This is a genomic window from Pseudomonas sp. GW821-FHT02H06 (genome assembly GCF_059421525.1).
Genome location: NZ_JBWKVD010000004.1, coordinates 205,780 through 263,288, shown reverse-complemented (window position 1 = coordinate 263,288; position 57,509 = coordinate 205,780). Strand labels below are relative to the sequence as shown.

Genomic DNA, 57,509 nt, shown 5'->3' with positions numbered 1-57,509 from the left:
CAGTGCGTTCGATCAGTACACCGGCACCGACGGCAAGGGCAGCAGCGTTCATGCGCTGGGCCGAATCGAAGAGCCGGTGCGCCTGTCCCACAATATCCTGCGCATCGTCAGCCTCTTGCTGCTCATCGCGTTGATCGGCGGCGGCTTCGTGTGGTGGCAGGATCAAGCCACCCTGCGCGGCAAGGAGCCGACCAATCTGGGCATGGAGCACGTCGAAGTCGAAAGCGCCGACGGCACCACCCAGATCCATCCGCTCGACGAGCCGGAAGATCAAGCTGTGGCTCAAGGTCAGACCGCGCTGCCGTTGAATAACGCCGAGCCTGCGTCCGCGCCTGAAGCGCCTGCTTCATCCAGCAGCGCGTCCAGCAGCACGGGCACCGTTGCAGGCGCTGTTGTTCCCCACAGCGCATCTACCACCGCTCCGGTAACGCCTGCGCATGCCGCGTCGACGCCAACCGCGCCGGTCACAACCGTAGCGCCAACGCCTGCGACAACCGCGCCCGTCAACAGCGCCCCGAGCGCAACCGCTGACGCCGCGCCCGTACCGGCAGGTGCCGGCCGCGTGCAGGTTCAGTTTGTGAATGATTGCTGGACCCAGGTCACCGACGGCAATGGCAAAGTGCTGATGAGCGGTCTCAAGAAAAAAGGCGACAGCCTTGACGTCAATGGCAAGCCGCCGCTGACCCTGCGCCTGGGCTTCGCTCGCGGCGCGCAAGTGAGCTACAACGGTCAGCCGGTTGATGTGGCACCTTTCACCAGTGGCGAAACTGCTCGCCTGAAGCTAGGGCAATAAGTCATGCACGGCGAATCTCCGATCAAACGTCGCGAATCTCGTAAAATCTGGGTCGGCTCGGTGCCGGTCGGTGGCGATGCCCCGATCGCAGTGCAGAGCATGACCAACAGCGACACCAATGACGTCGCGGCCACGGTCTCGCAGATCAACCGTCTGGAAGCCGCCGGCGTGGACATCGTCCGCGTCTCGGTGCCGGACATGGACGCGGCCGAGGCCTTTGGCCGTATCAAGCAGTTGGTCAAGGTCCCGCTGGTCGCGGACATCCACTTCGATTATCGAATCGCCCTGCGCGTTGCCGAGCTGGGCGTCGATTGCCTGCGCATCAACCCGGGCAACATCGGCCGCGAAGACCGCGTCCGTGCGGTGGTTGAAGCGGCCCGTGATCGCGGTATTCCGATCCGCATCGGCGTCAACGCCGGTTCGCTGGAAAAAGACCTGCAGAAGAAGTACGGCGAGCCAACGCCGGCGGCTTTGGTCGAGTCCGCGCTGCGTCACGTCGAGCATCTGGACCGTCTGGATTTCCAGGACTTCAAGGTCAGCGTCAAGGCCTCCGATGTGTTTATGGCGGTCGAGGCTTATCGCCTCCTTGCCAAACAAATCATCCAGCCGTTGCACCTGGGTATCACTGAAGCGGGCGGTTTGCGCTCAGGCACAGTGAAATCGGCCGTCGGCCTAGGTATGCTGCTGGCCGAAGGTATCGGCGATACCATTCGGATTTCGCTGGCTGCCGATCCGGTTGAAGAAGTGAAGGTCGGTTACGACATCCTCAAGTCGCTGCGTCTGCGTTCCCGTGGCATCAACTTCATCGCCTGCCCGAGCTGCTCGCGGCAGAACTTCGATGTGGTCAAGACCATGAACGAGCTGGAAGGGCGCCTTGAAGATTTGCTGGTCCCGCTGGATGTTGCGGTGATCGGTTGCGTGGTGAACGGTCCCGGCGAGGCGAAAGAAGCCCACGTCGGTCTGACCGGAGGCACGCCGAACCTGATCTACATCGATGGCAAGCCGGCGCAAAAGCTGACAAATGACAATCTGGTGGAACAGCTTGAACGCTTGATCCGCCAGAGAGCGGCCGAAAAGGTCGAGGCCGACGCAGCGCTGATCGCGCGCGGCTAACCCAGTTTCCAAGGAATATTTGTGAGTAAGTCTCTGCAAGCCATTCGTGGCATGAACGACATCCTGCCGGATCAAACGCCGCTGTGGCGCTACTTCGAAGGCACCGTATCGCGTTTGCTGGATAACTACGGTTATCGCCAGATCCGCATGCCGATCGTCGAGTTCACCGACCTGTTCAAACGCTCCATCGGCGAAGTCACCGACATCGTCGAAAAAGAGATGTACACCTTCGCCGACCGCAATGGCGATTCGTTGACCCTGCGCCCTGAAGGCACAGCGGCCTGCGTGCGTGCGGTCCTCGAGCACGGCATCACCGGCGGCGGTCAGGTGCAGAAGCTTTGGTACATCGGCCCGATGTTCCGCCACGAGCGTCCGCAGAAAGGCCGTTATCGTCAGTTTCACCAGATCGGTGTCGAGGTGTTCAACCTTGATGGTCCGGACATCGACGCCGAGCTGATCGTCCTGACCTGGCGCCTGTGGGGCCTGTTGGGCATCCGCAATGCCGTCAAACTGGAACTCAACAGCCTGGGCACCAGTGAAGCCCGCGGCCGTTATCGTGAAGCGCTGGTCGAGTATCTCTCGGCGCGTCACGAGCAACTGGACGAAGACAGCCAGCGTCGCCTGAAGACCAACCCGCTGCGTGTGCTCGACACCAAAAACCCTGAAACCCAGGCTGTGCTGGTCGATGCACCGAAGCTGGCAGATTACCTGGACGACGAATCCCGGGTTCACTTCGAAGGCCTGAAGGCGCGTCTCGACGCGGCGGGCATTCCGTACGTGATCAACCCGAAGCTGGTTCGCGGCCTGGATTACTACAGTAAAACCGTATTCGAGTGGGTCACTGACCAGCTCGGCGCTCAGGGCACTGTCTGCGCGGGCGGCCGTTACGACGGACTGGTTGAGCAGATGGGCGGCAAACCGACGTCGGGCGTGGGCTTTGCCATGGGCATCGAACGTCTGGTGCTGCTGCTGGAAACCCTTGAGCAGATTCCCGAAGAGATCGCCCGTACGGTCGACGTTTACGTTTGCGCGTTCGGCGAGGCCGCCGAGCTGGCAGCGCTGACGCTGTCCGAGCGCTTGCGCGATCAGGCGCCGAACCTGCGTCTGCAAGTCAATGCCGGGGCCGGCAGCTTCAAGAGCCAGTTCAAGAAGGCCGACAAGAGCGGCGCGCTGTACGCGCTGATCCTGGGTGACGAAGAGCTGGCGCGCAAGGAAGTGGGCGTCAAGCCGCTGCGTGGCCAGGGCGAGCAACAAAATATTGCCTGGGATGCTCTGTCCGAGCACCTGGCCACCTGCATTTCGCAGGGTTGAAGCAGATAAAAGCCGATTTAGCGAATAGGAGTATTGGGGTGTCGAGTACCGATGATGATGAGCTGGTTGCCGTAAAGGACTGGTGGCAGCGTAACGGCAAGCCTCTGGTGACCGGCGGCCTGCTGGCGGTGATCGTGGTGTTGGGCTGGCAAGGCTGGCAGCGCTATCAGAACAACCAGGCGCAAGGTGCTTCGGCGCTGTATCAGCAATTGCTGGAAACCGCACTGACGCCAAGCGGCCAGGCTGACGCAGGCCGTGTGGCCGAGATCGCCGGCAAGCTGAAAAGCGACTTCGGCGGCACCGCGTACGCGCAGTACGGCAGCCTGTTCGTGGCCAAAGTGGCTGTGGACACCGGCAAGCTGGATGACGCTGCGAACGAGCTCAAATCCGTGACCGACAAGCCGGCCAACGCGACCCTGGGTGAAATCGCCCGTCAGCGTCTGGCTCGTGTGCTCGCTGCTCAGAACAAGGCCGAAGACGCGCTGAAGCTGCTCGACGGTCAGGCCGATACTTCGTTCGCGGCCAGCCGAGAAGAGCTGCGCGGTGACCTGCTGGTTCAGCTGGGTCGCACCGATGATGCCTACGCTGCATACAAGAAGGCCAAGGCGGCGCTTTCCGAAGAAGCGGCTGTTGGCGGTCTGCAAATGAAGCTCGACGATCTGGCGAAAGGGGATGCGTGACGTGATTCGTTGGAAACATGCAGCATTGCTGGCTCTGGCCATTCTGGCCGCGGGTTGCAGCAGCAACAGCAAAAAAGAGCTGCCTCCGGCAGAGCTCGTCGACTTCAAACAGGAAGTGACCCTGCAGAAGTTGTGGAGCCGTTCCGTCGGTGACGGTCAGGGCGACATCTACAACATGCTGGTTCCGGCCATCGACGGCGAGAACATCTACGCTGCCGATGCGAACGGTCTGGTCATGGCGATCAATCGCAGCAACGGCGACGTGGTCTGGAAAAAAGAGCTTGAGCAACCGGTCTCCGGCGCCGTCGGCGTAGGTTTCGGTCTGGTCATGCTCGGCACGTTGCGTGGCGAAGTCATCGTTCTCGATGAGGCCACCGGCGAGCAGAAGTGGAAAGCCAAGGCGACCAGCGAAGTGCTGTCCGCTCCGGCCACCAACGGCAGTGTCGTGGTTGCCCAGACTCAGGATGACCGGGTTATCGGTTATGACGCCATCACTGGCGATCAGCGCTGGATCTACGAAAGCAGCCCGGCTGTTCTGACGCTGCGTGGCACCGGTGCGCCGATCGCGACCTCGTCGCTGGCCATCGCAGGCTTGTCCACCGGCAAGGTTGTGGCGCTGGACATCAACAACGGCGTCCCGGCCTGGGAGCAGCGCGTTGCCGTTCCGACAGGTCGTTCCGAGCTGGATCGCGTGGTCGACATCGACGGTGGCTTGCTGCTGTCCGGCAACACGCTGTACGTCGCAACCTACCAGGGTCGTGTAGCCGGTCTGGAACTGCAGAGCGGCCGCGTGCTGTGGCAGCGTGATGCATCGAGCTATTCGGGTGTGGCGCAAGGCTTCGGCAGCGTCTACGTCTCGCTGGCCAACGGCACCGTGGAAGGCATCGATGAGCGCTCTTCCACCGGTCTGTGGAGCAACGACTCGCTGGCCCGTCGCCAACTCGGCGCGCCGGAAGTGTTCTCCAGCTACGTCGCGGTCGGTGACATGGAAGGTTATCTGCACCTGCTGAGCCAGGTCGATGGCCATTTCGTCGCCCGTGAAAAGATTGACAGCGATGGCTTGCGTGCACGCCCGCTGGTCTCCGGCAGCACCATTTACGTCTTTGGCAACAGCGGCAAGCTGGAAGCGCTGACGACCAAGTAGTGGCTGCCTATGCTTGAGGAGGTCGTTTTTCGGCTTCCCCAGGCGGCCCCGGTTTAATGGGGCCTGCGACGCTTCGGTGTCGCTCCGAACTCCGGCCGCTGCCTTGCAGCGGCTTTTGTATTTTCTGAAATAACGAAGTGGAGAGCCGCATGGTTCCCGTAATCGCCCTGGTGGGTCGACCGAACGTCGGCAAGTCCACCTTGTTCAACCGCCTGACCAGGACTCGCGACGCCATCGTCGGCGACTTGTCCGGTCTGACCCGTGATCGCCAATACGGTGAGGCCAAGTGGCAAGGGCGCTCCTACATCCTGATCGACACCGGCGGTATCTCCGGTGATGAACACGGCATGGACGAAAAGATGGCCGAGCAGTCGCTGCTGGCCATCGAAGAAGCCGATGTCGTGTTGTTCCTCGTTGACGCCAAAGCAGGCTTTACTGCCGCCGACCAGATGATTGGCGAGCACCTGCGCAAGCGCAACAAGACCTCTTACGTCGTTGCCAACAAGGTCGACAACATCGACCCTGACATGGCCCGCGCGGAGTTTGCACCGCTGGGTATGGGTGACGCGATTCCGGTTGCCGGCGCTCACGGACGTGGCATCACTCAGATGCTCGAAATCGCCCTGCGCGACTTCCCGAAAGACGCTGACGAAGTCGAAGAAGGCGAAGAAGAGGAAGTCGTCGCTGAGGGTCAGGAAGCCAAGCGCATTCCCGGCCCGAGCGAGAAGGATGGCATCAAGATCGCCATCATCGGTCGTCCCAACGTCGGTAAATCGACGCTGGTCAATCGCATGCTCGGTGAAGACCGCGTTATCGTCTACGACGAGCCCGGCACCACCCGCGACAGCATTTACATCCCGTTCGAACGCAACGAAGAAAAGTACACGCTGATCGACACCGCCGGTGTGCGCAAGCGCGGCAAGATCCACGAAGAAGTCGAAAAGTTCTCCGTGGTCAAAACCCTGCAGGCGATCAAAGACGCCAACGTGGTGATCTTCGTGATGGACGCCCGCGAAGGCGTTGTCGACCACGACCTCAACCTGCTGGGCTTTGCCCTTGAATCCGGTCGGGCCTTGGTCATCGCACTGAACAAGTGGGATGGAATGGTGCCGAGCGAGCGCGACTACGTGAAGGTCGAGCTGGAGCGTCGGTTGTTCTTCGTCGACTTCGCCGACATCCACTTCATCTCGGCGCTGCATGGCACGGGCGTGGGTAACCTGTATCAGTCGGTGCAGAACTCGTTCAAATCCGCTGTGACCCGTTGGCCGACCAGCCGCCTGACCCAGATTCTCGAAGACGCGGTCAGCGAGCACGCACCGCCAATGGTGGGCAGCCGCCGCATCAAGCTGCGTTATGCCCACTTGGGTGGCGCGAACCCGCCGTTGATCGTGATCCACGGTAACCAGGTCGAAAAAGTGCCGAAGTCGTACGTCCGGTACCTTGAGAACACCTATCGCCGTGTGCTCAAGCTGGTCGGTACGCCTATCCGCATCGAGTTCAAGGGCGGCGAAAACCCGTACGAAGGCAACAAGAACACGCTGACCGACCGCCAGGTCAACAAGAAGCGTCGGATGATGTCGCACCACAAGAAAGCCGACAAGAAGCGCCGCGACAAGCGCTGATCGTGTAACGGTCTTTCTCGGAAAAGGCGCCAGCGGCGCCTTTTTTTGTGCGCGACATCTGGGCTATCCTGCGAGTCCCCGAGCCCTTCAGGTGTCGGGAGTGGAGCAGGAAAACCCCCATGATCACCAGCAAACTGCCGAACGTTGGCACCACCATTTTTACTGTGATGTCTCAGCTTGCCGCCGAAACCGGGGCGATCAATCTGTCTCAGGGTTTTCCCGATTTCGATGGGCCTGACGCACTGCGTGAAGCCCTCTGCCGCCGCGTCATGGACGGCAACAACCAATACGCGCCGATGGCCGGCCTGCCTGCGTTGCGCGAGCAAGTCGCGGCCAAGATCGCTCGCTGCTACGGCCGTCAGGTCGGCATCGACAGCGAAATCACCATCACGCCCGGCGCCACCCATGCCATCTTCTGCGCGATCCAGACCGTTGTGAGCGCCGGCGATGAAGTGATCGTCTTCGACCCGTGCTACGACAGTTATGCGCCGTCGGTGGAACTGGCCGGCGGGCGCACCGTGCATGTGCAGCTCAAAGACGGCGACTTCGCCATCGACTGGGAAAAGCTCGGCGCGGCGTTGAGCCCTCGCACCCGGATGATCGTCATCAACACGCCGCACAATCCCAGCGGCGCGCTGATCACCCGCGACGAACTGGATCGCCTGGCGGCATTGATCCGTGACCGGGACATTTACGTGCTCAGCGACGAGGTCTACGAGCATCTGGTGTTCGATGGCCTGCAACACGCCAGCGTGCTGGCCCATGACGAACTGTATCAGCGCGCGTTTGTGGTCAGTTCGTTCGGCAAGACCTACCACGTCACCGGCTGGAAAACCGGCTACCTCGTTGCGCCGCCTGCACTGACCGCCGAAGCACGGAAGATCCATCAGTTCGTCGCATTCTGTGGCGTCACGCCGTTGCAGTGGGCGTTGGCCGATTTCATGGCGGCGCATCCCGAGCACGTCGACGAACTGCCGGCGTTCTATCAGGCCAAACGCGACTATTTCTGCGATCGCCTGGAAGCCTCGCGTTTCACCTTCACGCGCGCCAGCGGCACGTACTTTCAGCTCGTTGATTATTCGCAGATCCGTCCGGACCTCAACGACGTCGACATGTCGCTGTGGATGACCCGCGAGCACGGCGTGGCGAGCATTCCCATTTCGGTTTTCTATCAGAATCCGCCCGAAGGCCAGCGCCTGATCCGGCTGTGCTTTCCCAAGCGCGAGGAGACGCTGCGTCTGGCAGCGGAAAAACTATGCGCGATCTGACCACGTTGCCCAACTTGAATATCGCGCTGGTTCAGACCACGCTGGTCTGGCACGACGCCCCGGCGAACCATGCGCATTTTGAAGAACTGCTGGCCCAGGCCAGGGGCGCAGATCTGGTGATCCTGCCGGAGATGTTCACCACCGGGTTTTCCATGGAATCCGAGACGCTGGCCGAGCCCGAAGACGGCCCGACCGCTCAGTGGATACTGGCCCAGGCCAGGCAACTGAATGCGGTGGTGACCGGCAGCGTGATCATTCGCGCCGCGGACGGCAGCCATCGCAACCGCCTGCTGTGGGCGCGGCCGGACGGCGAGCTGCTGCATTACGACAAGCGCCATCTGTTCAGAATGGCCGGCGAGCACGAGCACTACAGCCCGGGCGAGCGTCAGGTGCAGTTCGAACTCAACGGCTGGCGAATTCGTCCGCTGATCTGCTACGACCTGCGTTTTCCGGTGTGGAGCCGTGATGCCCACAACACAGATCTGTTGCTCTATACCGCCAACTGGCCGGGCGCGCGCCGTCTGCACTGGAACCGTCTGCTGCCGGCGCGGGCGATCGAGAACTTGTGTTACGTCGCTGCGGTGAATCGCGTGGGAATCGATGGCAAGGGCTTTGCCTACACCGGCGACAGTCAGGTGCTGGATTTCCAGGGCGAGAGCCTGCTCAACATCGGCGAGGCGGATGGCGTGTTCCAGGTCAGCCTGTCAGCGCAGAGTCTGGCGGCGTACCGCGAGAAATTCCCGGCCTGTCTCGACGCTGATACATTCGAGATACAGTAACGTCATAGAGTTAACGGACGGGTGGTCGATAGCGGTTGTACCCAGACAGGAGATCGGTATGACAACCATCAGCACATCCTCATTGAGTTCGTATTCCACCAGTTTCACCGTTGCGGTCAAAAAAGACCCCACAACAACGGCGGCTGACAGCGACGCCTCCACCACCACAGATGCCACGTCGGCGTCTGCATCGACCACAGCCACAGCCACAGCGGCAGGTGGCGCTGGCGGTGCTGGCGGTGCGGGTGGGGCATCTGATTCTTCCAGCACTAGCGAGCAGGCCATCGCGAAGCTGGAAGAGCAGATCAAGGAAACCCAGAAGCGCTTGCAGGAACAGCAACAGCAACTCGCTGCCGCCCAGGCCAGCTCTGGCACCGACGAGGAGAAGTCGGCGCGGGTGATGGCCATTCAGGGACAGATCTCGTCGACGACCGCCAGCCTGTCGACGGAACAGGCGGCACTCTTGCAACTGCAGAAGTCCGGCAGCATTAACACCACCGCCTGATTCACTGATTCATAGACAAAACCGCTCCATGACCCCGGTCGTGGGGCGTTTTTGCGTCTGCAATAAATTGGACTTCAGATGCTTGTACGCTGGCCGATACAAAGTGCACCTCATAAGGAGTTCATCATGACCACCATCAACACCAGTTCGTTGGGTGCTTACTCCAGCGTGTTCACGGCCGCCGTCAAAACCGACGACTCCACCAAGAGCGATGCCAAGACCGCCAGCGTCGAGCTGCGTGGCAATGTGTATGGCGACTCCAAGGCGGCAGGCGCCAGTGAGTCAGCCGAATCGCCGAGCATGAAGGAGGAGATGATCAAACAGTTGCAGGAGCAGATTGAGCAAACCCAGAAAATGCTCCAGCAGCAGCAAGCTCAGTTAGCCGCTGTCCAGGCCAGCAAGACGCCCGATGAGTTGAAGGCCACGCAGGTCATGGCGATTCAGCAGCAGATTTCCGGGACCATGGCTCAGTTGGGCGCACTGCAGGCGTCGCTGTTGAACTTGATGAAAGTCAAAGTCGACACCACGGCCTGATTATCCAGCGCTCAAACAAAAGGCCCGGAAGTTTGCACTTCAGGGCCTTTTTAATAGGGCGCAGCTTTCTATCCCGAAGCGTTAAGCCGCTTTCGTCGCGTCAGCCTGGAGCAGCCCACGATTGAGGGCGCTGAACAGTGCCTTGAAGCTGGCCGTGGTGATGTTCTCGTCGATGCCAACGCCGTGTACCGCGCGATCGCCATCCACACGCAGCTCGATGTAGGCAGCGGCTTTGGCCGTGGTGCCCGCGCCGATGGCGTGTTCGTTGTAGTCCATGATCTCGGCCGACACCGGGAGGCCGGCCACCAACGCTTCCAGTGCGCCGTTGCCGGTGCCTTTCCAGCGCAGATTGCTCTCGCTGTCGCCCATGCCGGTCACGACTACTTCAACAGCGCTGTTGCCGTTCTCTTCCTGCAAGCGATGGCTGACCAGTGCATACGGCTTGTTGGCCTGCAGGTATTCACGCTTGAACAGCGAGTAGATCTGCTGCGCGGTCATCTCCAGGCCAAGACGATCGGTCTCGCCCTGAACCACCTGGCTGAACTCGATCTGCATGCGACGCGGCAGGGAGATGCCATATTCCTGTTCCAGCAGGTAAGTAATCCCGCCTTTGCCGGACTGGCTGTTGACGCGGATGACCGCCTCGTAGCTGCGGCCGATGTCGGCTGGATCGATTGGCAGGTACGGCACTTCCCACAGCGTGCCTTCCTTCTGCTGAGTGAAGCCCTTGCGGATCGCGTCCTGGTGAGAGCCGGAAAACGCAGTGTGTACCAGGTCGCCGACGTACGGGTGACGCGGGTGCACCGGAATCTGGTTGCACTCCTCAACCACCTTGCGCACGCCGTCGATGTCCGAGAAGTCCAGTTGCGGATTCAGGCCCTGGGTGTACATGTTCAGCGCGACGGTCACGAGGTCGACGTTGCCGGTGCGCTCGCCGTTGCCGAACAGGCAGCCTTCAACCCGATCCGCACCGGCCATCAGGCCCAGTTCGGTCGCCGCGACGCCGGTGCCACGGTCGTTGTGGGTGTGCAGGCTGATGATCACGCTGTCACGACGGGAAATGTTGCGGCAGAACCATTCGATCTGGTCGGCGTAAATGTTCGGGGTGGCGACTTCGACGGTGGCTGGCAGATTGAGGATCACCTTGTTCTGCGGCGTCGCGTTCCACACTTCGATGACGGCGTCGCAGACTTCCTTGGCGAACTCCAGCTCGGTGGCGCTGAACGTCTCAGGCGAGTACTCGAACTGCCATTGGGTTTCTGGCTGCAGGGCGGCGTATTTGACGAACAGCTGAGCAGCATTCACGGCGATGGCTTTCACGCCCGCTTTGTCCTGGTTGAAGACGATGCGGCGGAAGGACGGGCAGGTGGCGTTGTAAAGATGGACGATGGCTTTTTTCGCACCGCGCAGGGACTCGAACGTCCGCGCGATCAGGTCTTCGCGGGCCTGAGTCAGCACCTGAATGGTGGTGTCGTCCGGGATATGGCCGTCTTCGATGAGCGTGCGCACGAAGTCGAAATCGGTTTGCGAGGCGGAAGGGAAGGAGGCTTCGATTTCCTTCACGCCGACTTGAACGAGGGTCTTCCAGAAACGCAGCTTTTTGACCGCATCCATGGGCTCGATCAGCGACTGGTTACCGTCACGCAAGTCGGAACTGCACCAGATCGGCGCCGCAGTGATGGTCTTGGAAGGCCAGGTGCGATCAGGCAGGTCGATGACAGGAAAGGCGCGGTACTTGGTCGAGGGATCTTTGAGCATGGTCATGTGAATAATCCTTGTTGTACTCAGGGCCGAAAGAAGGCGGCCAGCCGGTTGATGCGAGAGTAGCACTGCGGGTAAGCGTCGAGGCACCGCGTTCAGCTTTGCAGTCGTGCACTGACGAGGCAGAGGCAGCGATGTTGACGCATCAGAATGAGGGTGTGAGAGGTTTTCATGTCGCCAAACGTAACCAATGGGGTGAAAGGTGGCAAGCAGTCGGCGAAAATTGAGAGAAGTGACCGGTAAAGACTCGAGATCCAGTTTTTATTGCTGGATTCTAAGGCTCTGCGCGATTTAATTGCCCTGTCAATCGGGTGTGCGCAACATTGCGGTCGCTGATTTTGAACACGTCCAAGCGGCAAACTTGTTACCTGTGGGAGTGAGCTTGCTCACGAAGACGGTGTTCCAACCCCTGGAGGTCTGGCGGATCTACCGACCTCTTCGTGAGCAAGCTCACTCCCACATAAACGTGTTCGCCGCATGATCGTGCGGCCCCCCACAGCGCCATTACCCCCGATCAAGCGCTACGGCTGAAACGCATTCATGAAAATCGCCGGATCTACCCGCGCGTCATTCAGGCTGACGTTCCAGTGCATGTGCGGCCCCGTTGCGCGACCGGTCGAACCGACGCGCCCGACCACACCACCGCGCGGAACGGCATCGCCAACCTTCACGTCGATCTTCGACATATGGCAGAACATGCTGATAAAGCCCTGACCGTGATCGACGAACACTGTGTTGCCGTTAAAGAAGTAGTTGCCGATCAGAATCACTTTGCCGGCCGCTGGCGATTTGATAGGCGTGCCCGCAGGGACCGCGAAGTCCAGTCCGGCGTGAGGGTTGCGCTCCTCGCCGTTGAAGAAGCGCCGCACGCCGAATTTGCTGGAGAGCGGCCCGTCCACCGGCTTGTCCAACAGAAGGTTGCTCGGCGTCACGGGACTGAACGTACGGTAAGCGCGGACCTGCACGTCGAGTTCTTGCTCAATGCGCTTGAGGTCGTCCGGGTTCGGATTGACCTGACGCTGATTCTTGAGGGTGATCCGCTGCTCCGGGTACTTCTTGTCGCCCACCACGAAAGGCAAGTTGCGGCCGCCGCTGCTGACTTGCTGCGAGGTGCCCGGCTTGACGGTCAACGGGATGCCGACGATGGCCAGCCAGCGCGCGTCCTGATCCTTGACCACCAGCACCGGTTTGCCCTGCCACGTGGCTTTGGGCGCTTGCGGGGCAGGGCCGAGATCGACCACCGCCACGCCGCCGGGCACGGGCTTGTTGAGCAGGCGGGAAATGTAGCTGTCAGCGTAGGCGGGCAGGGCAGCACACATGACCAATGCAGCAGTTGCCAACGAACGGGTTAGAAAGGAAGGCATTGATCAATCCAGAAGTGAAAGGGTGACAGGCGTCAGATGATTGTCTTCGACGCGCACTTGCAGCTCGCCGTCCGCCAGCTTCGCTGTCAGGCGCTGACCCTGATGCGTCTGCTCGGCAGCGCGAACGGCCCTGCCGCGTTCATCCAGCAAAATACTGTAACCACGGCCAAGGGTCGCCAGCGGGCTGACCACGTTGAGCGTCTGCACCTGACTTTGCAGCTGCAAGCGACGGCTCTTGAGGCTCTCCTTGATCGCACGGGGCAGCCGCTCGGCCAATACCGCCAGGCGCTGCCGCAGAAACATCAGCGTGCGTCCCGGATGTTGCGCGGCCAGGCGACTTTCCAGATGGCTCATGCGCACCTGGCGCTTGTGCATCTGCTGCTCGAAGGCCCGGCGCAGGCGCATGTCCAGATCGTCGAGGCGCTGGGCGCGCTGGCGTAACCGTTCACCGGGGTGACGCAAGCGGCGGGAAATCCCGTCCAGACGCAATTGCTCGCGCATCAACCGGTCCTGCATGCGGCTGATCAGTCGGCGCTCGAGGCTGTCGACCCGACGGTGCAGATCGCTTGAATCCGGCGCCAGCAGTTCAGCGGCGGCGGAGGGCGTCGGCGCGCGCACGTCGGCGACGAAGTCACTGATCGACACATCCGTCTCATGCCCGACTGCGCTGACGATCGGCGTCACGCACGCATCAATGGCGCGGGCGACGGCTTCTTCGTTGAAGCACCACAGGTCCTCCAGCGAGCCGCCGCCCCGGGCGAGGATCAACGCATCAAAGCCGCGGCCGTCGGCGAGCTTCAACGCGCGCACGATCTGGCCAATGGCTTCGCGGCCCTGCACGGCGGTTGGGATCAGGGTGAGTTCGACCTGGGGCGCGCGACGGCGAAACACGCTGATGATGTCGCGAATCACCGCACCGGTCGGGGAACTGATGATGCCGATGCGCTTGGGGTGCAGCGGCAGGGCGACCTTGCGCTCGGCGCTGAACATCCCCTCGGCGCTCAGCTTCTCCTTCAGCGCATCGAAGGCCAGACGCAGCGCGCCATCGCCCGCAGGCTCGACGGTGTCGAGAATCAGCTGATAGTCGCCGCGACCTTCAAACAGGGAGACCTTGCCGCGTACCTTGACCGCCAGGCCGTCCTTCAACGCCTGACGTACCCGCGCCGCGTTGCTGCGAAACAACGCGCAACGCACCTGGGCGCCGGAGTCCTTCAGCGTGAAGTAAACGTGCCCTGAGGCGGGACGCGAGAGGTTGGAAATCTCGCCCTCGACCCAGATGCTGGAAAACACATCCTCCAGCAGCACGCGTGCGCGGCCGTTGAGCTGGCTGACAGTGAGGACGTCCCGGTCAAGGCCGAGTCTTGCGAAGGGGTCTTTGATCATGGCGGCATCATAAAGGCATTGGGGCACGGGTCACCAGATGAGATCGCCGACGGCGTGCGACCCCACGGCCGTACTTGACGTCACCGACAGCGCGATTAAGCTGCCGCCCCCGATTACTCGTCAGACAGGCCCTTCATGGACACCCAAAGCATCATCGTCCCGCAAATCTCCAGCTTTCCTGCGCACGAAGCGAAGGCGCGGGCGATCCTGCGCTGGCTGGTGAAGCTGAACGTCGTCGAAGAATCACTGACCACCTGCGGCCGCAGCTTCAATCGCATGGCTTACGCGATTGCGCCCGGCGCGCGACGCTTCGTTGAAAACCCTGACGCCTTGCCGTTCGGTCAGCCGGTCAACGGTCTGGAAATCGTCCTCAAGCGCTGCATCTATACGCCGCAGCAGGGCTTCAAGGAGGAGGCCGGTTGCCCTGAATGCCGGCGCGAGATCGGCGAAGCCCTGTTCGACAGTCTGGAAGACTGGATGCCGGGCCACACCGACAACTTCATGTGCCCCGAATGCCGTCATGAAGATGACATCAACGGATTCCTGTTTCTGGAGCCGTGCGGGTTCTCGAATCTGGGATTCATATTCAATAACTGGCTGGACGCCGGCTTTAAAAGCAGCTTTATCGAGGCGTTTGCCGAGCGCATGGACCGCCCGGTGTCCCATGTCAAAGTCAGGATGTAGATCTTCGCCGCTGTCATTGGGCGCATTAATCCGGTTCATTAGTAAATAGCCTGATCTTTACATTGAGATACTGCAGGTGTCTGGGTACAATGGCGCGCTTCCATTTTCCCGCTCGGGAGCCCAGCGATGCTGCGTATCAGCCAAGAAGCCCTTACATTCGACGACATTCTCCTTGTGCCCGGTTATTCCGAGGTGCTTCCCAACGAAGTCAGTCTGAAAACACGATTGACCCGTGGCATCGAACTCAACATCCCCCTCGTTTCCGCCGCTATGGACACCGTCACTGAAGCCCGTCTGGCGATCGCCATGGCTCAGGAAGGCGGCATCGGCATCATCCACAAGAACATGACCGTCGAGCAGCAAGCTGCCGAAGTGCGCAAGGTCAAGAAGTTCGAAGCGGGTGTGGTCAAGGATCCGATCACCATCGAAGCCGACGCCACCGTTCGCGACCTGTTCGAACTGACCCGTCAACACAACATCTCCGGCGTTCCGGTCCTGCATGACGGCGAGCTCGTCGGCATCGTGACCTCCCGCGACGTCCGCTTTGAAACCCGCCTCGATATCCCTGTCCGCGAAGTGATGACGCCGAAAGAGCGTCTGGTCACCGTCCGTGAAGGCGCCGACAAGTACGAAGTGCGCGATCTGCTGCACAAGCACCGTCTGGAAAAAGTCCTGATCGTCGACGACAAGTTCGCGCTCAAGGGCATGATGACCGTCAAGGACATCGAGAAATCCAAAGCCTGGCCTCTGGCGAGCAAGGACGACCAGGGTCGTCTGCGTGTCGGCGCTGCAGTCGGTACCGGTAAAGACACCGGCGAACGCGTCAGCGCACTGGTTGCTGCGGGCGTGGACGTCATCGTTGTCGATACCGCACATGGCCACTCCAAAGGCGTGATCGACCGCGTTCGCTGGGTCAAACAGAACTTCCCTGACGTGCAAGTCATCGGCGGCAACATCGCCACCGGCGCCGCTGCACGCGCACTTGTTGAAGCAGGCGCTGACGGCGTCAAGGTCGGCATCGGTCCTGGCTCCATCTGCACCACCCGTATCGTCGCTGGCGTGGGCGTCCCGCAGATCAGCGCCATTGCCAACGTGGCTTCGGCACTGGAAGGGACAGACGTTCCGCTGATCGCCGACGGCGGCATCCGTTTCTCGGGTGACCTGTCCAAGGCCATCGTTGCCGGTGCGTACTGCGTGATGATGGGTTCGATGTTTGCCGGTACCGAAGAAGCACCGGGCGAGATCGAGCTGTTCCAGGGTCGTTCGTACAAGGCGTATCGCGGCATGGGTTCGCTGGGCGCAATGTCCCAGGCCCAGGGCTCGTCGGACCGCTACTTCCAGGACTCATCCGATGGCGCGGAAAAACTCGTACCGGAAGGTATCGAAGGCCGCGTTGCGTACAAGGGTTCGCTGACTGCCATCGTTCACCAGTTGATGGGCGGCCTGCGCTCGTCGATGGGTTACACCGGCAGCGCCGACATCCACGAAATGCGCACCAAGCCTGAGTTCGTGCGCATCACCGGTGCCGGCATGGCCGAGTCTCACGTTCACGACGTGCAGATCACCAAGGAAGCGCCGAACTACCGGGTAGGTTGATCGGAACGCGCCTGATGGCTCAGGCGCGCTTCACGAATTGTGTACCGGGGCTGTTCATGACAGCCCCGTCTTGTTTCTGATTTTCGACGAGAATGACTATGGCCCTCGACATTCACGCCCACCGCATCCTGATCCTGGACTTCGGTTCCCAGTACACCCAGCTGATCGCCCGTCGCGTTCGCGAAATCGGCGTGTACTGCGAACTGCACCCGTTCGACATGTCGGACGAAGCGATCCGCGAATTCGCCCCGAAAGGCATCATCCTCGCCGGCGGCCCCGAGTCCGTGCACGTTGCCGACAGCCCGCGCGCGCCCCAGGCCGTGTTCGACCTGAACGTGCCGATCTTCGGGATCTGTTACGGCATGCAGACCATGGCCGAGCAGCTCGGTGGCCGCGTCGCCGGTTCCGAATTGCGTGAATTCGGTTACGCCCGTGTCGACATCGTCGGCAAGAGCCGCGTGCTGGATGGCATCGAAGACCACGTCGACGCCGATGGCGTTTTCGGTCTCGACGTGTGGATGAGCCACGGCGACAAAGTCACTGAAATCCCGGAGGGCTTCCACGTTCTGGCCAGCACCCCGAGCTGCCCTATCGCCGGCATGGCCGACGACACCCGCGGCTACTACGGCGTGCAGTTCCACCCGGAGGTGACGCACACCAAGCAGGGCGGTCGCATCCTGTCGCGCTTCATCCTCGACATCTGCGGCTGCGAAGCGCTGTGGACCCCGTCGAAGATCGCTGAAGACGCCATCGCCCAGGTTCGCGCCCAAGTCGGCACCGACAACGTACTGCTCGGCCTGTCTGGCGGTGTTGACTCCTCGGTGGTCGCAGCGCTGCTGCACAAAGCCATCGGCGACCAACTGACCTGCGTCTTCGTCGACAACGGCCTGCTGCGTCTGCACGAAGGCGAGCAAGTCATGGCCATGTTCGCTGAGAACATGGGCGTCAAGGTGATCCGCGCCAACGCCGAAGACCAGTTCCTAAACAACCTGGCCGGCGAAAGCGATCCAGAGAAGAAGCGCAAGATCATCGGGCGCACCTTCATCGACGTCTTCGACGTCGAGTCGACCAAGCTCGACAACATCAAGTACTTGGCCCAGGGCACCATCTACCCTGACGTCATCGAGTCCGCTGGCGCAAAAAGCGGCAAGGCTCACGTCATCAAGTCGCACCACAACGTGGGCGGCCTGCCGGAAGAGATGAACCTGAAACTGGTCGAGCCACTGCGCGAACTGTTCAAGGACGAAGTCCGTCGTTTGGGTCTCGAACTCGGCCTGCCGTACGACATGGTCTACCGCCACCCATTCCCGGGCCCGGGCCTGGGCGTGCGCATCCTCGGTGAAGTGAAGAAGGAATACGCCGACCTGCTGCGTCGCGCCGACCACATCTTCATCGAAGAACTGCGCAAAGCCGACTGGTACCACAAAGTCAGCCAGGCCTTCGTCGTGTTCCAGCCGGTGAAATCGGTTGGCGTCGTCGGCGACGGCCGTCGTTACGCTTGGGTTGTTGCCCTGCGTGCCGTCGAAACCATCGACTTCATGACCGCACGGTGGGCCCACCTGCCTTACGAACTGCTGGAAACGGTGAGCGGCCGAATCATCAATGAGATCGAAGGCATTTCGCGCGTGACGTATGACGTGTCGAGCAAACCGCCTGCGACGATTGAGTGGGAATGATCAAATTCTGATCTGAACTCGTTATAACGTCGTAGCCTAAAGGCCGGGGGGCATCAACGCATCCCCCGGCTTTTTTGCATTCAAAGCTTCAAAGCCTCACCGCACCAACGTCATCCCCATCAGCTCCAGCGCCGACGTCAAATCCCCCAACGTCTCAAACCGACGGCCGCTCACTCGCTGCCACTTCGGCCGGTCGATAAAGACGCGCTTGCCCTCCCGCTTGATCTCGGTACGAACCGCCAAGCCTTCATTGCTGCGGTGAACGAGGCTCAACTGACCGTCACTGTCATCGAGGGTGAACATGCCCGCTCGAAGCAGTTTGTTCTCCAGGTTGAGATCGGTCTGGGGCGTGGCGACCAGAACCTGCAGCCGTAGATCACTCTGCACTCGTCCCGCACGACGGCCCACCGTGTCGGTCGTTTCTATGCCGGGGTCTGACGTCATTCCCGCTGACTCTGCCACACGAACGTCCTCAATGCGCAGCCCTACAGCCCCTTCCAGTTCTGCGACACCGGCAACACCCTGGTACGTATTGGCGTGGGAGTTACCCACAAGTGCCACCCAGTTGCCGTCGCTTCTCGCCCCTCGGTCTGCGTCGATCACACCCTTGGCATAGTAGTTCATCACCTTCTGCCGCAGCGTTTGCTCCGCACCTTCCATGCCGTCGACGCGGTAGCTCGCCATGCAGTCGATTGCCCGGATGCGCACGCGGTTTTCTTGCGCGGATTTGAGCACGGCCATGAAGGTGTACTTTCCGGTTGGGTCAGTTCGATGGCCTTTGTCCAGCGTCTTGATGTACTCCTCGAGCTGAGACGACAAAGTGCCGGTTCTCGAAAAAGCATCCAGATCAGCCTGATGGAAGTCGGTGAGCATGTGCTCTATGTAGAGGGTTTTCACCTTGAGCTTGGCGAGTAACGGCATCTGTTCAATGAGAAATTGCTTGCTGCCGATCCCGGCATGACTCTCGCCGATGACCAGGCCCGACGAGCGTTTGAATAGGCTCTTGAGAACGCTTTTGAGCGGCGCGTTGGCAGGCAGTTCGGGAATCTCTGGACGCTTTGGCTGTTCTAGCGTGTTGAAGAATGCGTTGGCGTCGTCTCGCAGATTGCGACGGATGCGCTTGAACTCGTCGTACGGGTCGGGCTTGTCGAAATCGGGACTGCGATAGCGATCGTCGACAAAGCGACCGCCATACTGCGCGCCATCCATGACCTCCGGTTTCAGCGCGTCGGGGATTTCGTATGGGCTGGGAGGGGTGGTCGTCTGCGGAGAAACGCCGACACCACGACCGGGCCACATCCTGCCGAGCACCTTCCCGCCGCCTGACAGGCCCAGGGGTGTGACAGGCTCCCACGTGCCGGCGCTGTTAAGTCGCACAGGCAAGTTTCGGTAAAACGAGAAGGGATTTTCCGGATCAATGATGGCCCAGGATTTGAGCTCGTTGATGTAGCGAACGGCGTAGGCGAAGCCATCGACCTCGATAAACGTCTCGCCCTGATCAGTCAGGTAGATGCCTTTCATACGGCCTTCGCGTATGGGTTCGAAGGCGTCCAGCAGCATGTTGGTCTCGAAGGAGGCCAGCCCATCGTTGCGTTCAAAGGGGTAAACGGATTCTGGTTCGAAGCCCGGCGTTTCCACGAATTGATCAATAGGCTCATCGACTTCGGGTACTGGTTCCCCCTCGGGTTCAGGCCGCAGCAACTCGCCTTCCGATATCGCTTCCCCGCCGACAAGAAAGGTGCTGTTGAACAGGACGTCGATGCTGGCCGTCACAGCGCCGATAACCCCCGCCTTGCGTTGCGCCGTGCTTGCGCCGTTCAGGGCCTGATCGATATTCAGGCCCATGTCGGCGATGCCCGCGCCGACGGCTGCCAGCGCAATCGGCCAGTCAATCGCTGCCAGCGCACTGGAAAGCTGAGAGAACGACCGCAGATAACCAATCCACATCTGTTTGCGCAGATCGCCGTTGGAGTGCAGCGCCAGGTCTGCGTCGGCCAACATCCGCGTGCGGATTGAGTCGCGCAGATGAGTGAACGGGTCGCCCGACACGTGCTGGCTGTGTTGATTGATCACGCCGGGATGCGCCCCGCCCCATGTGGTGTAAAGCACGTCCAGGCCGTGAAACAACCCGATGTTGTCGTCAGCCTCGCCGTAGGCTGACAGCGGGAAGTGACCCATGAAACGCGCGCGTCGCTCCGGGCGGTTGTTTTGCGACAGCAGCCACCAATGCAACTCTTCCGGATTCGCGAAAGCATGAAACGCCTGCACTTCGCCGGGGGTGTAGAGAATCTGTCGGCCGCCGGCGGTCACGATGCGCAGGATATCGCTGGCCTCGTAGCCGATCACGTCGAAGGTCCAGACGCTCGCTTCGGCGCTGGCCGGAGCGCTGGCTTGAAGGGTTTCCAGGCGTGGGGACTCGGGCGGTTCTACGTTCGCCGCGCGTAGGACGCTTCGCAGGTCCTCTTCGGTGAGCCATCCCGCGTGACGGTCTTCAAGGGCGCTGGCGATAAAGTTGGCCTTCGCCATGGTGCGGAAGTGATCGGCGAAGTCGCGCCAGAACGCCTTCAGCTTCTCGTGATAGCGGGATTTGAAATCCACCGACCAAAACTCGCTCATGACCTGAGCGGGCAACATCCTGACCTCGTTTCGCTCATCGAAGGCGTCTGCATCGGCGTCTGCGGTGTAGAACCCGCTAAGCATCTGCAGGGTGTCGGCGTTGTCTTGGTCGTGGGGGTTGAAACGGTGCATGACCAGCTGCGGGAGGGTCATCGACTGATAGGGCGCATCGCGGTGCTGCCAGCCATTGAATGATCGCGGACTGCTGACCGCCGTGTGGAAGCGGTGCCAGTAAACCGTGTCGGGCTCGGCGTCGTGACCGGTCTGACGCAGGAGGATTTCCCGGGCGATGCTGCGGGCCATTTCGCGCATGTCCGGGCAGGCCTCGACCAGACGCTCACTTATTCTGATGAGGGCGGTTCGATCCTGGTCCAGGGTTGCAGAGGACAGGTGATTAACTGCGATGGTCATATTCGTCGTCCTTGATGAACGGGAAGACAAGCTTGGCGTGATTGCCGATTCATTTGGCACTAAATATGTATTGCGTACGCGGTCTCCTTAAATTTCTGTAAGTGCAGGTGTATCGTGTCCGCCCCTCGCATCGTTCAAGGATGCGACCCGTCGTTTGAGGTTTTTTCGTACATGTCTTTTACCCGTCGACAGATACTCGGAGGTCTGGCCGGTCTTGCCGTGGTCGGGCTTGGCGCGGGCGGTGCCTCAAGGTATTGGCTGGGCAAGCGCGGGCCGGGCGAAGGGCACGATTACGAGCTGATCGCCGCGCCGCTGGACGTCGAACTTGTGGCCGGGCATCAGACGCCCGCCTGGGCATTCGGCGGTTCGGCGCCGGGCACTGAACTGCGGGTCAGGCAGGGCGAGTGGCTACGGGTGCGCTTCATCAATCACTTGCCTGTAGAAACCACGATTCACTGGCACGGCATCCGGCTGCCGCTGGAAATGGACGGCGTGCCGTACGTCTCGCAATTGCCGGTCAAGCCGGGCGAGTACTTCGACTATAAATTCCGCGTGCCGGACGCCGGCAGCTATTGGTATCACCCCCACGTCAGCAGCAGCGAGGAGCTCGGCCGCGGACTGGTGGGGCCGCTGATCGTCGAAGAGCGCGAGCCCACCGGGTTTGCCCACGAACGCGTGGTCAGCCTGAAGAGCTGGCACGTGGACGAGGAGGGCGCGTTTACTGAGTTCAGCGTCATTCGCGAGGCCGCACGCGAAGGCACAGCGGGGCGATTGTCGACGATCAATGGCGTGCCACAAGGCGTCGTCGAGCTGCCTGCCGGGCAGATCACCCGGGTGCGTATTCTCAACCTGGACAACACGGTGACCTATCGCCTGAACCTGCCGGGCGCCGAGGCGATGATCTACGCCCTGGACGGCAACCCGGTCAAACCGCGCCCGCTGGGCAAGGATTACTGGCTGGGGCCGGGCATGCGCATCTGTCTGGCGATCAAGGCGCCTGCCGTCGGTGAAGAGATCTCCCTGCGCAACGGCCCCGTACGGCTGGGCACCTTTCGCTCGGTCGCCAACAGCGATGCGCCGGGCGAATGGCCGCCTGAGCTGCCGGCGAATTCGGTCGCCGAGCCTGATCTGGCCACTGCCGAGAAGCTCAATTTCAATTTCGAGTGGGTCGGTTCAGTGTCGGTGAATGTCGACAACGGCAAACCGCCCAGCTTGTGGCAGATCAATGGCCAGGCCTGGGACATCACCGACAAGACCTGCGCCGACCGGCCGATCGCCAGGCTTGAACGAGGCAAGAGTTACATCTTCGAGCTGAAGAACATGACGCAGTATCAGCACCCCATTCACTTGCACGGCATGAGCTTCAAAGTCATCGCCTCCAATCGCAAGGACGTGATTCCGTACTTCACCGACACCTACTTGCTGGGGCGCAATGAGCGCGCGCGCGTCGCTTTGGTGGCGGATAATCCCGGCGTCTGGATGTTTCACTGCCATGTGATCGATCACATGGAAACCGGTCTCATGGCCGCTATCGAGGTCTCCTGATGCGTCAGCCGCCTATTATCGATCGCAGCCGCGATCAGCACTTCATGCGTGAAGCCCTGGCGCTGGCAGCGGAGGGTGCGTTGCTGGGCGAGGTGCCGGTCGGCGCGGTGGTGGTGCAGGACGGTGAAATCGTCGGCCGCGGTTTCAACTGCCCCATCAGCGGCAGCGACCCCAGCGCCCACGCCGAGATGGTCGCCATTCGCGCAGCGGCGCAGTCACTCAGCAATTACCGCTTGCCGGGCAGCACGCTGTACGTGACCCTGGAACCCTGCAGCATGTGCGCCGGTTTGATCGTCCACTCGCGCATCACCCGCGTGGTGTATGGCGCGACTGAGCCGAAAGCGGGGGTAGTGCAGAGTCAGGGCCAGTTCTTTACGCAGCCTTTCCTGAATCATCGCGTGCTGTTTGAAGGCGGCGTGCTGGGGGAGGAGTGCGGCACCATGCTGAGCGAGTTTTTCAGGATGAGGCGAGCGAAGGGGTAGCTGGAGCTGGGTTTGCTGTCAGGCCGTGTGAGTGAAATCACTACACCTCCAGCGCCTCGGAATCAGTCTTCGTGAGCAAGCTCACTCCCACAAGTCCTGTGTTTTTGAGGCCATCCCGGACAGTTTCTGACACTGACTAAAGCGGCGCTTTCTCTTCCGACGGCTTGGTCTTGTCCACCCCGGGTACATGCAGCGAGCCTTCCGCGACCTGGCCGCCTTCCATCTGCGGCTGCGTCACCCACGTCAGGATGTCGTAATAACGGCGGATGTTGGCGACGAAACTGACCGGTTCACCGCCCCGGGCATAGCCGTAGCGGGTTTTGCTGTACCACTTCTTCTGCGACAGACGCGGCAGCATCTTCTTTACGTCCAGCCACTTGTTCGGGTTCAGGCCTTCGCTTTCCGCCAGCTTGCGCGCGTCGTCCAGATGGCCTGTGCCAATGTTGTAGGACGCCAGCGCCAGCCAGGTGCGATCGGGCTCCTGAATCGAGTCGTCGAGCTGTTCCTTGACGTAGGCAAAATACTTGGCGCCGCCCTGAATACTCTGTTTGGCGTCGAGCCGATTGGACACGCCCATGGCCTGGGCCGTGCTCTGGGTCAGCATCATCAAGCCGCGCACGCCGGTCTTCGACGTCACGCCCGGCTGCCACAGCGATTCCTGATAACCGATTGCCGCCAGCAAACGCCAGTCGACCTGTTCAGCCTTGGCGGCGGTCTGGAAGTGCTTCTCGTACTTGGGCAGGCGTTCCTGCAAGTGCTGGGCGAAGGTGTAGGCGCCAACGTAACCGAGCACGTCGACATGCCCGTAATAGCGGTCTTTGAGTCGCTGCAGCATGCCGTTCTTCTGCATTTTGTCGAGATAGGCGTTGATCTCGTTGAGCAGGCTGTTGTCATCGCCTAATGCCACTGCCCAGCGCTGATCGCGGCCATCGCCAAGGTCGAAGCCGACGCGCACGTTGGGGAAATACACCTGGTTCATCGCCAGTTCGTTGGAGTCCACCAGGGTCAGGTCGATCTGGCCCTCGTCCACCATGCGCAACAGGTCGACGACTTCGACCTGATCGGACTCTTCGTAGTTGATGCCGGGGTACTTGACCTTCAGCGCTGCCAGTTGCTCGGCGTGGCTGCTGCCTTTAAGCACGAGGATGCGCTTGCCGACCAGATCGCCCGGATCGGTGGGGCGCGACTGACCGTTGCGGTAAACGACCTGAGGGGTGACTTCAAGATAGGAGTGGGAAAAACGTACCTGCTTCGCGCGGTTTTCGCTGCTGACCAGACCCGCTGCCGCCAGCACCGGCCCGCCGGGTTTGCCCATCTGATCGAACAGGTCGTCGAGGTTGTCGGCGGCTTCGATTTTCAGTTCAACGCCCAGATCGTCGGCGAAGCGCTTCACCAGTTCGTACTCGAAACCGGTTTCACCGTTGCGGTCCTGAAAATAGGTCGCCGGGCTGTTGCGGGTGACGACGCGCAAAACGCCATCCTCCTTGACTCGTTCCAGCGTGTTGGGTTTCTCCACACACGCGCCGAGCAGCAGGAAGATTCCGGTTGCGATGAGCCACTTGGCACAGCGTGGGCGGAAATCTGATTGGGAAAACATCGGTGCAGTATACGCAAAGCAGCCATACCGCCATATCTCGACAGCGCGGGTCGCGTCTGATAGAGCAGAGGATTTTTTACCTTCCGACGCAGGCAAGCGCTTGGAGCCGACATTCGGGTGCATCCCATGCCGTGGTTTCGGGTGCCGACGGTGAGTGATTAGGCTAGAATGCACGGCCTCAAAGCACACCCCCTTCCCGAGGCTGTCCCGACGATGTTGATCCTGCGTGGTGCTCCCGCCCTTTCCGCCTTCCGCCACAAGAAATTACTTGCGCAGCTGAACGATAAAGTTCCCGCTGTTAGTGGCCTGTACGCTGAATTCGCCCACTTCGCTGAGGTCAATGGCGTCCTGACCGAAGACGAGCAGCAAGTGCTTGCCCGCCTGCTGAAATACGGTCCGAGCGTACCGGTGCAGGAGCCTGCGGGCCGCCTGTTCCTGGTCCTCCCGCGTTTCGGCACCATTTCGCCATGGTCGAGCAAGGCCACCGACATCGCGCGCAATTGCAGCCTGACCAAGATCCAGCGTCTTGAGCGCGGCATTGCCTTTTATGTAGAAGGTCAGTTCAGCGACGCCGACGCACAGCTGATCGCCGACGCGCTGCACGACCGCATGACCCAGATCGTACTGGGTGCACTGGAAGAGGCCGCCAGCCTGTTCAGCCACGCCGAGCCCAAGCCGCTGATTGCCATCGACGTACTGGGTGGCGGCCGCGCGGCGCTGGAAAAAGCCAACGTCGAACTGGGCCTGGCCCTCGCCGAAGACGAAATCGATTATCTGGTGAATGCGTTCACCGGCCTCAAGCGCAACCCCCACGACATCGAACTGATGATGTTCGCGCAGGCGAACTCCGAGCACTGCCGTCACAAGATCTTCAACGCCAGTTGGGACATCGACGGCCAGAGCCAGGAAAAAAGCCTGTTCGGCATGATCAAGAACACCTATCAGATGCACAACGAAGGCGTGCTGTCCGCTTACAAGGACAACGCTTCGGTGATCGTCGGCAGCGTTGCCGGCCGCTTTTTCCCGAATCCTGAAAGCCGCGAGTACGGCGCGGTTCAGGAGCCGGTGCACATTCTGATGAAGGTCGAAACCCACAACCACCCGACGGCGATTGCTCCGTTTCCGGGCGCAGCCACTGGTTCCGGCGGCGAGATCCGCGACGAGGGCGCAACCGGCCGTGGTGCCAAGCCGAAAGCCGGCCTGACCGGTTTCACGGTGTCCAACCTGAACATTCCGGGTTTCGAGCAGCCTTGGGAAAAGCCGTACGGCAAGCCCGAGCGCATCGTGACGCCGCTGGACATCATGATCGAAGGCCCGCTGGGTGGCGCGGCGTTCAACAATGAGTTCGGTCGTCCGGCCCTGACCGGTTATTTCCGTACCTTCGAGCAGTCGATCAGCACGCCCCACGGCGATGAAGTTCGCGGCTACCACAAGCCAATCATGCTCGCAGGCGGCATGGGCAACATTCGCGAAGGGCACGTGCAGAAAGCCGAAATCACCGTCGGCGCCAAGCTGATCGTGCTCGGCGGCCCGGCGATGCTGATCGGTCTGGGTGGCGGCGCAGCTTCCTCCATGGCTACCGGCACCAGCTCGGCTGACCTGGACTTCGCCTCGGTACAGCGTGAAAACCCGGAAATGGAACGCCGTTGTCAGGAGGTCATCGACCGCTGCTGGCAGCTGGGTGAGGCCAACCCGATCGCGTTCATCCATGACGTCGGCGCGGGCGGTCTGTCCAACGCCTTCCCGGAACTGGTCAACGACGGCGGACGCGGCGGCCGCTTCGAGCTGCGCAACGTGCCGAACGACGAGCCAGGCATGGCGCCGCTGGAAATCTGGAGCAACGAGTCCCAGGAACGTTATGTTCTGGCGGTCAGCGCCCCTGATTTCGAACGCTTCAAAGCCATCTGTGAACGTGAGCGTTGCCCGTTTGCGGTGGTAGGCGAGGCGACTGAAGAGCCGCAACTGACCGTCACCGACAGCCACTTCGGCAACAACCCTGTCGACATGCCGCTGGAAGTGCTGCTGGGCAAGGCCCCGCGCATGCACCGTTCGGCCGAGCGTGAAACCGAGCTGGGCGACGACTTCGACCCAAGCGCCCTCGACATCGAAGAGAGCGTGCAGCGCGTGTTGCATCATCCGGCCGTGGCGAGCAAGAGCTTCCTTATTACCATTGGCGACCGCAGCATCACCGGTATGGTCAATCGCGACCAGATGGTCGGCCCGTGGCAAGTGCCCGTGGCGGACGTCGCCGTCACCGCAACCAGCTTTGACGTCTACACCGGCGAAGCCATGGCGATGGGCGAGCGCACGCCGCTGGCCTTGCTGGACGCTCCGGCGTCCGGTCGCATGGCGATTGGCGAGACCCTGACCAACATCGCGGCGTCGAGCATCGGCAAGATCTCCGACATCAAGCTGTCCGCCAACTGGATGTCCGCCGCCGGCCACCCGGGCGAAGACGCGCGTCTGTACGACACCGTGAAAGCCGTCGGCATGGAGCTGTGCCCCGAGCTGGGCATTACCATTCCGGTGGGCAAGGACTCGATGTCCATGAAGACTCGCTGGAGCGACGAAGGCACCGAAAAAACCGTGACCTCGCCGCTGTCGCTGATCGTTACCGGTTTCGCACCGGTCACCGACATCCGCAAGACCCTGACCCCGCAACTGCGCATGGACAAAGGCCTGACCGATCTGATCCTGATCGACCTCGGCCGTGGCCAGAACCGCATGGGCGCGTCGATTCTCGCCCAGACCCACGGCAAGCTCGGCAGCGTCGCGCCGGACGTCGATGACGCCGAAGACCTCAAAGCCTTCTTCGCCGTCATTCAGGGCCTCAACGCCGACGGCCACCTGCTGGCCTATCACGACCGTTCCGACGGTGGCTTGATGGCGACCGTGCTGGAAATGGCGTTCGCAGGCCATTGTGGCCTGAACCTCGAGCTCGATACGCTGACCGGCAAGCGCGAAAAAGTCGCGGCCATTCTGTTCAACGAAGAGTTGGGTGCAGTGATCCAGGTTCGCCAGGACGCCACGCCGCTCGTGCTTGCACAGTTCAGCGCTGCCGGCCTGGGCGAAGATTGCGTCGCCGTGATCGGCAAGCCGATTAACAACAGCGACGTGATCATCAGCCTGAGCGGCGACACCGTGTTCAAAGGTGATCGCCGCCTGCTGCAGCGTCAGTGGAGCGAAACCAGCTATCAGATCCAGCGCCTGCGTGATAACGCCGATTGCGCCGATCAGGAATTCGATGCGCTGCTGGAAGAAGACAACCCGGGCCTGAACGTCAAGCTGGGCTATGACGTCAACGACGACATCGCTGCGCCTTACATCAAGAAGGGCGTTCGCCCACAAGTGGCAGTGCTGCGTGAGCAGGGCGTTAACGGTCAGGTTGAAATGGCGGCTGCCTTCGACCGCGCCGGTTTCGCCTCGGTCGACGTGCACATGAGCGACATCCTCGCCGGTCGCGTCGACCTCAATGACTTCAAAGGTCTGGTGGCGTGCGGTGGTTTCTCCTACGGCGACGTACTGGGTGCCGGCGAAGGCTGGGCCAAGTCCGCGCTGTTCAACAGCCGTGCACGGGATGCGTTCCAGGGCTTCTTCGCCCGCAGCGACAGCTTCGCGCTGGGTGTCTGCAACGGTTGCCAGATGATGTCCAACCTCAGCGAACTGATCCCGGGCAGCGAGTTCTGGCCGCACTTCGTGCGCAACCGCTCGGAGCAGTTCGAAGCGCGCGTGGCGATGGTCGAAATCCAGAAGTCGGCGTCGATCTTCCTGCAAGGTATGGCCGGCTCGCACATGCCGATCGCCATCGCGCACGGTGAGGGTCACGCCGAGTTCAAGACCCCTGAAGCGCTGATTGAAACCGATCTGTCCGGCTCCGTTGCCGTGCGTTTCGTGGACAATCACGGCAAGGTCACTGAAACCTATCCCGCCAACCCGAACGGCTCGCCCCGTGGTATCGCGGGTCTGACCACGCTCGACGGTCGCGTCACCATCATGATGCCGCACCCTGAGCGTGTGTTCCGCGCCGTGACCAACTCGTGGCGTCCGGATGAGTGGGCTGAAGATGGCGCGTGGATGCGCATGTTCCGTAACGCGCGCGTCTGGGTTAACTGATCGCTGATGTACAAGCTGGCGTTCTTTGTGCCACCGAGCCATGTGGAGCAGGTCAAAAACGCGTTGTTCGCCGCCGGTGCGGGGCGAATCGGCGCGTATGACTGCTGCTCATGGCAGGTGCTCGGGCAAGGCCAGTTTCGCCCGCTGGACGGCAGTCAGCCGTTCATCGGGCACGCCGGCGAGGTCGAGCAAGTTCAGGAATGGAAGGTCGAGCTTGTCGTGTCAGATGAGCTGATCGGGCAGGCGGTTGCTGCGTTGAAGGCCATTCATCCTTACGAAGTACCGGCTTATGACGTGTGGAAACTGGAAGATATCTAGCTTTCCCCGCAGCCTTGCTTTAGACAGATGCTTTCTGCATGACCCCCGTAGATACTTACGGCCTGATCTCGATCATCGTGCCGTCTTTCACCAGATCCCACACTTCACGAATATCGCTGTTGCGCATCGCGATGCAGCCGTTCGTCCAGTCGAGCGTGTGGAAATACCACTCCGGGTAATCGTCATTGATCGGCGTACCGTGGATCATGATCATGCTGCCGGGCTTCACGCCTTCGCGACGGGCGCGTGCGGCATCGGAAATGTTGGGGTAGGAAATGTGCATCGACAGGTTGTAGGCGTCGCTGGTCTTGCGCCAGTCGAGCCAGTAGAAACCTTCCGGTGTGCGCTGGTCTCCCTCTTGCAGTTTCGGTCCGATGGGCGCTTTGCCCAGTGAGATTCGATAGGTCTTCAGCGCCTCGCCACGGCTGATCAGCTGCAGCTGATGCGCGGATTTGAGCACCAGCACCTTATCGATGGTCCGGTCCGCGATGTTCTGGGTGTCGACAACCTTACCGCCGACGAACTTCTGTTCGCTGCCTTTGGGCACGATGGTCTGAGTGAACGCAGCCTGGGACATCGGCACAACCGACAGGCATAAAACGGCAAGCAACCAACGCATGAAAAGGGTATCCCTGAAGCCTGCGCGGCAATCGCGCGCCGTCGTCTTGATCAAGTGGTTTTATGAGGAGGTGTGACGGACAGGCAATCGGTGTGCACCTGGAAATCCTGCTGCCGCCGGTCGCGGAAAAAGCATTCTAGGGTACGTCTGACGGTCTGGAAAGCCAGCTCCGACCACGGGATATCGGCTTCGTCGAACAACTTCACTTCCAGGCTTTCGATGCCGGCCGCGAACTCCGGTCTGACCAGGTTCGAGCGGTAGAAGATGTGCACCTGGTTGATGTGCGGCACATCGATCATTGAATACAGCTGCAGGTCCTCGACCTCCGCGCAGGCTTCTTCAAGTGTCTCGCGGCGCGCGGCCTGCTCGACACTTTCGCCGTTTTCCATGAAACCGGCGGGTAACGTCCAGTAACCCAGTCGTGGTTCGATGGCGCGACGGCACAGCAACACTTTCTCGCCCCACACCGGCACGACGCCGGCCACGATGTTGGGGTTCTGGTAGTGAATGGTGTCGCAATGTTCACACACGTAACGCGGGCGGCTGTCGCCCTCGGGGATACGCTGGATGACCTGTTCGCCGCAGTTGCTGCAGAATTTCATGATCGAATCGGGTTCCTGTTGGCAGCGGCTATCTTGAGCTGTAGCGCGGGTGGACGGCAAGAGGCGTCTTGCGCGGGCGGGTTGTCCTACAAGACTTGGGCGCATCGTCGCTTTGGTGCATGATGCCGGGCAGGCAACCGATCGAGAATTCCCATGCTGGATGAGCTACTTCACCGTATGAGCAGCCACACGCCGGTGATGCTGGAAACGGACGCGCGCTTTCCCGAGGCCGCCGTGCTTCTGCCCATCACCCGCAGCGCAGAGCCCGAACTGGTGCTGACCCTGCGCGCCAGCGGCCTGTCGACCCACGGCGGCGAAGTGGCCTTTCCGGGCGGACGGCGTGATCCGGAAGACCCTGACCTGATCTTCACGGCGCTGCGCGAAGCCCAAGAGGAAATCGGTTTGCCACCGGGTCTCGTGGAGGTGATCGGCCCGCTGAGTCCGTTGATCTCCAAGCACGGCATCAAAGTGACGCCCTACGTCGGCGTTATTCCCGACTTCGTTGAATACACCCCTAATGATGGCGAGATCGCGGCGGTCTTCAGCGTGCCGCTGGATTTCTTCCGCCAGGATGCGCGCGAACACACCCACCGCATCGACTATCAAGGGCGCAGCTGGTACGTGCCGAGTTACCGCTTCGGCGAGTACAAGATCTGGGGCCTGACCGCGATCATGATCGTCGAGCTGATGAACCTGTTGTTCGACAGCGGCATCGACCTCAACGAACCGCCCAAACGATCAATCATCCACACGCTGAAATCCTGAGCCACGGCCGCGCCGAGCGATGAGAACCGAGCCATGAGAACCGAGCCATGAGGAGCAGACCATGAAGTACCGCCTGGGCGATGCCCGCGTCGACGCGCACGCCAGCAGTTGGATCGCGCCGACAGCCACTGTCATCGGTAATGTGCGCTTGCAGGCCAACGCCAGCGTCTGGTTTGGCGCCGTGCTGCGCGGCGACAACGAGCTGATCGACATCGGCGAGAACAGCAACGTGCAGGACGGCACCGTCATGCACACCGACATGGGCTCGCCGCTGACCATCGGCCGCAACGTGACCATCGGCCACAACGCGATGCTGCATGGTTGCAGCGTGGGTGACAGCACGCTCATCGGCATTAACTCGGTCATCCTCAACGGCGCGAAGATCGGCAAACATTGCATCATCGGCGCCAACTCGCTGATCGGTGAAGGCAAGGTGATTCCCGACGGTTCGCTGGTCATGGGCTCGCCGGGCAAGATCGTCCGCGAGCTGACTGACGCACAGAAGCAGATGCTCGACGCCAGCGCCGCTCACTACGTCCACAACGCCCAGCGCTACGCGCGTGACCTGGCCCCGCAGGAAGATTGATGTCCAGCGCCGAACCCCCCATCCATGCAGCACCCGTCGATGAACAGCCGATCCATGAAAAGCCGGTCCGCTCTCCCTGTGTGAGCATTTGCGCACTGGACGACGCCGACATCTGCACCGGTTGCCAGCGCACCGTGGCCGAGATCACCGGCTGGAGCCGAATGGACAACCAGGCGCGCCGTGCCGTGTTGCTCGCCTGCGATGAGCGGGCGAGGGCGAGCGGGATGATGTTTCAGGTGAGTGGCAACAGCCCTCGACGTTGAATCAACCCTGCGCCGCTGCATCCCATTCCCCGGCCTTCATGGTAAATTGCGCGCCTTTCTACCTGCGGTTGCTTGCACACGGCGAGCAACCCTCGACCTGCTCCACGAGGACCTGAGATGACTCAAATCGGAACTCCACTGTCGCCGACCGCGACCCGCGTTTTGCTCTGCGGTTGCGGCGAGCTTGGCAAGGAAGTGGTGATCGAGCTGCAACGCCTGGGCGTTGAAGTGATCGCCGTCGACCGTTACGCCAACGCTCCGGCGATGCAGGTCGCGCACCGCAGCCATGTGATCAATATGCTCGACGGTGCTGCCTTGCGTGCGGTCATCGAATCCGAGAAACCCCATTACATCGTCCCGGAAATCGAAGCGATCGCCACCGCGACCCTGGTGGAGCTGGAGTCCGAAGGCTTCACCGTCATTCCCACCGCTCGTGCCGCGCAACTGACCATGAACCGCGAAGGCATTCGTCGTCTGGCCGCTGAGGAGTTGGATCTGCCGACCTCGCCGTATCACTTCGCCGACACCTTCGAAGACTACAAAAAAGCCGTCGAAGACCTGGGCTTCCCGTGCGTGGTCAAACCGGTGATGAGCTCGTCGGGCAAAGGCCAGAGCCTGCTGAAAACCGACGCGGACATTCAGAAGGCCTGGGACTACGCCCAAGAAGGTGGTCGTGCCGGCAAAGGCCGGGTGATCATCGAAGGCTTCATTGATTTCGATTACGAAATCACTTTGCTGACCGTGCGTCACGTCGGCGGCACCACCTTCTGCGCGCCGGTCGGGCATCGTCAGGAGAAGGGCGACTATCAGGAATCGTGGCAGCCCCAGGCCATGAGCCCGGTCGCATTGGCCGAGTCCGAGCGCGTCGCCAAAGCGGTAACCGAAGCGCTGGGTGGCCGTGGTCTGTTTGGCGTCGAGCTGTTCATCAAGGGCGATCAGGTGTGGTTCAGCGAAGTCTCGCCGCGCCCCCACGACACCGGTCTGGTCACGCTGATCTCGCAGGACCTGTCGCAGTTCGCGCTACACGCCCGGGCCATTCTCGGCCTGCCGATCCCGCTGATCCGCCAGTTCGGGCCATCGGCGTCGGCAGTGATTCTGGTAGAGGGTCAATCGACCCAGACGGCCTTCGCCAACCTGGAACAAGCCTTGAGCGAACCGGACACCGCGCTGCGCCTGTTCGGCAAGCCCGAGGTCAATGGTCAGCGCCGCATGGGCGTGGCACTGGCCCGCGACGAGTCAATCGAAGCGGCCCGCCGCAAGGCCACTCGCGCTTCGATGGCGGTGAAGGTTCAGTTGTAAGCTTTATGCTGAATACAAAACGGCGCCCTAAGGGGCGCCGTTTTTGTTTGGCTGTTGCGTCGCTAAAAACGAGATCCGGTGTGATCAGGCAATCGTATCCAGGTCCGCGTGCCGGGTTTCTTTCAGGCACAGCACGGCGATCACGCTGATCAACGCCGCCGCCGAGACATACCCGCCGACCCAGCTCAGGCCGCCCATCTCCACCAGCTTCTGTGCGAAGAACGGCGCGACGGAGGCACCGACAATGCCGCCGATGTTGTAGGCCGCCGACGCGCCGGTATAACGCACCCGCGTAGGAAACAGCTCCGGCAACATCGCCCCCATCGGCGCGAAGGTGACGCCCATGAGAAACAGCTCGATCGACAGAAACAGCGTTACCGCCCAAGTCGTGCCGTGGGTCAGCAAGGGCTCCATCAGAAAGCCCGACAGGATCGCCAGCACGCCGCCGATCACCAGCACCGGCTTGCGACCAAATCGATCACTCGCCGATGCCGAAAGCGGCGTCGCCAGGGCCATGAACAGCACCGCAAAACACAGCATGGCGAGAAACGACTCGCGGCTGTAACCCAAGGTTTTCACCCCGTAGCTCAGCGAGAAGACGGTGGAAATGTAGAACAGCGCGTAGCACACCACCATTGACGCTGCCCCCAGCAGCATCGGCTTCCAGTACTGACCGAACAGTTCGGCAATTGGCAGTTTCACACGCTGATGGCGGGCGATGGCCTTGGCGAAAACAGGCGTTTCCTCAAGCTTCAGCCGCACGTACAGCCCGATGATGACCAGCACGGCGCTGAGCAGAAACGGCACGCGCCAGCCCCAGGAGCGGAATTGCTCGTCGTCCAGCGTCATCGCCAGCGTCAGAAACAGCCCGTTTGCTGCAAGGAAACCGATGGAAGGACCCAACTGCGGAAACATGCCGAACCACGCACGTTTGCCCTTGGGCGCATTCTCGGTGGCCAGCAGCGCCGCGCCGCCCCATTCGCCGCCCAGTCCGAGGCCTTGGCCGAAGCGCAGCACGCAGAGCAGAATCGGCGCCCATGAGCCGATGGCGTCGTAACCCGGCAACACGCCGATCAGCGTGGTGCAGACGCCCATGAGCAACAGAGAGGCGACCAACGTCGATTTGCGGCCGACACGGTCACCGAAGTGGCCGAACAGCGCCGAGCCCAGCGGACGTGCGAGAAAGGCGATCCCGAACGTTAGAAACGCCGACAGCATCTGTGCGGTGCTGGAAGTTTGCGGAAAGAACACCGGGCCGATCACCAGCGCGGCGGCGGTGGCGTACACGTAGAAATCGTAGAACTCGATTGCGGTGCCGATGAAGCTGGCGGTGGCGACGCGGGCCGCGGAGTTGGCGGGGCGGGTTTCGCTTTCGTCGCGGGTTGGACAGGCAGAAGTCGTGGTCATGCGGATATCCCTGGCAGTCGTATCGCCTGTCAGCGGGAGACGAAATTTCGTGCGCGCGCTGCGGCAATCGTAATTGTTGTTTTGGGTCCAGCGCTGAACAGATTAGCCCGGATGCGGGCAAAGGCGCGTGGCGTGCTCGGGATGGGAGCGAAGGCCAGGGTGTCGCGTGAGCGGTCAGGCTGTGTGACTGGCCGGATCGCGCGTTGTGCGGGTAGCACGCGGATCGGCGGGGCTGGGTAAGCGGATCGATTATAGGAAGGGGATTGGCGCGGAAACAAGTGTTTCAGGGCGCCGCCTGCCTGTTTAAATCACGTCTTTGGTGCGAGTGTTCAGCCACATCAGCACCCGGCTGACACGGTTGTCCTCGGTTTCGAGGATTTCCAGGCGGTAGGGCCCGATCTTCAGGCAGACCGCGCTGTTGGGGATTGTCTCCAGCGCTTCGGTGATCAGCCCGTTGAGGGTTTTGGGGCCATCGGAGGGCAGATGCCAGGCGAGGCTTTTATTCAGGTCGCGAATCGACGCCGCCCCATCAATCACCAGACGTCCGTCAGGCTGCGGCTGAATGTGCGGGTTATCGAGGGCCTGCTCGCTTTCGAATTCACCGACGATCTCTTCGAGAATGTCTTCGAGGCTGACGATGCCCAGCACCTCGCCGTATTCATCGACGACCACGCCCATGCGCCGCTGCTGCTTATGGAAGTTGAGCAGTTGCATCTGCAGTGGCGTGCTTTCCGGCACAAAGTACGGCTCGTAGCAGGCGGCTTGCAGTGCCTCTTTGGTCAGTTCGTTGCGCGGCAGCAGGTGGCTGATCATCCGCGTGTTGAGCACGCCTTCCACCTGATTGATGTCGTTGTGGTAGACCGGCAGACGGGTGTGCCGGGAGATGATCAGCTTGTCGATGATCTCTTCGATGGTGTCGTCGAGGTTGATGCCGTCGACTTCGCTGCGCGGCACCAGGATGTCGTTCACGGTCATGCGGTCCAGCGCGTAGATTCCGGAGATCACGTGGGCGCGGCCATACTGGCTTTCGTTGTCCTGATAGACCGTCGGGTGCGCGTCGTCATCGTCATCGACGCTGTCTGGCCGACGCTTCGACAGAAAAGGGCGCAATAGCGTTTTGGCGATGTTCTTGTAGATCCAGGTCAGCGGCTGCAACAGGCGAACCGGGATGCGCAGCACGTTGTTGCCCAGCAGCAGAATGGATTCGGGCCGACGCGCCGCCAGCTTTCGCGGAATGAATTCGGTCACCACCACCAGCACGCTGGCGACGCCCAGCCAGGCAATCAGCGGACCGTGGAAATACCAGTGGCCGATGGCAAGTAACGTGGCGAGGACGGTAATCAGCGCCTTGAGCAGCGTGTTGCCGAGGATGAGGCTGTTGAGGTTGAACGCCAGAACCGGCTTCGGTGGTTCGTTGGAGCGGGGGTTGACCGGCATTGCCCTGAGATTGTGGTGCGCAGCCTCGACCGCACTGAATAGCCCGGACCAGAGGGTGAGCAGGGCAAGCAGCGTGAGCATTGTGCCGACCGGCAGATTATCCATGATCAACGCCCGTCAGATGTGCAGGATGTATTCACGAACGAGCTTGCTGCCGAAGTAGGCGAGCATCAGGAGCAGGAATCCGCCCAGGGTCCAGCGGATCGCCTTGTGGCCGCGCCAGCCCAGATGATGGCGTCCCCACAGCAGCACACTGAAGACGATCCACGCCAGGATCGACAGCAGGGTTTTGTGCACCAGATGCTGGGCAAACAGGTTTTCGACGAACAGCCAGCCGGAAATCAGCGACATCGACAGCAAGACCCAGCCGGCCCAGAGGAAGCCGAAGAGCAGGCTTTCCATAGTTTGCAGCGGCGGGAAGCTTTTGATCAGGCCAAGGGGGTGTTTGTTTTTCAGCTGATGATCCTGCAACAACAGGAGCAGCGACTGGAACACCGCAATGGTAAACATCCCGTAAGCGAGGATCGACAGCAGGATATGGCTGATGATGCCGTGTTCTTCAATGATCGGCTGCAGCGTACCGGAGGGCGCAAACTGCGCCATCAGGGTCGTCAGCAGCCCCAGCGGGAACAGGAGGATCAGCAGGATTTCCACCGGGAGACGAATGCACGCGAGCATGGTCACGATGATCACGGAGACAGCGATCAGACTGGCGGCACTGAAGAAGTCCAGACCGAGGCCGATAGGGCGCACCAGTTGGCCGAACAGGGCACTGGCCTGGCAGGCAACGGCAAGGGTGCCGATCAGGCACAGCAGCCATTTGTCGGCCTTTTGGCCCTGACGCAGGCGCATACCCTGGTAGACGGTCGCAGCGGCGTAGAAGACGGCGGCGGCGAGGCTGAAGAGCAAACTCGGTGACAAGGGGGACATAGATCCTGTTGGGCGTGCCCGAAAGCGGGTGAGTTTGGCATATAACGCGCATTCCACGAAAGACTACAGAAGCAGACGCCGTGGTGTCCGTGCGCCGGAGTCTTCGCTATAATCCGCGACCTGCTCAAGCCACAGGCTCGCCGATCGCTGTTTCAGCCGCCTTTATAGCGTCGCTATTATTAATAGCCATCCTGTAAAGCGCAGGCGTCGCGATGTCGGCAGCCGACTGAAAAGGCCGCTACGGGCCGGGCCGCATCAATCGGGGTTCAGCACGAACCTAAAGGATCACGCATGTTTGAAAATCTGACAGATCGTCTCTCGCAGACGCTGCGCCAGGTCACTGGCAAGGCCAAGCTGACCGAGGACAACATCAAGGACACACTGCGTGAAGTGCGTATGGCGCTGCTTGAAGCCGACGTCGCCTTGCCGGTTGTCAAAGACTTCGTCAATCGCATCAAGGAGCGCGCCGTCGGCACCGAGGTGTCGCGCAGCCTGACGCCGGGCCAGGCGTTCGTGAAGATCGTCCAGGCCGAGCTGGAAGAGATGATGGGGGCGGCCAACGAAGAGCTGACCCTCAACGTCACGCCGCCGGCGGTCATCCTGATGGCCGGTCTGCAAGGTGCGGGCAAGACCACCACTGCCGGCAAGCTCGCCCGATTCCTGAAAGAACGCAAAAAGAAAACCGTGATGCTGGTGTCGGCGGACGTCTATCGTCCGGCCGCGATCAAGCAGCTGGAAACCCTGGCCAATGACATCGGCGTGACGTTCTTCCCGTCCGACATCAGCCAGAAGCCGGTCGACATCGCCGAAGCGGCTATTAAAGAAGCCAAACTCAAGTTCATCGATGTCGTGATCCTCGACACCGCCGGCCGTCTGCACATCGACGCCGAGATGATGGGCGAGATCCAGGCGCTGCACGCGGCGGTCAAGCCGGCCGAGACGCTGTTCGTGGTCGACGCCATGACCGGCCAAGATGCCGCCAACACCGCCAAGGCCTTCGGTGACGCGCTGCCGCTGACCGGCGTGATCCTGACCAAGGTCGACGGCGACGCCCGTGGCGGTGCTGCGCTGTCGGTGCGCGCCATCACCGGCAAGCCGATCAAGTTCATCGGTATGGGCGAGAAGAGCGAGGCGCTGGAGCCGTTCCATCCCGACCGTATCGCATCGCGCATCCTGGGCATGGGCGACGTGCTCAGTCTGATCGAGCAGGCCGAACAGACCCTCGACAAGGACAAGGCCGACAAACTGGCCAAGAAGCTGAAGAAGGGCAAGGGCTTCGACCTCGAAGACTTCCGCGATCAGTTGCAACAGATGAAGAACATGGGCGGCCTGGGCGGGCTCATGGACAAACTGCCAAGCATCGGCGGCGTTAATCTGTCGCAGATGGGCAACGCGCAAAGCGCCGCCGAGAAGCAGTTCAAGCAGATGGAAGCCATCATCAACTCGATGACCCCGGCCGAGCGTCGCGACCCTGAGTTGATCAGCGGTTCACGCAAACGCCGTATCGCCATGGGTTCCGGCACCCAGGTGCAGGACATCGGTCGTCTGATCAAGCAGCACAAACAGATGCAGAAGATGATGAAAAAGTTTTCGACCAAGGGCGGCATGGCCAAGATGATGCGCGGCATGGGCGGAATGCTGCCCGGCGGCGGCGGTATGCCCAAAATGTAAATTGCATCGCGCGGGCGTTATTCCCGCGCGTTCTTCATTGGGGCAACCGTCCCGGTGGCCTGCTCAGGCAGGCACTCACTGCCGTCATCCCTGACGGCTCCATGGCAGATCTAGGTGGCCCGACGGCGTACGCCGGAAAAAGTCATTTGCAAAAATCCGGATATTCCTTAGAATATGCGGCCTTTCGGGCACCCATGCCCGCTGTGCATCTTAGATTTGCAGCACCGACTACAGGAAAATTGTTCAATGCTAACAATCCGTCTTGCCCTTGGCGGCTCTAAAAAGCGCCCGTTCTACCACCTGACTGTCACCGACAGCCGCAACCCACGTGACGGTTCCCACAAGGAACAAATCGGTTTCTTCAACCCGGTTGCCCGTGGTCAGGAAATCCGTCTGTCCGTGAACCAAGAGCGTCTGGCCTACTGGCTGAGCGTTGGTGCACAACCTTCTGAGCGTGTTGCTTCGCTGTTGAAGGAATCTGCTAAGGCTGCGGCCTGAGCAATATGAACGCGACGCCAGCTTCCGCCGACGATCTGATCGTCATCGGCAAGATTTACTCGGTACACGGCGTTCGCGGCGAAGTGAAGGTGTATTCCTTTACTGATCCAACCGAAAACCTGTTGCAGTACAAAACCTGGACGCTCAAGCGCGAAGGCAATGTGAAACAGGTCGAGCTGGTCAGTGGACGCGGGAACGACAAGTTCCTGGTCGCTAAGCTCAAGGGTCTTGATGATCGTGAAGAAGCTCGTCTTCTGGCCGGTTACGAGATCTGCGTGCCACGCAACCTGTTCCCTGAATTGACCGACGGCGAGTACTACTGGTACCAGCTTGAAGGTCTGAAGGTCATTGACGGTCTTGGGCAATTGCTCGGGAAGGTCGATCATCTTCTGGAAACCGGCGCCAATGATGTAATGGTGGTCAAACCCTGCGCAGGCAGTCTGGACGATCGCGAACGCCTTTTGCCCTATACGGAGCAATGCGTGTTGGCAGTTGATCTGGTTGCAGGCGAGATGAAGGTGGAATGGGACGCGGATTTCTAAGCAATGGCCAGCCTGCGCATAGAAGTCATCACGCTGTTTCCCGAGATGTTTTCCGCCATCAGCGAATGCGGCATTACCAGCCGTGCGGTGAAACAGGAGCTGTTGCAGCTCACCTGTTGGAATCCGCGGGATTACACCACTGATCGACATCACACTGTGGACGATCGCCCGTTTGGCGGTGGCCCTGGCATGGTGATGAAGATCAAGCCCCTCGAAGATGCTCTGGTTCAGGCCAGGCAGGCGGCGGGGGATGCGGCGAAGGTAATTTACCTGTCGCCACAAGGCCGCAAGCTGGATCAGTCTGCGGTACGCGAACTGGCGCAGGAAGAAGCACTTATCCTGATTGCCGGTCGTTACGAAGGCGTCGACGAGCGTTTCATTGAAGCTCATGTCGATGAAGAGTGGTCGATTGGCGACTATGTGTTATCTGGCGGTGAGCTGCCGGCCATGGTCCTGATAGATGCGGTTACGCGACTGCTGCCTGGAGCTTTAGGGCATGTAGATTCCGCGGAGGAAGATTCCTTCACGGATGGTCTGCTGGATTGCCCGCACTACACCCGACCGGAGGTGTATGCGGATCAGCGTGTTCCCGACGTATTGCTTAGTGGCAATCACGCACACATCCGGCGTTGGCGTTTACAGCAGTCCCTCGGGCGGACCTATGAACGACGCGCCGATCTTCTGGAAAGCCGCTCGCTTTCTGGAGAAGAGAAGAAGCTGCTGGCGGAATACCTCCGCGAGCGGGACGATAGTTAACGTATCGATGGTAAATCAGACCGGTTTACCTTAGGAGCACAGCATGACTAACAAAATCATCCTTGCACTCGAAGCAGAGCAGATGACCAAAGAGATCCCTCCCTTTGCCCCGGGCGACACCATTGTCGTTCAGGTGAAAGTGAAGGAAGGCGACCGCGCTCGTCTGCAGGCGTTCGAAGGCGTTGTTATCGCCAAGCGTAACCGTGGTGTGAACAGTGCTTTCACTGTTCGTAAAATCTCCAACGGTGTTGGCGTTGAACGTACTTTCCAGACCTACAGCCCGCAAATCGACAGCATGGCTGTGAAACGTCGCGGCGACGTTCGCAAGGCCAAGCTGTACTACCTGCGTGACCTGTCCGGTAAAGCAGCTCGCATCAAGGAAAAACTGGTTTAATCCCAGTCTTCCCATGCGAATGAAGAAGCAGCCTACGGGCTGCTTTTTTGCTTTCTGGCATTTGGTTTTGTCCCGCCTGTGCAGGTATGAAAAACTGCCCCCCCGCTTTTCACCACACAAGTCAGAACCCATGCCCGCCATAGACCATCCCATGATCGACCGCTTTCTCGACGCCCTGTGGCTTGAGAAAGGGCTTTCGGACAACACGCGCGATGCCTATCGCAGCGACCTCGCGCTGTTCAACGGCTGGTTGCAGGAAAAAGGCGTGGACCTGATGAGTGTCAGTCGCGAAGCGATTCTCGACCACTTGGGGTGGCGGGTCGACAATGGCTACAAACCTCGCTCGACGGCGCGACTCCTTTCCGGCGTGCGCGGCTTCTATCGCTACCTCCTTAGGGAAAAGCTGATTGCGGTCGACCCGACGTTGCAGGTCGACATGCCGCAGCTGGGTAAGCCACTTCCCAAATCCTTGTCCGAAGCCGATGTCGAAGCGTTGCTCGCCGCGCCCGACCTGAGCGACGCCATTGGTCAACGCGACCGGGCCATGCTGGAAGTGCTCTACGCCTGCGGCCTGCGCGTGACCGAGCTGATCAGCCTGACGCTTGAGCAGGTCAACTTGCGCCAGGGCGTGTTGCGCATCATGGGGAAGGGCAGCAAGGAACGTCTGGTGCCGATGGGGGAGGAGGCCATCGTCTGGGTCGAGCGTTACATGCGCGATGCTCGCCAAGAATTGCTCAACGGTCGGCCCAGCGACGTGCTGTTTCCCAGTCAGCGCGGTGAACAGATGACCCGCCAGACCTTCTGGCATCGCATCAAGCACCAGGCCAAAGTCGCCGGCATCGGCAAATCCCTGTCGCCGCACACCTTGCGTCACGCCTTCGCCACCCACCTGCTCAACCACGGCGCCGACCTGCGCGTGGTGCAGATGCTCCTCGGCCACAGCGACCTATCGACCACGCAGATCTACACCCACGTCGCCCGCGCGCGGTTGCAGGAAATGCATACGAAGCACCATCCTAGGGGATAGAGGACTTCAGTAATTTACGATGTGTCGTACATCAGCGGGCGTCGGCCTCGCGAGCCTTATGTGATAGGCTTTGCCGGTTTCGCAGATCAAGGCCCTGAAAATCTCCCGGTGCTTTTCCGCCACCCGTTTTCAGCTTGGCCCGTCTGCTCACCGCTCGAGGAGTTTTCATGCGCGTCACTCGTTTTCTCGGTGCTGCCGTTGTAGCGCTGGCCAGCTCTTTCAGCCTGTTTGCCCACGCCGACGAGGCGTCCGACAAAGCCATTCGCAAGACCCTGGAATCGCTGAATCTGGAGATTCCCGTCGAGAGCATTTCCAGCAGTCCGTTGAACGGCCTCTACGAAGTGAATCTGAAGGGCGGTCGAGTGCTGTATGCCAGCGCCGACGGTCAGTTCGTCATGCAGGGCAACCTGTACCAGATGCAGGCCGGCAAGCCGGTCAACCTGACCGAGAAGGTCGAGCGTCAGGCGATTTCCAAGACCATCAATGGCATTCCTGCCGCTGAAATGGTCGTCTACCCAGCCGTGGGCGAGACCAAATCCCATATCACGGTGTTCACCGACACCACCTGCCCGTACTGCCACAAACTCCACGCCGAAGTGCCGGAGCTGAACAAGCGCGGCATCGAAGTGCGTTATGTGGCGTTCCCGCGTCAGGGTCTGGGCTCGCCGGGTGACGAACAACTTCAGGCCGTCTGGTGCTCCAAGGACCGCCGCGGTGCAATGGACCGCATGGTCGATGGCAAGAATATCCAGGCGCCCAAGTGCGACAACCCGGTCACCAAGCAGTTTGAAATCGGCCAGTCCATCGGCGTGAACGGCACACCGGCCATCGTGTTGGCCGACGGTCAGCTGATTCCGGGCTACCAGCCGGCGCCACAAGTGGCCAAACTCGCGCTGAGTGCCAAGTAATTTCGTTTATCGCAGCCTCCTGCGGTAAACATTGAAGCGGCCTGTCCGTAGCGCTTCATCAATAGCGAGCCGTGCTGAATGCGGCTGATTCCACGGCCGGCCTCGCGTCGGCCGTTTTATGGGGAGTTCATAGTGAAACCGGTCAAAGTAGGCATCTGTGGGCTGGGTACTGTCGGTGGCGGTACCTTCAATGTGCTAAAGCGTAACGCCGAGGAAATTGCCCGCCGTGCCGGGCGTGGAATCGAAGTGGCGCAGATTGCCATGCGTACACCAAACCCCAATTGCCAGATTACCGGTACCCCGACCACGACCGACGTGTTCGACGTGGCAAGCAACCCTGAAATCGACATCGTCATCGAGCTGATCGGTGGCTACACCATCGCCCGCGAGCTGGTGCTCAAGGCCATCGAAAACGGCAAGCACGTGGTCACCGCCAACAAGGCGCTGATCGCCGTGCACGGCAACGAGATTTTCGCCAAGGCCCGTGAGAAGGGCGTCATCGTGGCTTTCGAAGCGGCGGTGGCGGGCGGTATCCCGGTGATCAAGGCCATTCGTGAAGGCCTGTCGGCCAACCGCATCAACTGGGTCGCCGGCATCATCAACGGCACTGGCAACTTCATCCTCACCGAGATGCGTGAAAAGGGCCGTACCTTCCCGGACGTCCTCGCTGAAGCGCAGGCGCTGGGCTATGCCGAAGCCGATCCCACCTTCGACGTCGAAGGCATCGACGCGGCGCACAAGCTGACCATTCTGGCGTCCATCGCCTTTGGCATCCCGCTGCAATTCGACAAGGCCTACACCGAAGGCATCACCAAGCTGACCACCGCCGACGTGAATTACGCCGAAGCGCTGGGCTACCGCATCAAGCACCTGGGCGTCGCCCGCAGCACGCCGAGCGGTATCGAACTGCGCGTCCACCCGACCCTGATCCCGGCGGACCGTCTGATCGCCAACGTCAATGGCGTGATGAACGCCGTGATGGTCAACGGCGACGCCGCCGGCTCGACATTGTTCTACGGCGCAGGTGCCGGCATGGAGCCGACCGCTTCATCCGTCGTGGCGGATCTGGTCGATGTGGTCCGTGCCCTGACCACCGACCCTGAAAACCGCGTTCCGCATCTGGCCTTTCAGCCCGATTCGCTGTCCGCCCACCCGATCCTGCCGATCGACGCGTGTGAAAGCGCGTACTACCTGCGCATCCAGGCCAAGGATCATCCCGGCGTGCTGGCCCAGGTGGCAAGCATTCTGTCCGAGCGCGGCATCAACATCGAATCGATCATGCAGAAAGAAGTCGAAGAACATGACGGCCTGGTGCCGATGATTCTGCTGACCCACCGCGTGGTCGAGAAACGCATGAACGATGCGATAAAAGCGCTGGAAGCGCTGGAAGACGTTGCCGGACCGGTTGTGCGCATCCGCGTCGAGCATCTGAACTGAGACGAGCCGCAAGCGTTAAGCGGCAAGCTGCAAGTAACAGCAAACTTATATCGCGGTGAGCTTCGGGCCCCGGGCTGCAGGTCAAAGACAAACCGTTTTGACTTGCAGCTGGCCTCTTTGAGCTCGCCGCCCAAACCGAAGGTTTGAAAAATGCGCTATATCAGTACCCGCGGCCAGGCACCGGCCCTGAATTTCGAAGATGTGCTGCTGACCGGTCTGGCAAGCGATGGCGGTCTGTATGTGCCGGAAAACCTGCCGCGCTTTACGCAGGAAGAGATCGCGTCCTGGGCCGGCCTGCCTTATCACGAGCTGGCTTTTCGCGTGATGCGTCCGTTCGTGACGGGCAGCATCCCCGACGCGGATTTCAAGAAGATTCTCGAAGAAACCTACGGCGTGTTTTCCCACGCTGCGGTTGCGCCGCTGCGTCAGCTGAACGGCAACGAGTGGGTATTGGAGCTGTTTCACGGGCCGACCCTGGCGTTCAAGGATTTCGCCCTGCAACTGCTGGGTCGTCTGCTGGACTATGTGCTCGAGAAGCGCGGCGAACGCGTGGTCATCATCGGCGCCACCTCGGGTGACACCGGCTCGGCCGCCATCGAAGGCTGCCGTCGTTGCGATAACGTCGACATCTTCATTCTGCACCCGAACAACCGCGTGTCCGATGTTCAGCGCCGCCAGATGACCACCATCTTCGGCGAGAACATCCATAACATCGCGATCGAAGGCAACTTCGACGACTGCCAGGAAATGGTCAAGAACAGCTTCGCCGACCAGAGCTTCCTCAAGGGCACGCGGCTGGTCGCGGTGAACTCGATCAACTGGGCGCGGATCATGGCCCAGATCGTTTACTACTTCCACGCGGCGCTGCAGTTGGGCGGCCCGGCGCGTTCGGTGGCGTTCTCCGTGCCCACCGGCAACTTCGGCGACATCTTCGCCGGTTACCTCGCTCGCAACATGGGCTTGCCGATCAGCCAGCTGGTGGTTGCCACCAACCGCAACGACATCCTGCACCGCTTCATGAGCGGCAATCAGTACGTCAAGGAAACCCTGCACGCCACGTTGTCGCCGTCGATGGACATCATGGTGTCGTCCAACTTCGAGCGCCTGCTGTTCGACATGCACGGTCGCAACGGCGGGGCGATTGCCGAGCTCATGGCCAACTTCAGGCAGGGCGGCGGTTTTAGCGTTCAGGAAGAGCGCTGGACCGAGACCCGCAAGCTGTTTGATTCGCTGGCGGTCAGTGACGAGGACACCTGCAAAACCATCGCTGAAGTGTTCGCCAGCACCGGCGAGCTGCTCGATCCGCACACCGCGATCGGCGTGAAAGCCGCGCGGGACTGCCGCCGCAGCCTGGACACGCCAATGGTGATCCTGGGAACGGCGCATCCGGTCAAGTTCCCGGACGCCGTGCTGAAAGCCGGTGTAGGAAAAGCGCTTGAGCTGCCTGCACATTTGTCTGATTTGTTCGAGCGAGACGAGCGCTGCACTGTTCTGCCAAATGACCTCAAAGCCATGCAGGCCTTTGTCAGCCAGCACGGTAATCGTGGGAAACCTCTCTGACCGTATCGCCGTGTAACAACTAAGGCCCGCCTCGCAGCGGGCCTTGTTTTTTCTGCGTGCCACACTTCCGAAGAATTTTCTTCTTTCGGTATAAGCCCGTGGTTGTTAAACATTTTTACTCAGCGGCATTTAGCAGCCGCATCCTGAATATCCAACCGGCGCTGTGGGCGTTGCTGATGCTCGTGTGCATCTGCAGTCGCGCAGGCCATGCAGCTGAGAACTTGCGGTTCGGCCTGAGCGCGCCCTTCGTGGCGCAGCAGCCGCTTGTTCTTGACGAGGCGGACCGCCAGTGGCTGAACGCATGGAAGGTGCTGAGAGTCGGCATTTCCGTTGCTGATCATGAGCCCATCGACATCACCACCGACCATAATCGCTATCAAGGCATCAGCGCGGATTACCTGAGCCTGATCAGTTCGCGGCTTTCCATGCCCGTGCAGATACGCGGGTTCGCAAAGCGCGCCCAGGCGGTCAACGCATTGCTGGCCGGAGAAATCGACTTGCTGACCAGCGCCAACGGTTTCGAGCGAGAAACGTCCGGATTGGCATTCAGCCGGGACTACATTCCTGACCGAACAGTGGTATTCGGCAGAGGCAACGACGCTGACCTGCACCCTTCGCTGAGAGGAAAGCGCGTGTTGCTGCTGGACGGTTATGCGGACGAAGCGCAGGTTCAGCGGCTCTACCCGGACAGTGAAATCGTCGTCGCGCCCACGCTGTACAGCGCGATGGAGGCACTGGCGAACGACTCCGCCGACGCCTTCATTGCCAATGAGCTGACGGTGCAGTCTTACAGCCTGTTGCGGCCTTACCTCGGTTTACAGACCAAGTTCGACAGCCTGTTGCCATCCACAGGCTTTTCATTTGCCTTCCGAGAGCAAGACTCGACGCTGCGGGCGCTCTTCGACCGAGCGCTGGAAGGCGTGGACGACGCTGTCATCCGTGAAATCCAGGGGCGCTGGACCCTCGGGTTGGGCGCCGATCTTGCCCGACGGCAGGTGAACATCAACGCGATCGAACGGCGGTGGATTCGCAGACATCCGCAGGTCATCGTCGCCTCCACCCAGCACCCTCCCTACGTCTATAAGGATGCCCGAGGTCGCTGGGTGGGTTTGAACGTGGATGTGCTCGCGCGTATTTCGCGAATGACCGGTTTGCAGTTCGTGTATCAGGAATCGGCCTCGACCGAAGATTTGCTGGAGACGTTGACGGACGGCAGTGCACACATGAACACCACGCTGGCCGAAAACCCGGAACGCAAAGGGCAGTTGAATTTCACCTACGCATTTGGCGGCAACAACTGGGTCTTTCTCGTGCACGCTGACAGTAACCCGTCCTTTCAGCTGTCGGACATGACCGGCAAGGTGCTGGCGCTTCCCGCACGACACGCGTTGCTCGGGTTCATTCAGCAACGCTATCCGCATATCCAGCTCAAGCTTGTGGCGACCTATGAGGATGCCCGCCGACTAGTGGAGAAGGGCGACGCCGACGCGACCATCCAGAACGAGGCCGGCGCGTGGTTGTATCCATTGGGCGAGCTGAAGGTCGGACGCAGCGTCGAGGGCATGTGGTCGCCGGACAAATTTTCGGTCGTCAGAAGCCAGCCCGAATTGCTCGGCATACTCAACAAGGCTCTGGAGGAATTCCCGGTGGCTGAAATGCGTGCGATCCGCCTGAAATGGCTCGGCGCGGCGAATCCTCACCCCTCGGTCTGGAACCGCATTCCCGCCTGGATATACTGGCTCACTGGCGCTTCCTTACTGCTGGGGCTGGTGTCACTGGCCTGGAGCAGCCGCCTGAAGTTTCAGATTCACCAGCGGCAGCGCGCCGAGGCGCAACTGGGTGACCAGCTTGCCTTCAAGCGGATACTGCTCGACGGCATCCCCAATCCGATTTACGTGCGTGATCTTCAGGGCCGTCTTGTCGCCTGCAACCGCAGTTATGAGGAAATTTTCGGCATCAGTTACGAGCAATTGCAGGGTCGTCGCCTGATCGATGTTGACCTCATTCCCGGCGACCTCGCCCAGCAGATGCACGCTGACTACATGAAAATGCTGGAGACGCGGGAGCGTGTGTTTACCGAGCGCGTACTGCGGCTGGGCGGACGTCAGATCGACGTCTCGGAATGGACGGCCCCCTTCCACCGCGCGGACGGTCAGCTGCAGGGCTTGCTCGGCGGCTGGATGGACATCAGCGAACGCAAGCGTCTGGAAGGTGAGTTGCACGATGCCCGTCTTGCGGCCGAGCAGGCGGCAGGCCAGTTGAAGGCGTTGCTCAACGACCTGGAGCAGGCGAAGACGTCAGGGGCGTGAATTCTGCCTGTCACATTCGGCAGGCATGCTCCGGAATCAAACTGCGGCAGGCAGTGCGCATGTGTCAACTCGCCACAGTGCGCAGAACTTTCCGCTGCTGCCAATGGTCATTGGTTAGCACCTTTGCATTCAAATTGTTGAGTGGTGATCCGGATGGAAAATATCAGCTTGCTACTGAGCGAAGCGCTGTCCCCTTATCAGGTGAGCATTGGCCCTGCCGGTATTCTGGGCGAGCGTCTGGTGACGCTGAAAAATCCAGCGGGTGCGATAGTGATCGAGCGTGTTTTTTCTGCGTCGCAACTGGGCGACAAGCGCCAGCTGACTGACGTGGTAGATGGTCTTCACCGTGATTTGATGGTGGCAGAAGGGCGCATTGAGCCTTGTGTCATCGCAGCCATGCGCAATGTGTCCCAGTCCGCTGCTTACGCTGCAGCTCGACCTTTCGTCTGAGCTGCGGGGAACCTTCTCGATTCAGTAGGCTCCTATCAGTTACGGCAGGCGCAGGCATTGTGCTCCGATGTTCATGCTGCCTGCCGTACGGGTCCAAGATGGACCACGGTTGACCCCGAGTAGTCTCCCCGCTGCTCGGGGTTTCTTTTGTCTGAAATTCGGCTTTTCGCTCCAGGCCGCGGGTCTATGCCGGGTCAGTTCGGCGGCTCCTCAAAGAATGTCTGGGCGTCGCGTAGATACTCCTCCTTCTTGACCATCCACTCCGCGTAAAACCCGATCAGCCGCGTCACCCGCAGCACACGCATTTCCCGGTTGATGATCTCCATCGCCGCGCGTCCCTTCTCGGTCTTCGAACAGGCAATGTGAGCAAACTGGTATTTGGGCACGCCCTTGACCGGGAGAAATTCCAGCGCATCCAGGGGAATGCCTTGTTGCTGAGCGTGAAATCGGGCTTCCGGCCAGTAACTGATAATCGCTTGAAAGCGATCAAGCCGCTCCATCTCCAGCATGCTGCCCACCGCCGTGTTGCCGTAGTGCAGGATCAGACGTTTGGGGCGAGTGGTCTCGCGCAACACTTTATCGATCACCGGGCCGTAGCTGCGTTCGCCGACGATGCCTACATCAACGCTGTCGCTGGCCAGCAGGGCGGCGAGGTCGAGGCGGCCGTCGGCGTCGATGAAAGGTGCGAACAGCGCGTGGCGGCTGCGCTCGATCGTCACGCCATTACTGGGCGTGGCATAGGAGGGGATGGAAAACAACATGGTTTTGTCGCGCTCGGGCGTCCACAGCAGGGTCGGGTCGCAGGCGAACACGTCAGGGTCATTGAGCATCTGCGTTCCGCGCGCGCGATTGACGTGCATGATCTGGTGATCGTATTCCGGCATCCGGGCGGTCAGCTCAGGCATCAGCTTGTCGATGGCGCCCTGGCCCGCCAATGGGCCCGAAAATATAGTCAGGGGCGGGAAGTCGCGCAGCAGCCAGATCAGCGTTTCACGTGCCGACGCGGTACCGGGCAGGCTAATGAGCAGAGCAGCGAGCAGCACGGCGCGCATTCGGGAACCGGTGACATGCATGGAAGCGTTGACCCTCATCGACAGCGTCTCGCAGCAAGGAATCGGTGATGTGCCTCATTTATTTAACACATGTCATGGGGGCATGAGTAACGCCTCGCGAACGTTGTGCCCCAGCTCCGATCTGAAGGGCGAGCCGCATCGCTCATCGAGTTCGGTCGTTCAACGGGGCTGCATCGGGTAGACTTGCCGCCTTTCCCGTCTCTACTAGAAGCCCGTTCATGGCCCAACCGTCCACGACCTACAAGTTCGAACTCAATCTCACCGACCTTGATCGCGGGGTCTACGAAACCGTCAAGCAGACCATCGCGCGTCACCCTTCGGAGACCGAAGAGCGCATGACCGTGCGCCTGCTGGCCTACGCCTTCTGGTACAACGAGCATCTGTCGTTTGGCCGTGGTCTGTCGGACGTCGACGAGCCTGCGTTGTGGGAAAAGAGTCTGGACGATCGCGTGCTGCACTGGATCGAAGTGGGCCAGCCCGACGCCGACCGCCTGACGTGGTGCTCGCGCCGCACCGAACGCACCAGCCTGCTGGCCTACGGCAGTCTGCGGGTGTGGGAAGGCAAGGTCATACCGGCGATCAAGACGCTGAAGAACGTCAATATCGCCTCGGTCCCCCAAGAGGCACTGGAGATCCTGGCCAAGGACATGCCCCGGGTGATCAAGTGGGACGTGATGATCAGCGAAGGCACGATCTTCGTCACCGATGATCGCGGCCAGCACGAAGTGCAACTGCAGTGGCTGGCAGGCGAGCGGGGCTGATTCAGTCCTGCATTGCGACGCTACAACAGCGGCATCGCGTTGACATCGCAACACCCAACCGGCCCCAACGAGAACACCAGCGGAACCCGAATGCGCATCGAACCACGCGAGTTACCTGACACCCTGCCTTTTCTCGGCGATCTGCCGCCTTTGCTCACCCGGTTATACGCAGCGCGCGGTGTGGCCTCGGAGGAAGAGCTCGACAAGGGCCTGGCCCGGCTGATTCCCTACCAACAGCTCAAGGGCATCGAGGCCGCCGTCGATTTGCTGGTGACTGCATTGCAGCAGCGTCAGCGTATCCTCATCGTCGGCGACTTCGATGCCGATGGCGCGACGGCCAGCACGGTGGGTGTACTGGGCCTGCGTCTGCTCGGTGCGGCGCACGTGGACTACTTGGTGCCGAACCGTTTCGAATTCGGCTACGGCCTGACACCGGAAATCGTCCAGGTCGCCCTTGAGCGCCAGCCTGATTTGCTGATGACCGTGGACAACGGCATTTCCAGCGTTGAAGGCGTTGCAGCGGCGAAGGCGGCGGGCTTGCAGGTATTGGTCACCGATCACCACTTGCCCGGCCACGAATTGCCGGCGGCCGATGCCATCGTCAACCCGAACCAGCCCGGCTGCACCTTCCCGAGCAAGTCGCTGGCCGGCGTTGGCGTGATTTTTTATGTGTTGATGGCCTTGCGCGCACGACTGCGGGACATCGGCTGGTTCGAGGGCCGCGCTCAACCCAATCTGGGCGAGTTGCTGGATCTGGTGGCGTTGGGCAGTGTCGCCGACGTCGTGCCGCTGGACGCCAACAACCGGATTCTGGTGCACCAGGGGCTGATGCGCATCCGCGCCGGTCGTGCCCGTCCGGGGTTGCGCGCCATTCTCGAGGTCGCCCGTCGCGAGGCCTCGCGCATCACCTCCACCGACCTGGGGTTCATCATCGGCCCACGCCTGAACGCGGCCGGGCGCCTGGATGACATGAGCCTGGGCATCGAATGCCTGCTCTGCGATGACGAGACCGAGGCGCGGGAAATGGCCGTGCGTCTGGACGAGCTCAATCAGGACCGCAAATCCATCGAGCAGGGCATGCAGCGCGAGGCGCTCGCCCAGCTCAAGGACCTGCCGCTGGAGTCGATGCCGTTTGGTCTGTGTCTGTTCGAACCCGAATGGCACCAGGGCGTGATCGGCATTCTGGCCTCGCGTTTGAAAGAGCGTTATCACCGCCCGACCATTGCCTTCGCCAGCGCGGGCGAGGGTGTGCTGAAGGGGTCGGCGCGTTCGGTGCCGGGCTTTCACATCCGCGACGCGCTCGATGCCGTGGCGGCTAAACATCCGGAGCTGATCAGCAAGTTCGGCGGTCATGCGATGGCGGCCGGTCTGTCGCTGCCGGAAGGCAACTTCCCGGCATTCGCCGAGGCCTTCGACGCTGAAGTTCGCCGCCAGCTCAAGGAAGAAGACCTGACCGGCCGGCTGCTGTCCGACGGCACACTGGCCGTCGAAGAATTTCACCTGGAACTGGCCCGTGCGCTGCGCAACGCCGGCCCTTGGGGGCAACACTTTCCCGAGCCGTTGTTCCATGGCGTGTTCCAGCTGGTGGAGCAGCGAGTGGTCGGTGAGCGCCATCTGAAGATGGTACTCAAGACTGAATGCGGCAGCGTCAAGCTCGAAGGCATCGCCTTCAGCGTCGATCGCGACGTATGGCCCAACCCGACCGTGCGCTGGGTCGAGCTGGCGTACAAGCTGGACCTGAACGAATTCCGCGGCAACGAAACCGTGCAACTGATGGTGGTTCATCTTTCACCGCGCTGAACTGCGATCAACTTGCGGTGTGGCCACTGACGCCTTCCCGGCTAAAGCCAGTGCTACAGGTGAACGCGTTGTTTCAGGATGTCTGGCTTCAGCCGGGAAATGAGTGAACCCTCACTTCGCTCGGGTTGTCGACTAGGCTCAAGGTTCGCAACGTATGGAACCTGCCACACGACCTGAGAGGTGCCCATGAGCCTGCTGCTTGAACCCTACACCCTTCGCCAACTGACCTTGCGCAATCGCATTGTGGTTTCGCCGATGTGTCAGTACAGCTGCGCCGACGGCCTGGCCAATGACTGGCATCTGGTCCATCTGGGCAGTCGCGCGGTCGGCGGCGCCGGGCTGATTTTCACCGAAGCGGCGGCGGTAACCCAGGACGGGCGCATCACCCCGGAAGACCTCGGCCTCTGGAACGACGAGCAGATCGAGCCGCTTCAGCGCATCACTCGATTCATCAACGCCCAAGGCGCGGTGGCCGGCATTCAGCTGTCCCATGCAGGACGCAAGGCCAGTACATGGCGGCCGTGGGTGAGCCAGAGCGGCGCCATCCCTGCCGACCAAGGCGGCTGGGCGACCTGGGGCCCCTCGAAGATCGCTTTCGACCCGACCTACACCGTGCCTACGGCGCTGGATGAAGCCCAGATTCAGGACATCATCAAGGCCTTCGTCGATGCTGCCAAACGTGCTTTGACCGCAGGTTTCAAAGTGGTCGAAATCCACGCTGCCCACGGTTATCTGCTGCATCAGTTCCTGTCGCCGCTGAGCAACCAGCGTCAGGATCAATACGGTGGCTCGTTCGAAAACCGCATCCGTCTGACCCTCGAAATCACCAAAGCCGTGCGTGAAGTCTGGCCCGCAGACCTGCCGTTGTTCGTGCGCGTCTCGGCCACCGACTGGGTGGAGGGCGGCTGGAACGCGGATGAAACCGTCGAGCTGGGCAAACGCTTGAAAGAGCTGGACGTTGATTTGGTTGATGTGTCTTCCGGCGGCACTGCGGCCAAGGCCGAGATTCCGGTGGGCCCGGGCTATCAGACTGAATTCGCCGCTCGAGTGCGCAGCGAGTCAGGCATTGCCACCGGCACCGTGGGCATGATCACCGAACCCACCCAGGCCGACACCATTCTGCGGACGGGCCAGGCTGATCTGATCTTCCTCGCCCGCGAACTGCTGCGCGATCCGTACTGGCCGCTGCGTGCCGATGAACATCTGGGCGGACGCCAAGCCACATGGCCCGCGCAATACCAGCGGGCAACGCACCGCGACCAGCCGATTCATGAGTCGGATTTACGGGATTGAGGCGCAGGCGCGGAACGCCTGTATAGGCTATTCGCTTATAAATATGGGGTCAGATGGCTTGCCGAAGCAGGTCACTGACCCATTGGTTGATGCTTTTATGCGCCAACTCCGCTTGTGACGCCACGCTTGCATGCAACTCAGGTTCCAGCCGTAAGCTCAGTTTTCCGGAATAGGTTTTCTGTGGCTCACGGCCCAAGCGTTCGCAGACTTCAAGATAGTCGTCCACCGCCTCTTCAAACGCCGATCGTAGCTCTTGTACCGACTGGCCATGAAAGCCAATCACGTCTTTGATCCCCGCGACATGCCCTACGAAGAGGCCGTCTTCATCGCTGTAGTTGATCCGGGCTGAGTAGCCTTTGTAGTTCATGATGTTCATGGAGTAACTCCTGCGTGCTCAAGGAACGCTCGCGCGTCACGAACCTGGTACGGCTTCGCACCCTTGTCCGGGTGCGGCCGGTGAAAGGTCGCCACTACGCCATTGAGTTCGAACCTGACCCTTGAGCCACTGCCTTCTATGGTTTTTGCGCCTAACGCCGCGAAGAGCGACTCCAGTCGACTCCATTCCAGGTTATGGGGGACGGGTTTGGAGAACACGATTTTTAAGGTGCCAGCTTGTCGATTATTCATGGTATCAAAATATGATACTGACAAGCCCGAGCCTAGTGCGATGTTGTAGGAAAAGGAGACACGTCAGGGCTCCTGCGTCTTAATCCTCCCCAGCTCGCCCTATCTGCCTCCCGTCGTGGGAAGCACGCTGCCCCAACCCGCTCACTTCCCCCCACTCCCCGCCACGCTTTCCCCGCCCCGAGTGAGGTAGTACGCGCCGAGGATCGGCAGCATGGTCGCTATCATCACGAGCATCGCCACGACATTGGTCACTGGCACGTCCCGTGGGCGGCTGAGTTGGTTGAGCAGCCAGATGGGCAATGTGCGCTCATGCCCGGCAGTGAAGGTGGTGACGATGATTTCGTCGAACGACAGGGCAAACGCCAGCATGCCGCCGGCCAGTAGCGCCGAGCCGAGGTTAGGCATGATGATGTAGCGGAAGGTCTGCCAGCCATCGGCGCCGAGGTCCATCGAGGCTTCGATCAAGCTGTGGGATGTGCGGCGCAGGCGGGCGATAACGTTGTTGTAGACGATCACCACGCAGAAGGTCGCGTGGCCGACGATGATGGTGAACATGCCCGGCTCGATCCCCAGGGTCTTGAACGCCGACAACAAGGCCAGACCCGTGATGATGCCGGGCAGGGCGATGGGCAGAATCAGCATCAGCGAGATGCCGTCCTTGCCGAAGAAGTCCCGCCTGTACAACGCTGCCGAGGCCAGCGTCCCGAGCACCAATGCGATCAGCGTGGCGACGCAGGCGATTTGCAGCGAAAGCTTGATCGACTCCAGCACGTCAGGCCGCGCGAATGCCACGCCGATCCACCTCAGGGTGAAGCCTTTCGGCGGGAAGCTGAAGGCGGCGTCTTCGGTGTTGAAGGCGTAGACGAAGATGATCAGGATCGGAAAGTGCAGAAACACCAGACCGCCCCAGGCTGCGATCTTCAGGGCCCACGACGCTTTATCAGAGTGCATCGAAAGCCCCCAGACGCTTGACGATGGCCAGATAAACCGCGATCAGCACGATCGGCACCAGCGTGAACGCTGCTGCCATCGGCATATTGCCGATGGCGCCTTGCTGGGCGTAGACCATGCTGCCGATGAAGTAGCCCGGCGGGCCGATCAGTTGCGGCACGATGAAATCCCCCAGGGTCAGCGAAAACGTGAAGATCGAGCCCGCTGCAATGCCCGGCACCGACAGCGGCAGAATCACCTGCATGAACGTCTGCCGGGGCGTGGCGCCCAGGTCGGCGGAGGCGTGCAGCAGTGACGGCGGCAAGCGCTCGAGGGAAGCCTGAATCGGCAGGATCATGAACGGCAGCCAGATGTAGACGAACACCATGAATCGCCCCAGATGCGAGGTCGACAAGGTGCTGCCGCCAATGCCGGGCACGCTCAACAGCCCCTGCAACACCGGCGCCAAACCCAAATGCTGAACGAACCATTGCGCGACGCCGCCCTTGGCCAGCAGCAGCGTCCACGCATAGGCCTTGACGATGTAACTGGCCCACATCGGCATCATCACCGCGATGTAAAAGAACGCCTTGGTTTTGCCGGTGGTGTAGCGCGCCATGTAATACGCGATGGGGAAGGCGATGATGGCGCTGGCGATGGACACTGCGACCGCCATGCTCAGGGTGCGGCGGATGACGTCGAAGTTGGCCGGGTTGAACAGCGCGCCGAAGTTCGCCAGGGTCAGGTCCGGCGTCACGGTCATGCTGAAGTCGTCGAAGGTATAGAAGCCCTGCCACAACAGGCCCAGCAGCGAGCCGAGGTAAATCGCGCCGAACCACAGCAGCGGCGGGATCAGCAGCAGCGACAGGTACAGATTCGGGCGGCGATAGAGCAGGTTGGAAAAGCGTCGGAATGGCGATTGCCGTTGCGTCGGCGCCGAGCCAGTGAACGTCTGCCCCATCTCAAGGCGCCTCGCCCGTCGCGATTTCTGGCGACTCACGTGGCGCGTCATGTAGCGCAATCATCGCTTCCCGCGCCCAGCATACCGTCAGGCGTTGCCCCGGCTGATAGCGCGCGCCGGTGTCCAGCCATTGGCTGTTGGCCTGACTGACAGTGAGTGTCTGGCCGTTGTCCAGTTTGACCTCGTAGCGGGTGGCACTGCCCTGATATTGGATGTCGTGCAGCACGCCGCTGAGCTGAATGTCGTGCGTCGCAGTGCCGCTCTCGGCAAAACGGATGTGCTCGGGCCGAATCGAAAAAGCGCCCGGGCTGCCGGTCAATGCCTGGGCCAGTTCGCCGCGCACAACGTTGGAGGTGCCCACGAATTCCGCCACGAAGGTCGTCGCCGGTTTCATGTACAGATTGCGTGGCGTATCGACCTGCTCGATGCGGCCTTTGTTGAACACCGCGACCCGGTCCGACATCGACAGCGCTTCGGTCTGGTCGTGGGTGACGAAGATGAAGGTGATGCCCAGCTGGCGCTGCAGTTTCTTCAGCTCGCTCTGCATCTGTTCGCGCAGCTTCAGGTCGAGGGCGCCGAGGGGCTCGTCGAGCAGCAGCACCCGCGGCCGATTGACCAGTGCACGCGCCAGGGCCACACGCTGGCGCTGTCCGCCGGACAGTTGCACAGGTTTGCGCGCGCCATAGCCGTCGAGCGCCACCATGTTCAGGGCCTCGTCGGCTCGCTTGATCCGCTCGGCCTTGCCGACGCCTTTGACTTTCAGGCCATAGGCAACGTTGTCCCGCACGTTCATGTGCGGAAACAGCGCGTAGTCCTGAAACACCGTGTTGACGTCACGCTGGTACGGCGGCAAGCCGGCGGCTTCCTGGCCATGAATGCGAATCGACCCGGCGCTGGGTTGCTCGAAGCCTGCGATCAGGCGCAGGCAGGTGGTCTTGCCGGAACCCGAGGGGCCGAGCATCGAAAAGAACTCGCCGTCCTCAATGTCGATGGACACCCGGTCCACGGCTTTCACCTCGCCGAACAGCCGCGAGACCTGGGTGAACTGGACAGCGTGGGTCATGGCTTAACGCCCGCCCATGATCGCAATGTAATCCTGCGTCCAGCGGCTGTACGGTACGTATTTGCCGCCCTCGGCCTGGGGTGTTTTCCAGAAAGCGATCTTGTCGAACAGGTCAAACCCGTTGGTCTCGCAACCCTCGGCGCCGAGCAGCTCGTTGCCCTTGCACGCGTCAGGCACCACCGGCAGGGAGCCGAACCAGGCCGCAACGTCGCCCTGAACTTTCGGTTGCAGCGACCAATTCATCCA

General features: G+C 61.0%; 51 protein-coding genes and 1 pseudogene (2 of these 52 only partly in view). 35 read left to right on the top strand and 17 right to left on the bottom strand.

Translation table 11 applies throughout. From position 1 onward, the window contains the following. From AC07VF_RS09500 to AC07VF_RS09455, 10 genes are all read left to right on the top strand, one after another. Positions 1–793: the 3' portion of a RodZ domain-containing protein gene (locus tag AC07VF_RS09500; protein ID WP_495007893.1), read on the top strand. Its footprint begins 242 nt before the window's first position; only the last 793 of its 1,035 coding nucleotides appear in the window; its start codon lies off the left edge, out of view; its stop codon occupies positions 791–793. A gap of 3 nt (positions 794–796) precedes the next feature. Then, positions 797–1,906, top strand: coding sequence for a flavodoxin-dependent (E)-4-hydroxy-3-methylbut-2-enyl-diphosphate synthase (gene ispG / locus AC07VF_RS09495; protein WP_423571734.1), 1,110 nt, complete (start codon positions 797–799; stop codon positions 1,904–1,906). 21 nt (positions 1,907–1,927) lie between these two features. Beyond that, entirely contained in the window at positions 1,928–3,217 is a 1,290-nt protein-coding gene (gene hisS / locus AC07VF_RS09490; protein WP_495007892.1) for a histidine--tRNA ligase, read from the top strand. Between the two features lie 38 nt (positions 3,218–3,255). Next, entirely contained in the window at positions 3,256–3,897 is a 642-nt protein-coding gene (locus AC07VF_RS09485) for a tetratricopeptide repeat protein (protein WP_192170744.1), read from the top strand. Then, positions 3,890–5,041, top strand: a complete 1,152-nt coding sequence (gene bamB, locus AC07VF_RS09480) for an outer membrane protein assembly factor BamB (RefSeq protein WP_495007891.1) — start codon at positions 3,890–3,892, stop codon at positions 5,039–5,041. The genes AC07VF_RS09485 and bamB overlap by 8 nt, the downstream gene beginning before the upstream one ends. A 149-nt stretch (positions 5,042–5,190) precedes the next feature. Beyond that, the gene (der, locus tag AC07VF_RS09475; RefSeq protein ID WP_065990003.1) at positions 5,191–6,663 is read left to right on the top strand and encodes a ribosome biogenesis GTPase Der; all 1,473 of its coding nucleotides are present in this window, start codon (positions 5,191–5,193) and stop codon (positions 6,661–6,663) included. A gap of 119 nt (positions 6,664–6,782) precedes the next feature. Continuing rightward, a complete protein-coding gene (locus tag AC07VF_RS09470; RefSeq protein WP_369318867.1) occupies positions 6,783–7,931 on the top strand; it encodes a pyridoxal phosphate-dependent aminotransferase in 1,149 nt (382 codons plus the stop codon). Continuing rightward, entirely contained in the window at positions 7,919–8,710 is a 792-nt protein-coding gene (locus AC07VF_RS09465; protein WP_192170746.1) for an amidohydrolase, read from the top strand. Before AC07VF_RS09470 ends, AC07VF_RS09465 begins: the two co-directional genes overlap by 13 nt. 58 nt (positions 8,711–8,768) lie before the next feature. Continuing rightward, complete coding sequence (locus tag AC07VF_RS09460; protein ID WP_495007890.1) at positions 8,769–9,215, top strand: hypothetical protein; 447 nt, start codon at positions 8,769–8,771, stop codon at positions 9,213–9,215. 126 nt (positions 9,216–9,341) lie between these two features. Beyond that, positions 9,342–9,749, top strand: a complete 408-nt coding sequence (locus tag AC07VF_RS09455) for a hypothetical protein (protein ID WP_282370287.1) — start codon at positions 9,342–9,344, stop codon at positions 9,747–9,749. A gap of 81 nt (positions 9,750–9,830) precedes the next feature. Here AC07VF_RS09455 and leuA read toward each other — a convergent pair whose 3' ends face one another. From leuA to xseA, 3 genes are all read right to left on the bottom strand, one after another. Then, entirely contained in the window at positions 9,831–11,513 is a 1,683-nt protein-coding gene (leuA, locus tag AC07VF_RS09450; protein ID WP_192170749.1) for a 2-isopropylmalate synthase, read from the bottom strand. A gap of 518 nt (positions 11,514–12,031) precedes the next feature. Further along, the gene (locus tag AC07VF_RS09445; RefSeq protein WP_495007959.1) at positions 12,032–12,829 is read right to left on the bottom strand and encodes a peptidoglycan DD-metalloendopeptidase family protein; all 798 of its coding nucleotides are present in this window, start codon (positions 12,827–12,829) and stop codon (positions 12,032–12,034) included. A 48-nt stretch (positions 12,830–12,877) separates the two neighbouring features. Then, entirely contained in the window at positions 12,878–14,257 is a 1,380-nt protein-coding gene (xseA, locus tag AC07VF_RS09440) for an exodeoxyribonuclease VII large subunit (protein WP_495007889.1), read from the bottom strand. 135 nt (positions 14,258–14,392) lie between these two features. Here xseA and AC07VF_RS09435 point away from each other — a divergent pair, with 135 nt between their 5' ends. The 3 genes from AC07VF_RS09435 (at position 14,393) to guaA (ending at position 18,213) form a co-directional block, all read left to right on the top strand. Further along, the gene (locus tag AC07VF_RS09435) at positions 14,393–14,941 is read left to right on the top strand and encodes a sugar ABC transporter ATPase (RefSeq protein ID WP_172610854.1); all 549 of its coding nucleotides are present in this window, start codon (positions 14,393–14,395) and stop codon (positions 14,939–14,941) included. Between the two features lie 126 nt (positions 14,942–15,067). After that, on the top strand, positions 15,068–16,537 hold the full coding sequence (gene guaB, locus AC07VF_RS09430) for an IMP dehydrogenase (protein WP_172610855.1): 1,470 nt from the start codon (positions 15,068–15,070) through the stop codon (positions 16,535–16,537). Positions 16,538–16,635: 98 nt separating this feature from the next. Then, positions 16,636–18,213: a glutamine-hydrolyzing GMP synthase gene (gene guaA / locus AC07VF_RS09425; protein ID WP_495007888.1), complete on the top strand. Its 1,578-nt coding sequence runs from the start codon at positions 16,636–16,638 to the stop codon at positions 18,211–18,213. A 96-nt stretch (positions 18,214–18,309) separates the two neighbouring features. Here guaA and AC07VF_RS09420 read toward each other — a convergent pair whose 3' ends face one another. Then, positions 18,310–21,240 (bottom strand): membrane-targeted effector domain-containing toxin, encoded by a 2,931-nt coding sequence (locus AC07VF_RS09420; protein ID WP_495007887.1) that lies wholly within the window; start codon positions 21,238–21,240, stop codon positions 18,310–18,312. 171 nt (positions 21,241–21,411) lie between these two features. On the opposite strand from AC07VF_RS09420, the gene AC07VF_RS09415 reads away from it, so the two are divergent. Beyond that, positions 21,412–22,785, top strand: coding sequence for a multicopper oxidase family protein (locus AC07VF_RS09415; RefSeq protein WP_495007886.1), 1,374 nt, complete (start codon positions 21,412–21,414; stop codon positions 22,783–22,785). Then, positions 22,785–23,267, top strand: coding sequence for a tRNA adenosine(34) deaminase TadA (tadA, locus tag AC07VF_RS09410; protein ID WP_346630042.1), 483 nt, complete (start codon positions 22,785–22,787; stop codon positions 23,265–23,267). The genes AC07VF_RS09415 and tadA overlap by 1 nt, the downstream gene beginning before the upstream one ends. A 136-nt stretch (positions 23,268–23,403) precedes the next feature. Here tadA and mltF read toward each other — a convergent pair whose 3' ends face one another. Next, complete coding sequence (gene mltF, locus AC07VF_RS09405) at positions 23,404–24,864, bottom strand: membrane-bound lytic murein transglycosylase MltF (RefSeq protein WP_282370268.1); 1,461 nt, start codon at positions 24,862–24,864, stop codon at positions 23,404–23,406. Positions 24,865–25,077: 213 nt separating this feature from the next. Between mltF and purL the strand changes: the two genes are divergently transcribed. Then, entirely contained in the window at positions 25,078–28,977 is a 3,900-nt protein-coding gene (gene purL / locus AC07VF_RS09400) for a phosphoribosylformylglycinamidine synthase (protein WP_495007885.1), read from the top strand. Between the two features lie 6 nt (positions 28,978–28,983). Further along, positions 28,984–29,295 (top strand): NGG1p interacting factor NIF3, encoded by a 312-nt coding sequence (locus AC07VF_RS09395; RefSeq protein WP_495007884.1) that lies wholly within the window; start codon positions 28,984–28,986, stop codon positions 29,293–29,295. A gap of 55 nt (positions 29,296–29,350) precedes the next feature. On the opposite strand, the gene AC07VF_RS09390 is transcribed toward AC07VF_RS09395, so the two are convergent. Next, positions 29,351–29,914, bottom strand: coding sequence for a L,D-transpeptidase family protein (locus AC07VF_RS09390; protein WP_192170762.1), 564 nt, complete (start codon positions 29,912–29,914; stop codon positions 29,351–29,353). Positions 29,915–29,964: 50 nt separating this feature from the next. Then, positions 29,965–30,516 carry an NUDIX hydrolase gene (locus AC07VF_RS09385; protein ID WP_192170763.1) on the bottom strand — a complete coding sequence of 184 codons (552 nt, stop codon included), beginning with the start codon at positions 30,514–30,516 and terminating at the stop codon, positions 29,965–29,967. Between the two features lie 153 nt (positions 30,517–30,669). Between AC07VF_RS09385 and AC07VF_RS09380 the strand changes: the two genes are divergently transcribed. The 4 genes from AC07VF_RS09380 (at position 30,670) to purT (ending at position 33,429) form a co-directional block, all read left to right on the top strand. Next, positions 30,670–31,281, top strand: coding sequence for a CoA pyrophosphatase (locus AC07VF_RS09380; RefSeq protein WP_192170764.1), 612 nt, complete (start codon positions 30,670–30,672; stop codon positions 31,279–31,281). A gap of 61 nt (positions 31,282–31,342) precedes the next feature. After that, a complete protein-coding gene (locus AC07VF_RS09375) occupies positions 31,343–31,867 on the top strand; it encodes a gamma carbonic anhydrase family protein (protein WP_192170765.1) in 525 nt (174 codons plus the stop codon). Beyond that, positions 31,867–32,130, top strand: coding sequence for a DUF1289 domain-containing protein (locus AC07VF_RS09370; protein ID WP_495007883.1), 264 nt, complete (start codon positions 31,867–31,869; stop codon positions 32,128–32,130). Before AC07VF_RS09375 ends, AC07VF_RS09370 begins: the two co-directional genes overlap by 1 nt. Positions 32,131–32,247: 117 nt before the next feature. Next, a complete protein-coding gene (gene purT / locus AC07VF_RS09365) occupies positions 32,248–33,429 on the top strand; it encodes a formate-dependent phosphoribosylglycinamide formyltransferase (protein WP_172610874.1) in 1,182 nt (393 codons plus the stop codon). 84 nt (positions 33,430–33,513) lie between these two features. Here the strand turns inward: purT and AC07VF_RS09360 are convergent, their stop codons facing one another. The 3 genes from AC07VF_RS09360 to AC07VF_RS09350 form a co-directional block, all read right to left on the bottom strand. Next, complete coding sequence (locus AC07VF_RS09360; protein ID WP_495007882.1) at positions 33,514–34,836, bottom strand: MFS transporter; 1,323 nt, start codon at positions 34,834–34,836, stop codon at positions 33,514–33,516. A 303-nt stretch (positions 34,837–35,139) separates the two neighbouring features. Next, positions 35,140–36,378 carry a transporter associated domain-containing protein gene (locus AC07VF_RS09355; RefSeq protein ID WP_346625569.1) on the bottom strand — a complete coding sequence of 413 codons (1,239 nt, stop codon included), beginning with the start codon at positions 36,376–36,378 and terminating at the stop codon, positions 35,140–35,142. A gap of 12 nt (positions 36,379–36,390) precedes the next feature. Further along, positions 36,391–37,203, bottom strand: a complete 813-nt coding sequence (locus AC07VF_RS09350) for a cytochrome C assembly family protein (protein WP_192170768.1) — start codon at positions 37,201–37,203, stop codon at positions 36,391–36,393. A gap of 291 nt (positions 37,204–37,494) precedes the next feature. Here AC07VF_RS09350 and ffh point away from each other — a divergent pair, with 291 nt between their 5' ends. From ffh to AC07VF_RS09295, 11 genes and pseudogenes are all read left to right on the top strand, one after another. After that, positions 37,495–38,874 carry a signal recognition particle protein gene (gene ffh / locus AC07VF_RS09345; RefSeq protein WP_122535068.1) on the top strand — a complete coding sequence of 460 codons (1,380 nt, stop codon included), beginning with the start codon at positions 37,495–37,497 and terminating at the stop codon, positions 38,872–38,874. 246 nt (positions 38,875–39,120) lie between these two features. After that, the gene (rpsP, locus tag AC07VF_RS09340; protein ID WP_037012442.1) at positions 39,121–39,372 is read left to right on the top strand and encodes a 30S ribosomal protein S16; all 252 of its coding nucleotides are present in this window, start codon (positions 39,121–39,123) and stop codon (positions 39,370–39,372) included. Positions 39,373–39,377: 5 nt separating this feature from the next. Continuing rightward, the gene (gene rimM / locus AC07VF_RS09335) at positions 39,378–39,914 is read left to right on the top strand and encodes a ribosome maturation factor RimM (RefSeq protein WP_037012440.1); all 537 of its coding nucleotides are present in this window, start codon (positions 39,378–39,380) and stop codon (positions 39,912–39,914) included. Between the two features lie 3 nt (positions 39,915–39,917). Further along, positions 39,918–40,670 (top strand): tRNA (guanosine(37)-N1)-methyltransferase TrmD, encoded by a 753-nt coding sequence (gene trmD / locus AC07VF_RS09330; RefSeq protein WP_495007881.1) that lies wholly within the window; start codon positions 39,918–39,920, stop codon positions 40,668–40,670. Between the two features lie 43 nt (positions 40,671–40,713). Then, a complete protein-coding gene (gene rplS / locus AC07VF_RS09325; protein ID WP_037012438.1) occupies positions 40,714–41,064 on the top strand; it encodes a 50S ribosomal protein L19 in 351 nt (116 codons plus the stop codon). 130 nt (positions 41,065–41,194) lie between these two features. Continuing rightward, the gene (xerD, locus tag AC07VF_RS09320; RefSeq protein WP_495007880.1) at positions 41,195–42,091 is read left to right on the top strand and encodes a site-specific tyrosine recombinase XerD; all 897 of its coding nucleotides are present in this window, start codon (positions 41,195–41,197) and stop codon (positions 42,089–42,091) included. Between the two features lie 167 nt (positions 42,092–42,258). Further along, positions 42,259–42,999, top strand: a complete 741-nt coding sequence (dsbC, locus tag AC07VF_RS09315; protein ID WP_192170775.1) for a bifunctional protein-disulfide isomerase/oxidoreductase DsbC — start codon at positions 42,259–42,261, stop codon at positions 42,997–42,999. A gap of 132 nt (positions 43,000–43,131) precedes the next feature. Next, complete coding sequence (locus tag AC07VF_RS09310; RefSeq protein WP_122623446.1) at positions 43,132–44,436, top strand: homoserine dehydrogenase; 1,305 nt, start codon at positions 43,132–43,134, stop codon at positions 44,434–44,436. Positions 44,437–44,586: 150 nt separating this feature from the next. Further along, on the top strand, positions 44,587–45,996 hold the full coding sequence (gene thrC, locus AC07VF_RS09305) for a threonine synthase (protein ID WP_192170776.1): 1,410 nt from the start codon (positions 44,587–44,589) through the stop codon (positions 45,994–45,996). Between the two features lie 176 nt (positions 45,997–46,172). Then, positions 46,173–48,239: pseudogene (locus AC07VF_RS09300) on the top strand (transporter substrate-binding domain-containing protein); the annotation flags it as partial. Between the two features lie 219 nt (positions 48,240–48,458). Beyond that, positions 48,459–48,755 (top strand): DUF3509 domain-containing protein, encoded by a 297-nt coding sequence (locus tag AC07VF_RS09295; RefSeq protein WP_192170777.1) that lies wholly within the window; start codon positions 48,459–48,461, stop codon positions 48,753–48,755. Positions 48,756–48,949: 194 nt separating this feature from the next. Here the strand turns inward: AC07VF_RS09295 and AC07VF_RS09290 are convergent, their stop codons facing one another. After that, positions 48,950–49,795: a TIGR02285 family protein gene (locus AC07VF_RS09290; RefSeq protein ID WP_495007958.1), complete on the bottom strand. Its 846-nt coding sequence runs from the start codon at positions 49,793–49,795 to the stop codon at positions 48,950–48,952. Positions 49,796–50,046: 251 nt separating this feature from the next. Between AC07VF_RS09290 and AC07VF_RS09285 the strand changes: the two genes are divergently transcribed. The 3 genes from AC07VF_RS09285 (at position 50,047) to AC07VF_RS09275 (ending at position 53,682) form a co-directional block, all read left to right on the top strand. Next, positions 50,047–50,589: a YaeQ family protein gene (locus tag AC07VF_RS09285; RefSeq protein ID WP_192170779.1), complete on the top strand. Its 543-nt coding sequence runs from the start codon at positions 50,047–50,049 to the stop codon at positions 50,587–50,589. A 90-nt stretch (positions 50,590–50,679) separates the two neighbouring features. After that, a complete protein-coding gene (recJ, locus tag AC07VF_RS09280; protein WP_282373304.1) occupies positions 50,680–52,389 on the top strand; it encodes a single-stranded-DNA-specific exonuclease RecJ in 1,710 nt (569 codons plus the stop codon). Between the two features lie 186 nt (positions 52,390–52,575). Beyond that, complete coding sequence (locus AC07VF_RS09275) at positions 52,576–53,682, top strand: NADH:flavin oxidoreductase/NADH oxidase (protein WP_495007879.1); 1,107 nt, start codon at positions 52,576–52,578, stop codon at positions 53,680–53,682. A gap of 49 nt (positions 53,683–53,731) precedes the next feature. Here the strand turns inward: AC07VF_RS09275 and AC07VF_RS09270 are convergent, their stop codons facing one another. The 6 genes from AC07VF_RS09270 to ydcS all read right to left on the bottom strand — a co-directional run. Continuing rightward, entirely contained in the window at positions 53,732–54,058 is a 327-nt protein-coding gene (locus AC07VF_RS09270; protein WP_192170782.1) for a type II toxin-antitoxin system HicB family antitoxin, read from the bottom strand. Next, positions 54,055–54,309 (bottom strand): type II toxin-antitoxin system HicA family toxin, encoded by a 255-nt coding sequence (locus AC07VF_RS09265; protein ID WP_346625565.1) that lies wholly within the window; start codon positions 54,307–54,309, stop codon positions 54,055–54,057. The genes AC07VF_RS09270 and AC07VF_RS09265 overlap by 4 nt, the downstream gene beginning before the upstream one ends. 141 nt (positions 54,310–54,450) lie before the next feature. After that, positions 54,451–55,260 carry an ABC transporter permease gene (locus AC07VF_RS09260; protein ID WP_495007878.1) on the bottom strand — a complete coding sequence of 270 codons (810 nt, stop codon included), beginning with the start codon at positions 55,258–55,260 and terminating at the stop codon, positions 54,451–54,453. Beyond that, a complete protein-coding gene (locus AC07VF_RS09255; RefSeq protein WP_495007877.1) occupies positions 55,250–56,200 on the bottom strand; it encodes an ABC transporter permease in 951 nt (316 codons plus the stop codon). Before AC07VF_RS09255 ends, AC07VF_RS09260 begins: the two co-directional genes overlap by 11 nt. A gap of 1 nt (position 56,201) precedes the next feature. Further along, on the bottom strand, positions 56,202–57,263 hold the full coding sequence (locus AC07VF_RS09250; protein ID WP_495007876.1) for an ABC transporter ATP-binding protein: 1,062 nt from the start codon (positions 57,261–57,263) through the stop codon (positions 56,202–56,204). A gap of 3 nt (positions 57,264–57,266) precedes the next feature. Continuing rightward, positions 57,267–57,509, bottom strand: partial view of a putative ABC transporter substrate-binding protein YdcS gene (gene ydcS / locus AC07VF_RS09245; protein WP_192170785.1) — the 3' portion only. Its footprint extends 909 nt past the window's final position; 243 of the gene's 1,152 nt are visible here — the last part of the coding sequence; its start codon lies beyond the right edge, outside the window; its stop codon occupies positions 57,267–57,269.

Bases quoted from the DNA above. Each gene is read 5' to 3' on its own strand.
- rpsP (WP_037012442.1), top strand. From the start codon at position 39,121: ATGCTAACAATCCGTCTTGCCCTTGGCGGCTCTAAAAAGCGCCCGTTC.
- purT (WP_172610874.1), top strand. From the start codon at position 32,248: ATGACTCAAATCGGAACTCCACTGTCGCCGACCGCGACCCGCGTTTTG.
- AC07VF_RS09415 (WP_495007886.1), top strand. From the start codon at position 21,412: ATGTCTTTTACCCGTCGACAGATACTCGGAGGTCTGGCCGGTCTTGCC.
- AC07VF_RS09250 (WP_495007876.1), bottom strand. From the start codon at position 57,263: ATGACCCACGCTGTCCAGTTCACCCAGGTCTCGCGGCTGTTCGGCGAG.
- AC07VF_RS09385 (WP_192170763.1), bottom strand. From the start codon at position 30,516: ATGAAATTCTGCAGCAACTGCGGCGAACAGGTCATCCAGCGTATCCCC.
- AC07VF_RS09460 (WP_495007890.1), top strand. From the start codon at position 8,769: ATGACAACCATCAGCACATCCTCATTGAGTTCGTATTCCACCAGTTTC.
- AC07VF_RS09360 (WP_495007882.1), bottom strand. From the start codon at position 34,836: ATGACCACGACTTCTGCCTGTCCAACCCGCGACGAAAGCGAAACCCGC.
- leuA (WP_192170749.1), bottom strand. From the start codon at position 11,513: ATGACCATGCTCAAAGATCCCTCGACCAAGTACCGCGCCTTTCCTGTC.
- AC07VF_RS09350 (WP_192170768.1), bottom strand. From the start codon at position 37,203: ATGTCCCCCTTGTCACCGAGTTTGCTCTTCAGCCTCGCCGCCGCCGTC.
- ffh (WP_122535068.1), top strand. From the start codon at position 37,495: ATGTTTGAAAATCTGACAGATCGTCTCTCGCAGACGCTGCGCCAGGTC.
- AC07VF_RS09435 (WP_172610854.1), top strand. From the start codon at position 14,393: ATGGACACCCAAAGCATCATCGTCCCGCAAATCTCCAGCTTTCCTGCG.
- AC07VF_RS09420 (WP_495007887.1), bottom strand. From the start codon at position 21,240: ATGACCATCGCAGTTAATCACCTGTCCTCTGCAACCCTGGACCAGGAT.
- AC07VF_RS09445 (WP_495007959.1), bottom strand. From the start codon at position 12,829: ATGTGTGCTGCCCTGCCCGCCTACGCTGACAGCTACATTTCCCGCCTG.
- AC07VF_RS09285 (WP_192170779.1), top strand. From the start codon at position 50,047: ATGGCCCAACCGTCCACGACCTACAAGTTCGAACTCAATCTCACCGAC.
- der (WP_065990003.1), top strand. From the start codon at position 5,191: ATGGTTCCCGTAATCGCCCTGGTGGGTCGACCGAACGTCGGCAAGTCC.
- xseA (WP_495007889.1), bottom strand. From the start codon at position 14,257: ATGATCAAAGACCCCTTCGCAAGACTCGGCCTTGACCGGGACGTCCTC.
- ispG (WP_423571734.1), top strand. From the start codon at position 797: ATGCACGGCGAATCTCCGATCAAACGTCGCGAATCTCGTAAAATCTGG.
- AC07VF_RS09375 (WP_192170765.1), top strand. From the start codon at position 31,343: ATGAAGTACCGCCTGGGCGATGCCCGCGTCGACGCGCACGCCAGCAGT.
- AC07VF_RS09370 (WP_495007883.1), top strand. From the start codon at position 31,867: ATGTCCAGCGCCGAACCCCCCATCCATGCAGCACCCGTCGATGAACAG.
- AC07VF_RS09255 (WP_495007877.1), bottom strand. From the start codon at position 56,200: ATGGGGCAGACGTTCACTGGCTCGGCGCCGACGCAACGGCAATCGCCA.
- thrC (WP_192170776.1), top strand. From the start codon at position 44,587: ATGCGCTATATCAGTACCCGCGGCCAGGCACCGGCCCTGAATTTCGAA.
- recJ (WP_282373304.1), top strand. From the start codon at position 50,680: ATGCGCATCGAACCACGCGAGTTACCTGACACCCTGCCTTTTCTCGGC.
- AC07VF_RS09355 (WP_346625569.1), bottom strand. From the start codon at position 36,378: ATGGATAATCTGCCGGTCGGCACAATGCTCACGCTGCTTGCCCTGCTC.
- tadA (WP_346630042.1), top strand. From the start codon at position 22,785: ATGCGTCAGCCGCCTATTATCGATCGCAGCCGCGATCAGCACTTCATG.
- bamB (WP_495007891.1), top strand. From the start codon at position 3,890: ATGCGTGACGTGATTCGTTGGAAACATGCAGCATTGCTGGCTCTGGCC.
- AC07VF_RS09390 (WP_192170762.1), bottom strand. From the start codon at position 29,914: ATGCGTTGGTTGCTTGCCGTTTTATGCCTGTCGGTTGTGCCGATGTCC.
- AC07VF_RS09455 (WP_282370287.1), top strand. From the start codon at position 9,342: ATGACCACCATCAACACCAGTTCGTTGGGTGCTTACTCCAGCGTGTTC.
- AC07VF_RS09380 (WP_192170764.1), top strand. From the start codon at position 30,670: ATGCTGGATGAGCTACTTCACCGTATGAGCAGCCACACGCCGGTGATG.
- trmD (WP_495007881.1), top strand. From the start codon at position 39,918: ATGGCCAGCCTGCGCATAGAAGTCATCACGCTGTTTCCCGAGATGTTT.
- mltF (WP_282370268.1), bottom strand. From the start codon at position 24,864: ATGTTTTCCCAATCAGATTTCCGCCCACGCTGTGCCAAGTGGCTCATC.
- AC07VF_RS09270 (WP_192170782.1), bottom strand. From the start codon at position 54,058: ATGAACATCATGAACTACAAAGGCTACTCAGCCCGGATCAACTACAGC.
- AC07VF_RS09260 (WP_495007878.1), bottom strand. From the start codon at position 55,260: ATGCACTCTGATAAAGCGTCGTGGGCCCTGAAGATCGCAGCCTGGGGC.
- AC07VF_RS09470 (WP_369318867.1), top strand. From the start codon at position 6,783: ATGATCACCAGCAAACTGCCGAACGTTGGCACCACCATTTTTACTGTG.
- AC07VF_RS09295 (WP_192170777.1), top strand. From the start codon at position 48,459: ATGGAAAATATCAGCTTGCTACTGAGCGAAGCGCTGTCCCCTTATCAG.
- guaB (WP_172610855.1), top strand. From the start codon at position 15,068: ATGCTGCGTATCAGCCAAGAAGCCCTTACATTCGACGACATTCTCCTT.
- AC07VF_RS09275 (WP_495007879.1), top strand. From the start codon at position 52,576: ATGAGCCTGCTGCTTGAACCCTACACCCTTCGCCAACTGACCTTGCGC.
- rplS (WP_037012438.1), top strand. From the start codon at position 40,714: ATGACTAACAAAATCATCCTTGCACTCGAAGCAGAGCAGATGACCAAA.
- purL (WP_495007885.1), top strand. From the start codon at position 25,078: ATGTTGATCCTGCGTGGTGCTCCCGCCCTTTCCGCCTTCCGCCACAAG.
- rimM (WP_037012440.1), top strand. From the start codon at position 39,378: ATGAACGCGACGCCAGCTTCCGCCGACGATCTGATCGTCATCGGCAAG.
- AC07VF_RS09395 (WP_495007884.1), top strand. From the start codon at position 28,984: ATGTACAAGCTGGCGTTCTTTGTGCCACCGAGCCATGTGGAGCAGGTC.
- dsbC (WP_192170775.1), top strand. From the start codon at position 42,259: ATGCGCGTCACTCGTTTTCTCGGTGCTGCCGTTGTAGCGCTGGCCAGC.
- guaA (WP_495007888.1), top strand. From the start codon at position 16,636: ATGGCCCTCGACATTCACGCCCACCGCATCCTGATCCTGGACTTCGGT.
- xerD (WP_495007880.1), top strand. From the start codon at position 41,195: ATGCCCGCCATAGACCATCCCATGATCGACCGCTTTCTCGACGCCCTG.
- AC07VF_RS09265 (WP_346625565.1), bottom strand. From the start codon at position 54,309: ATGAATAATCGACAAGCTGGCACCTTAAAAATCGTGTTCTCCAAACCC.
- AC07VF_RS09465 (WP_192170746.1), top strand. From the start codon at position 7,919: ATGCGCGATCTGACCACGTTGCCCAACTTGAATATCGCGCTGGTTCAG.